Source organism: Serratia sp. CY47444, assembly GCF_052168635.1.
GTDB classification, from domain to species: domain Bacteria; phylum Pseudomonadota; class Gammaproteobacteria; order Enterobacterales; family Enterobacteriaceae; genus Serratia; species Serratia bockelmannii.
In genome coordinates this window covers 1-41,464 of the sequence record NZ_JBJNMH010000027.1, presented here as the reverse complement: position 1 = coordinate 41,464, position 41,464 = coordinate 1, and the positions used below count along the sequence as shown (strand labels likewise).

General features: G+C 59.5%; 39 protein-coding genes, 3 tRNA genes and 1 pseudogene. 30 read left to right on the top strand and 13 right to left on the bottom strand.

Going from position 1 to position 41,464, the window contains the following annotated elements; genetic code table 11:
- Positions 1 to 38: 38 nt before the first annotated feature.
- Positions 39 to 115 (top strand) — tRNA-Asp (locus tag ACJ8IL_RS23405).
- 212 nt (positions 116 to 327) lie between these two features.
- Complete coding sequence (dkgB, locus tag ACJ8IL_RS23400; RefSeq protein WP_016929009.1) at positions 328 to 1,131, top strand: 2,5-didehydrogluconate reductase DkgB; 804 nt, start codon at positions 328 to 330, stop codon at positions 1,129 to 1,131.
- 47 nt (positions 1,132 to 1,178) lie between these two features.
- Here dkgB and yafC read toward each other — a convergent pair whose 3' ends face one another.
- Positions 1,179 to 2,066 (bottom strand): DNA-binding transcriptional regulator YafC, encoded by an 888-nt coding sequence (gene yafC, locus ACJ8IL_RS23395; protein WP_025301648.1) that lies wholly within the window; start codon positions 2,064 to 2,066, stop codon positions 1,179 to 1,181.
- A gap of 105 nt (positions 2,067 to 2,171) precedes the next feature.
- On the opposite strand from yafC, the gene ACJ8IL_RS23390 reads away from it, so the two are divergent.
- A complete protein-coding gene (locus ACJ8IL_RS23390; protein ID WP_025301649.1) occupies positions 2,172 to 3,347 on the top strand; it encodes an MFS transporter in 1,176 nt (391 codons plus the stop codon).
- A gap of 241 nt (positions 3,348 to 3,588) precedes the next feature.
- On the top strand, positions 3,589 to 4,383 hold the full coding sequence (locus tag ACJ8IL_RS23385; protein ID WP_025160092.1) for an endonuclease/exonuclease/phosphatase family protein: 795 nt from the start codon (positions 3,589 to 3,591) through the stop codon (positions 4,381 to 4,383).
- A 51-nt stretch (positions 4,384 to 4,434) separates the two neighbouring features.
- Here the strand turns inward: ACJ8IL_RS23385 and mltD are convergent, their stop codons facing one another.
- Both mltD and gloB read right to left on the bottom strand, forming a co-directional pair.
- A complete protein-coding gene (gene mltD / locus ACJ8IL_RS23380; protein ID WP_149570308.1) occupies positions 4,435 to 5,817 on the bottom strand; it encodes a murein transglycosylase D in 1,383 nt (460 codons plus the stop codon).
- A 71-nt stretch (positions 5,818 to 5,888) separates the two neighbouring features.
- Positions 5,889 to 6,644, bottom strand: a complete 756-nt coding sequence (gene gloB, locus ACJ8IL_RS23375; RefSeq protein ID WP_442516879.1) for a hydroxyacylglutathione hydrolase — start codon at positions 6,642 to 6,644, stop codon at positions 5,889 to 5,891.
- A 44-nt stretch (positions 6,645 to 6,688) separates the two neighbouring features.
- Here gloB and ACJ8IL_RS23370 point away from each other — a divergent pair, with 44 nt between their 5' ends.
- Entirely contained in the window at positions 6,689 to 7,408 is a 720-nt protein-coding gene (locus tag ACJ8IL_RS23370) for a class I SAM-dependent methyltransferase (protein WP_025301652.1), read from the top strand.
- Here the strand turns inward: ACJ8IL_RS23370 and rnhA are convergent.
- Positions 7,405 to 7,872, bottom strand: a complete 468-nt coding sequence (gene rnhA, locus ACJ8IL_RS23365; RefSeq protein ID WP_033649910.1) for a ribonuclease HI — start codon at positions 7,870 to 7,872, stop codon at positions 7,405 to 7,407. The genes ACJ8IL_RS23370 and rnhA overlap by 4 nt on opposite strands.
- A gap of 72 nt (positions 7,873 to 7,944) precedes the next feature.
- Between rnhA and dnaQ the strand changes: the two genes are divergently transcribed.
- On the top strand, positions 7,945 to 8,688 hold the full coding sequence (gene dnaQ, locus ACJ8IL_RS23360) for a DNA polymerase III subunit epsilon (protein ID WP_038871384.1): 744 nt from the start codon (positions 7,945 to 7,947) through the stop codon (positions 8,686 to 8,688).
- 144 nt (positions 8,689 to 8,832) lie between these two features.
- Positions 8,833 to 8,909: transfer RNA gene (locus ACJ8IL_RS23355), tRNA-Asp, on the top strand.
- 106 nt (positions 8,910 to 9,015) lie between these two features.
- Here the strand turns inward: ACJ8IL_RS23355 and ACJ8IL_RS23350 are convergent.
- Entirely contained in the window at positions 9,016 to 11,256 is a 2,241-nt protein-coding gene (locus ACJ8IL_RS23350) for a TonB-dependent siderophore receptor (protein ID WP_442516878.1), read from the bottom strand.
- A gap of 228 nt (positions 11,257 to 11,484) precedes the next feature.
- On the opposite strand from ACJ8IL_RS23350, the gene ACJ8IL_RS23345 reads away from it, so the two are divergent.
- Positions 11,485 to 12,363, top strand: a complete 879-nt coding sequence (locus ACJ8IL_RS23345) for a siderophore-interacting protein (RefSeq protein WP_043135506.1) — start codon at positions 11,485 to 11,487, stop codon at positions 12,361 to 12,363.
- Positions 12,364 to 12,451: 88 nt separating this feature from the next.
- Here the strand turns inward: ACJ8IL_RS23345 and ACJ8IL_RS23340 are convergent, their stop codons facing one another.
- The gene (locus tag ACJ8IL_RS23340; RefSeq protein WP_442516877.1) at positions 12,452 to 13,225 is read right to left on the bottom strand and encodes an amidohydrolase; all 774 of its coding nucleotides are present in this window, start codon (positions 13,223 to 13,225) and stop codon (positions 12,452 to 12,454) included.
- Positions 13,213 to 14,373, bottom strand: a complete 1,161-nt coding sequence (locus ACJ8IL_RS23335; RefSeq protein WP_043135510.1) for a pyridoxal phosphate-dependent aminotransferase — start codon at positions 14,371 to 14,373, stop codon at positions 13,213 to 13,215. Before ACJ8IL_RS23335 ends, ACJ8IL_RS23340 begins: the two co-directional genes overlap by 13 nt.
- A 164-nt stretch (positions 14,374 to 14,537) precedes the next feature.
- On the opposite strand from ACJ8IL_RS23335, the gene ACJ8IL_RS23330 reads away from it, so the two are divergent.
- The 3 genes from ACJ8IL_RS23330 to ACJ8IL_RS23320 are packed head-to-tail and all read left to right on the top strand — an operon-like array spanning position 14,538 to position 16,377.
- Positions 14,538 to 15,152: a methylthioribulose 1-phosphate dehydratase gene (locus ACJ8IL_RS23330; RefSeq protein WP_442516876.1), complete on the top strand. Its 615-nt coding sequence runs from the start codon at positions 14,538 to 14,540 to the stop codon at positions 15,150 to 15,152.
- Complete coding sequence (gene mtnC / locus ACJ8IL_RS23325; RefSeq protein ID WP_197781559.1) at positions 15,149 to 15,838, top strand: acireductone synthase; 690 nt, start codon at positions 15,149 to 15,151, stop codon at positions 15,836 to 15,838. The genes ACJ8IL_RS23330 and mtnC overlap by 4 nt, the downstream gene beginning before the upstream one ends.
- The gene (locus tag ACJ8IL_RS23320) at positions 15,835 to 16,377 is read left to right on the top strand and encodes a 1,2-dihydroxy-3-keto-5-methylthiopentene dioxygenase (protein ID WP_043135518.1); all 543 of its coding nucleotides are present in this window, start codon (positions 15,835 to 15,837) and stop codon (positions 16,375 to 16,377) included. The genes mtnC and ACJ8IL_RS23320 overlap by 4 nt, the downstream gene beginning before the upstream one ends.
- A 17-nt stretch (positions 16,378 to 16,394) precedes the next feature.
- Here the strand turns inward: ACJ8IL_RS23320 and mtnA are convergent, their stop codons facing one another.
- Positions 16,395 to 17,423 (bottom strand): S-methyl-5-thioribose-1-phosphate isomerase, encoded by a 1,029-nt coding sequence (gene mtnA, locus ACJ8IL_RS23315; protein ID WP_442516875.1) that lies wholly within the window; start codon positions 17,421 to 17,423, stop codon positions 16,395 to 16,397.
- A 145-nt stretch (positions 17,424 to 17,568) separates the two neighbouring features.
- Here mtnA and mtnK point away from each other — a divergent pair, with 145 nt between their 5' ends.
- Positions 17,569 to 18,768: an S-methyl-5-thioribose kinase gene (mtnK, locus tag ACJ8IL_RS23310; RefSeq protein ID WP_025301663.1), complete on the top strand. Its 1,200-nt coding sequence runs from the start codon at positions 17,569 to 17,571 to the stop codon at positions 18,766 to 18,768.
- A 73-nt stretch (positions 18,769 to 18,841) separates the two neighbouring features.
- Here the strand turns inward: mtnK and ACJ8IL_RS23305 are convergent, their stop codons facing one another.
- Positions 18,842 to 18,994, bottom strand: a complete 153-nt coding sequence (locus tag ACJ8IL_RS23305) for a Hok/Gef family protein (RefSeq protein WP_004930217.1) — start codon at positions 18,992 to 18,994, stop codon at positions 18,842 to 18,844.
- Between the two features lie 289 nt (positions 18,995 to 19,283).
- A complete protein-coding gene (fadE, locus tag ACJ8IL_RS23300) occupies positions 19,284 to 21,740 on the bottom strand; it encodes an acyl-CoA dehydrogenase FadE (protein ID WP_342117116.1) in 2,457 nt (818 codons plus the stop codon).
- Between the two features lie 246 nt (positions 21,741 to 21,986).
- Between fadE and lpcA the strand changes: the two genes are divergently transcribed.
- Positions 21,987 to 22,568, top strand: a complete 582-nt coding sequence (gene lpcA / locus ACJ8IL_RS23295; RefSeq protein ID WP_004930220.1) for a D-sedoheptulose 7-phosphate isomerase — start codon at positions 21,987 to 21,989, stop codon at positions 22,566 to 22,568.
- 97 nt (positions 22,569 to 22,665) lie between these two features.
- Complete coding sequence (locus ACJ8IL_RS23290; RefSeq protein ID WP_025301665.1) at positions 22,666 to 23,469, top strand: class II glutamine amidotransferase; 804 nt, start codon at positions 22,666 to 22,668, stop codon at positions 23,467 to 23,469.
- Here ACJ8IL_RS23290 and dpaA read toward each other — a convergent pair.
- Entirely contained in the window at positions 23,404 to 24,171 is a 768-nt protein-coding gene (gene dpaA, locus ACJ8IL_RS23285; RefSeq protein ID WP_025301666.1) for a peptidoglycan meso-diaminopimelic acid protein amidase, read from the bottom strand. The two genes, ACJ8IL_RS23290 and dpaA, sit on opposite strands and share 66 nt — an antisense overlap.
- A gap of 554 nt (positions 24,172 to 24,725) precedes the next feature.
- Between dpaA and ACJ8IL_RS23280 the strand changes: the two genes are divergently transcribed.
- From ACJ8IL_RS23280 to nqrM, 8 genes are read left to right on the top strand one after another with little or no spacing between them, the layout of a single operon-like run.
- Positions 24,726 to 26,075, top strand: coding sequence for a Na(+)-translocating NADH-quinone reductase subunit A (locus tag ACJ8IL_RS23280; RefSeq protein ID WP_342096007.1), 1,350 nt, complete (start codon positions 24,726 to 24,728; stop codon positions 26,073 to 26,075).
- Positions 26,076 to 26,078: 3 nt separating this feature from the next.
- Complete coding sequence (locus tag ACJ8IL_RS23275; protein ID WP_442516874.1) at positions 26,079 to 27,320, top strand: NADH:ubiquinone reductase (Na(+)-transporting) subunit B; 1,242 nt, start codon at positions 26,079 to 26,081, stop codon at positions 27,318 to 27,320.
- Positions 27,310 to 28,104, top strand: coding sequence for a Na(+)-translocating NADH-quinone reductase subunit C (locus ACJ8IL_RS23270; protein ID WP_025301668.1), 795 nt, complete (start codon positions 27,310 to 27,312; stop codon positions 28,102 to 28,104). Before ACJ8IL_RS23275 ends, ACJ8IL_RS23270 begins: the two co-directional genes overlap by 11 nt.
- The gene (locus ACJ8IL_RS23265) at positions 28,097 to 28,726 is read left to right on the top strand and encodes an NADH:ubiquinone reductase (Na(+)-transporting) subunit D (RefSeq protein ID WP_004930232.1); all 630 of its coding nucleotides are present in this window, start codon (positions 28,097 to 28,099) and stop codon (positions 28,724 to 28,726) included. The genes ACJ8IL_RS23270 and ACJ8IL_RS23265 overlap by 8 nt, the downstream gene beginning before the upstream one ends.
- Positions 28,727 to 28,732: 6 nt before the next feature.
- Positions 28,733 to 29,329, top strand: a complete 597-nt coding sequence (nqrE, locus tag ACJ8IL_RS23260) for an NADH:ubiquinone reductase (Na(+)-transporting) subunit E (protein WP_004930235.1) — start codon at positions 28,733 to 28,735, stop codon at positions 29,327 to 29,329.
- A 15-nt stretch (positions 29,330 to 29,344) separates the two neighbouring features.
- Positions 29,345 to 30,568 (top strand): NADH:ubiquinone reductase (Na(+)-transporting) subunit F, encoded by a 1,224-nt coding sequence (gene nqrF, locus ACJ8IL_RS23255; protein WP_043135532.1) that lies wholly within the window; start codon positions 29,345 to 29,347, stop codon positions 30,566 to 30,568.
- A complete protein-coding gene (locus tag ACJ8IL_RS23250) occupies positions 30,569 to 31,600 on the top strand; it encodes an FAD:protein FMN transferase (RefSeq protein ID WP_308370000.1) in 1,032 nt (343 codons plus the stop codon).
- 7 nt (positions 31,601 to 31,607) lie between these two features.
- Positions 31,608 to 31,835 (top strand): (Na+)-NQR maturation NqrM, encoded by a 228-nt coding sequence (gene nqrM, locus ACJ8IL_RS23245; RefSeq protein ID WP_016928987.1) that lies wholly within the window; start codon positions 31,608 to 31,610, stop codon positions 31,833 to 31,835.
- 26 nt (positions 31,836 to 31,861) lie between these two features.
- Here nqrM and ACJ8IL_RS23240 read toward each other — a convergent pair whose 3' ends face one another.
- Positions 31,862 to 32,758 carry a glycerophosphodiester phosphodiesterase family protein gene (locus ACJ8IL_RS23240; RefSeq protein ID WP_308369999.1) on the bottom strand — a complete coding sequence of 299 codons (897 nt, stop codon included), beginning with the start codon at positions 32,756 to 32,758 and terminating at the stop codon, positions 31,862 to 31,864.
- Between the two features lie 183 nt (positions 32,759 to 32,941).
- On the opposite strand from ACJ8IL_RS23240, the gene dinB reads away from it, so the two are divergent.
- Positions 32,942 to 34,003 carry a DNA polymerase IV gene (dinB, locus tag ACJ8IL_RS23235; RefSeq protein WP_025301672.1) on the top strand — a complete coding sequence of 354 codons (1,062 nt, stop codon included), beginning with the start codon at positions 32,942 to 32,944 and terminating at the stop codon, positions 34,001 to 34,003.
- A gap of 41 nt (positions 34,004 to 34,044) precedes the next feature.
- On the opposite strand, the gene pepD is transcribed toward dinB, so the two are convergent.
- Complete coding sequence (gene pepD, locus ACJ8IL_RS23230; protein ID WP_025301673.1) at positions 34,045 to 35,505, bottom strand: beta-Ala-His dipeptidase; 1,461 nt, start codon at positions 35,503 to 35,505, stop codon at positions 34,045 to 34,047.
- A gap of 337 nt (positions 35,506 to 35,842) precedes the next feature.
- Here pepD and gpt point away from each other — a divergent pair, with 337 nt between their 5' ends.
- The 7 genes and pseudogenes from gpt to ACJ8IL_RS23195 all read left to right on the top strand — a co-directional run.
- The gene (gene gpt, locus ACJ8IL_RS23225) at positions 35,843 to 36,301 is read left to right on the top strand and encodes a xanthine phosphoribosyltransferase (protein WP_025301674.1); all 459 of its coding nucleotides are present in this window, start codon (positions 35,843 to 35,845) and stop codon (positions 36,299 to 36,301) included.
- Between the two features lie 141 nt (positions 36,302 to 36,442).
- The gene (gene frsA, locus ACJ8IL_RS23220; protein WP_021504999.1) at positions 36,443 to 37,690 is read left to right on the top strand and encodes an esterase FrsA; all 1,248 of its coding nucleotides are present in this window, start codon (positions 36,443 to 36,445) and stop codon (positions 37,688 to 37,690) included.
- A gap of 60 nt (positions 37,691 to 37,750) precedes the next feature.
- A complete protein-coding gene (crl, locus tag ACJ8IL_RS23215) occupies positions 37,751 to 38,152 on the top strand; it encodes a sigma factor-binding protein Crl (RefSeq protein WP_004930258.1) in 402 nt (133 codons plus the stop codon).
- 116 nt (positions 38,153 to 38,268) lie between these two features.
- Entirely contained in the window at positions 38,269 to 39,372 is a 1,104-nt protein-coding gene (gene proB / locus ACJ8IL_RS23210; RefSeq protein WP_015376738.1) for a glutamate 5-kinase, read from the top strand.
- 9 nt (positions 39,373 to 39,381) lie between these two features.
- On the top strand, positions 39,382 to 40,635 hold the full coding sequence (proA, locus tag ACJ8IL_RS23205; protein WP_060432508.1) for a glutamate-5-semialdehyde dehydrogenase: 1,254 nt from the start codon (positions 39,382 to 39,384) through the stop codon (positions 40,633 to 40,635).
- A gap of 187 nt (positions 40,636 to 40,822) precedes the next feature.
- Positions 40,823 to 40,898: transfer RNA gene (locus ACJ8IL_RS23200), tRNA-Thr, on the top strand.
- 161 nt (positions 40,899 to 41,059) lie between these two features.
- Positions 41,060 to 41,338: pseudogene (locus ACJ8IL_RS23195) on the top strand (Arm DNA-binding domain-containing protein); the annotation flags it as partial.
- Between the last annotated feature and the right edge of the window lie 126 nt (positions 41,339 to 41,464).

Sequence of the window (41,464 nt, the reverse complement as noted above, 5' to 3'; positions counted from 1 at the left end):
TTTGCCGGCATCGAGAGATGCAACGTAAAAGAATCGGTGGAGCGGTAGTTCAGTTGGTTAGAATACCTGCCTGTCACGCAGGGGGTCGCGGGTTCGAGCCCCGTCCGTTCCGCCACTTAATTGATAAGCCCTGAGTCTCTGACTCAGGGCTTTTTCATATCTATATTTTGCGATTTTCAGGCCGGAATTGTCCTTCCTTACCGCCTTACTCCCCATATTGTTGCCTTTAGATCAAAAGTCTTATGCCGAACCAGGCGTTTTTGATCAATAAAAAAGTTGCCATAATCTTCCTCATACCACATCTACCCATTAATGAGAGAAAACATTATGAGCATCCCTGCATTTGGTTTAGGTACTTTCCGCCTTCAGGATCAGGTTGTTATCGATTCTGTCAGCACCGCACTCGAGCTGGGCTATCGCACTATTGATACTGCACAGATCTATGAAAACGAAGCGGCTGTTGGCCAGGCTATCGCTGCCAGCGGCGTGAAACGTGAAGACCTGTTCATCACCACCAAGATTTGGATCGCGAACCTGGCGAAAGGCGCACTGATCCCAAGCCTGCAAGAAAGCCTGAAAAAACTGCAAACGTCCTACGTTGATCTGACGCTGATCCACTGGCCGTCACCCAACGACGAAGTGCCGGTTGCCGAATTTATGGCTGAGCTGCTGGAAGCGAAAAAGCTGGGGCTGACCCGCCAAATCGGCGTATCTAACTTCACCATCGACTTGATGCAGCAAGCGATTGACGCGATTGGCGCCGATGAAATCGCCACCAACCAAATCGAGCTGTCACCGTTCTTGCAGAACCGCAAGGTGGTAGAATTTGCGCAGCAGCACGGCATCGCCATTACCTCTTACATGACGTTGGCCTACGGCAAAGCGCTGCAGGACGAAACGATCAAAAGCATTGCTGCTCGTCACAATGCGACCCCAGCACAGGTTGTCCTGGCTTGGGCATTGAAGCTGGGTTATGCGGTTATTCCTTCTTCGACCAAGCGTGAAAACCTGGCGAGCAACCTGTTGGCGCAGCAACTGACGCTGACCGACGAAGATATGGCGCAGATTGCCGCACTGGAGTGCAACGGCCGTCTGGTTAGCCCAGAAGGTCTGGCGCCAAACTGGGATTAATCATTCCTTGCAGTAGTCAGCATAAGGCGTCCATCGGGGCGCCTTTTTTATCGTTTCAGGTATTCACTCACAAAATCAATAAAGCTGCGCAGACGGTTGCTGACGGCGCTGTCGCTGTAATAAACCGCGTTGATCGGCATGGCGACCGGCAGTGTCGCTTCCACCAGAATCGGGACCAAATCTCCACGTTTGATATCTTCGTCGCTCATAAAGTCCGACAGGCAGGCGATACCGTTGCCATGCAGACAGAGATGGCGCTGGGTTTCTCCGCTATTGGTCGTCAAGCCTGGGGTGATTTCCAACTGGCTGCCATCTGAGCAAGCCAGTGGCCAGCGGTTCAAGCTGGGAAGGTCGTTGAAGCCGATGCAGCAGTGATGTTCAAGATCTTCTACCGTTAGCGGCGTGCCGTGTTGAGCCAGATAGGCGGGAGAGGCGAGCACATGCCGGTAGCTGGTCATCAGTTTGCGCGCTTTCAGTGTGGAATCGGTCAGTTCGCCTACGCGGATTGCGATATCCACTTTTCGCTCGATCAAGTTGATAAAGTTTTCCGAAGACACCAACGATAACGACATTTCAGGATAACGTTCGCGGAACTCCGCCACTAAAGGCGTCAGCATGTGCAGCACCACCGGCGTTGCCGCGTCGACGCGCAGCAGACCTTGCGGACGCTGGCGGCTTTCCATCAGCGCATTTTCCGCCGCGGCCATGTCGTTCAGTACCTTCTGCACCTGGCGAAAGTAATTCTCTCCTTCCTGAGTCAGGCTGATTTGGCGCGTGGTGCGGTTAAGCAACGTCACGCCCAGTTTGCTTTCCAGTTTTTTTACCGTTCGGCTGACTACGGAGTTCGCTTGTTCCAGGCGTTCGGCCGCCCGGCTGAAACTGCCGCTTTCCACTACGGTGACAAAGGTGATCAGCTCGTCTGAGTTTGCTTTCATTTTTGCTCCTATAGCAAAGTTAATTTGAAATTTTGAGCATTTTTATCATTTAAGCATAGGCAGATAATAGCCGTCATCAACTTGAATGCTATTTCGGAGTAAAAAATGCCACTCGCATTACTTGCCTTAACCATCAGCGCTTTTGCTATCGGCACGACCGAGTTCGTGATTGTTGGGTTGATCCCGACTATCGCGGAGCAGATTGGGGTGACCGTACCGTCCGCTGGATTGCTGGTGACTATCTATGCCCTCGGCGTGGCCATTGGCGCGCCGGTGCTGACGGCCCTGACCAGCCGTATACCGCGCAAGCTGCTGCTGGTTGGCCTGATGGTGCTGTTCACTCTCGGTAACCTGCTGGCCTGGCAATCACCCAGCTATGAATCGCTGGTGATTGCCCGGTTGTTGACCGGCCTGGCGCACGGCGTGTTCTTCTCTATCGGCTCCACTATCGCGACGAGCCTGGTGGCGAAAGAGAAGGCGGCTTCCGCCATCGCCATCATGTTTGGCGGCCTGACGGTGGCGCTGGTGACCGGCGTACCGTTAGGGACGTTCATCGGCCAGCAGTTTGGCTGGCGTGAAACCTTCCTGGCCGTTTCTCTGATTGGCGCGGTCGCTACGGTGGCCAGCATTATTCTGGTGCCGAACAATATCAAGAACCAGGGCAGCGCCGGCGTGCGGGAACAGATGAAAGTACTGACCCATCCTCGTCTGCTGCTGATTTACGCAATTACCGCATTGGGATACGGCGGGGTCTTCACGACCTTTACCTTCCTTGCGCCAATGATGCAGGAACTGGCGGGCTTCTCTGCTCCGACCGTGAGCTGGATACTGTTGGCTTATGGTGTCGCGGTGGCGGTGGGTAACATCTGGGGGGGCAAGCTGGCCGATCGCCATGGGGCGGTGCGTGCGTTGAGCTTTATCTTTGCCGCGCTGGCTGTTTTGTTACTGGTGTTTCAGTTTACCGCCAGCCACAGTATTGCCGCTTTGCTGACGGTGATTGCGATGGGTGTGTTCGCTTTCGGCAACGTGCCGGGGCTGCAGGTCTATGTGGTGCAGAAAGCCGCGCAATACACGCCAAATGCGGTGGATGTGGCGTCCGGTCTCAATATCGCGGCGTTCAACATCGGTATTGCGCTCGGTTCGGTGATTGGCGGTCAGACCGTCGCCTCACTGGGGCTGGCGCAGACCCCCTGGATTGGCGCGCTGATCGTGGTAGTTGCACTGTTGCTGGTTAGCCTCAGCGGCCGCCTGGATAAAAAGTCTCAGCTGCAAACGGCTTGATACACAAAATCATTGTTGTCTGGCCCGCATTTTGCGGGCCTTTTCGCATTTTTCACCTATTACTCCCTGTCTTTACACAGCTATACCGTCAGAAGATTGAAATCGCTGCAGGTGGCCCCTATAACTGAAAAGGTGATGCCCGCAAAAGCCATGCCCTCTATGCGGGGTAGGCGTATAATCAATTCATCGTTGGCGAGTGTTCATCGCCAGTTTTCATGTTAATGGGTAATAGGCGAATCGCGTGCCGAAACGAACTTATGCAATGAGGTATGTTGCAGGTCAGCCAGTTGAGCGAATCTTTCCTGGCGCCGTTAACCAGCCGTTGCCGCCAGGGGCGGCGCTGCCGACGACCGGCGCCTTGCGCGTTATGGTGTGGAATATTTTCAAACAGCAGCGAGCCGACTGGCTTTCGGTGCTGAAAAACCATGGCAAAGACGCGCAGCTGGTGTTGTTGCAAGAGGCGCAAACCACGCCGGAACTGGTGAGCTACGCTACCGCCAACTATCTGGCGGCCGATCAGGTTCCGGCCTTTGTGCTGCCGCAGCATCCTTCCGGCGTGATGACGCTGGCGGCCGCTCATCCGGTTTACTGCTGCCCGCTGCGCGAGCGAGAGCCGCTGCTGCGGCTGTCCAAGTCGGCCCTGATCACCGTTTATCCGCTGTACAATGGCGAACTGTTGATGGTGGTGAACATTCATGCGGTGAACTTTAGCCTGGGCGTCGACGTCTACAGCAAGCAGTTGGGGCCGATAGGCGAACAGATCGCCAGTCACCGGGGGCCGGTGATTATGGCGGGGGATTTCAACGCGTGGAGCCGCAAGCGCATCAATGCGCTGTATGACTTCGCCGGCGAAATGGCGCTGCGCGAAGTGAGCTTCACCGACGATCACCGCCGCAAGGCCTTCGGTCGTCCACTGGATTTCGTATTTTACCGCAATCTGGGAGTGGTGGAGGCGTCGGTGCTGGTGACCAGCGCGTCGGATCACAATCCGTTGTTGGTGGAGTTCCACCCGGAAAAAGACTCTCCCGTCTGGTGAATCGCAGGTAATAAAAAAGCACCCCGCAGGGTGCTTTTTTGTACCGGAAACTTAGGTATCCGGCGTTAGCTTGTTGCCGACAAACAGGGTCAGCTTCAGACCTGGCTGCAGGTTGCCTTTGGCGAGCGTTGAATTCCAACGCATCACGTCGTTAATATCGACGCCGTGACGACGTGCGATACTGGCGAGCGAATCACCTTTACGAACCTGGTAGGTGATACTGCTGTTACTGCCAGTATTGCTGGCCACTTGCAGGGTTTGCCCAACTTTTATGGCGCTCTTGGCGCGTAAGTTGTTCCAACTCTGCAAATCGCTGGTCTTAACGTTCAGCCGCTTGGCAATGCCCGATAAAGTGTCGCCTGAGCGCACTTTATACGAACTGCCACCGGTCAAACCGCTGTTCTTCGCCAACTGCGTCGTTGGCTGAGTCACGGCGATCTGGCCATCGGCCAGCGAGTCTTTCAGCTGATCGGCATGCCCTTTGGGAACCATGATGTAATGGGGCCCGTTGGGTGCCGTAACGCCTTTTTTGTAGCCTGGGTTATACGCTTTCATCTTGGTGACTGAAAGCCCCGCCATCTCAGCCGCCTGAGTTAGCTGGATCTGCTGCCCGACATCGATACGCGCCAGCGCACGGGTTTCATCCGTTTTCGGGAGTTTCACGCCGTACTTCTTGCTGTTCTTGATGATGTCGCTCAGCGCCAGCATTTTCGGGACATAGATTGACGTTTCACGCGGAAGCGACAATGCCCAGAAATTGGTTGGCTTACCCTGGCGTTTGTTTGCCTTCACCGCTTGCATCACGCGGCCTTCACCACTGTTATAGGCGGCTACGGTCAGTAACCAGTCGCCGTTAAACATGCGGTTCAAGCGCTGCATCATGTTAAGCGCAGCGGTTGTCGAGGCGACGACATCGCGTCGACCGTCATACCACTGATTGTTTTTCAAACCATAATTGCGACCCGTTTGCGGCACGATTTGCCATAGCCCTGCGGCGTTGGCACTTGACGTGGCGTGTGGGTCAAAAGCGCTCTCCACTATGGGTAGCAGTACCAGTTCCATCGGCATATTACGTTTCTTAATCTGCCCGACTATCCAGTACATGTACGGCTCTGCCCGTAATGTTACATCGTGGAGATAGCTCTTACTTTTTAAGTACTTTCTTTTCTGATCACGGATCCGGGAATTTTCCGGAACCTCCATCTTCAGCTCGTCGCTAATGAAGTTCCACAGGTCCTGTTGCGCGGCGGGACTGTTGTTATCCAACCACCGCGCCGAGCTCGCTCGGCCATTTGCTGTGTACTCTCCTGCTTCACCATCTTGACCAGCCGAAGACAAACTCTGTGCATGCTGTTCTGGCGCCGGTGCGTCCTGCCTGGACGACTGGCAACCCACTAGCAAGACTGAGGCGAGAAATATCGCTTTAGCCTTCATGTGTGTGTCAATGTAGTTGCTTAAAAGACGAGCAATAATACTTTGCTTCGCCAAATAACACAACTAAAAGCTTAGAAGTTATCTTTCCGCAGGCGTAATTCGGAAAAAACTGAATGAAGGCTTTCTGGTGGTGAATTAAAGCCTAATTTCTTTTGTAAATCAGCGTCATGGCAACGTAAAAACAGGTTAATTTTGCGCTCTAATTGCAACGTGGTCGGCACACTGGCTTGGCCTTTTGCCCTTAACGCTTCAACATGTTGTTGATATGTTTCAATCTCTCGATCTTCCGGCAAAATAGCCCGCGCAAACTTAAGATTAGAAAGAGTATATTCATGCGCGCAGCAAATTAAGGTGTTATCGGGAAGTTGCGCGAGTTGTTGAAATGAGTCGTACATTTGTTTGGCGGTGCCTTCAAACAGCCTGCCGCAGCCGGCGGAGAAAATGGTGTCGCCGCAGAACAGATAAGGGGCACTATAGAATGCCACATGGCCCAACGTATGGCCGGGAACGGCGATAGTCCTGTATTGGCGGCCATCGATGTCAAAGGTGTCGCCGTCGCGGACGATGTGGTTGGCGCCTTTGTCCGCGGTTTCTTGCGGCCCATAGACGGCCAGCCCGGGATACTTCGCTACGATTTGCGCCACGCCGCCGACGTGATCGTGATGATGGTGGGTCAGCAGGATCGCCGCCGGCGCCAGCTGCAGGCGCTGCAACGCTTCGAGTACCGGCTGCGCTTCACCCGGATCGACGATAATGCAGCGCCCCAGCCGGTCATCCAATAACCAAATGTAATTGTCCTGGAAGGCGGGAATGCTGATAAGATTCATGGTGTACCTCTCGTTGGCAACGGCTTGAAAGAAGATAATAAATCATGAAACCAGCCCATACTCTACAAAAGCTCACCGGCCCGCAGTCCTGGGCTGAGCTGCCGTGGGGGGAGTACTATCGTGAAGCGCTCGAGCGGCAGTTGCAACCCTGGTGGCCCAAGCTGTTCGGTTTCCATCTGCTGAAGATGGGCATGCTCAGCGCCGAGCTGGCCACGGACAAATGTGCGATTTCCCATCAGGTCAACGTAGGGCTGGAGGGGGACGGGCTGCAGGTGATCGCCGATGCCTATCAACTGCCGTTCGCCGCCAAGTCGGTGGATGCCTGCCTGTTGGCGCATACGCTGTCCTATGCGGACGATCCGCACCGCATGCTGCGTGAGGTGGACAGGATATTGATCGACGACGGCTGGTTGGTTATCAGCAGCTTCAATCCGTTCAGCCTGCTGGGATTGGGCAAGCTGGTGCCCGGGTTGCGTCATCGCCAGCCCTATGTCAGCCGCATGTTTACCCAGATGCGGCTGTTGGATTGGCTCAGCCTGCTGAATTATGAGGTGCTGCATCAGTCGCGTTTTCACGTGCTGCCGTGGCACCGCAAGGGCGGCAAGTTTTTATGTACCCATTTGCCAGCGCTGGGCTGCATGAGCGTGATTGTGGCGCGCAAACGCACCTTGCCGCTAACGCCTACGCCGATGAAACTGGGGGCGAGAAAGCCGTCTCTTAGCCGCGCGGTGGGCGCGACCAAGAGCTATCGCAAGCTGCCTTAGGCTTCCGGTTGGTAACCGACGTCTTCTTGCGTCGGCTTACCGGCCGCTTCGCGCGCCAGCACGTCACAACGTTCGTTCTCCGGGTGGCCGGCGTGGCCTTTGACCCATTCCCATTTCACCTCGTGGCGCTGAATGGCCAGATCCAACCGCTGCCACAGATCGACATTCTTGACCGGCTTTTTGTCGGCGGTTTTCCAGCCGCGCTTCTTCCAGTTATGGATCCAACTGGTGATGCCCTGGCGCACATACTGGCTGTCGGTGCTGAGCGTCACGGCGCAGGGCACGGTCAGCGCTTCCAGCGCCACGATCGCCGCCATCATTTCCATGCGGTTATTGGTGGTCAGACGAAAACCCTCGCTGAAGGTTTTTTCCGTCTGCTTATAGCGTAATATCGCGCCGTAGCCACCGGGGCCGGGGTTGCCAAGGCAGGAGCCGTCGGTGAAAATTTCTACCTGTTTGAGCATCTCTGGTAGACTCTTCCTATCAGTTTTATAAAAGCCAAGTCTGACATAAACGAGCGCTGTGAGCACTGCAATATGATCTCTACAACCACCAGACAGATTGTCCTCGATACCGAAACCACCGGTATGAACAAGCTTGGGGTGCACTACGAAGGGCACCGCATCATCGAAATCGGTGCGGTGGAGGTGATTAACCGCCGCCTGACCGGGCGCAACTTCCACGTTTACATCAAGCCGGATCGGCTGGTGGATCCGGAAGCGTACGGCGTACACGGCATCAGCGACGATTTCCTGGCCGACAAGCCGACCTTCGATCAGGTTGCCGACGAATTCCTCGACTTTATCCGCGGCGGCGAGCTGGTGATCCATAACGCGGCGTTCGACATCGGCTTTATGGATCACGAATTCCGCATGTTGCAGCAGGGTATCCCGAAGACCGAGACCTTCTGCACCATCACCGACAGCCTGCTGATGGCGCGCCGCCTGTTCCCGGGCAAACGCAACAACCTCGATGCCTTGTGCAGCCGTTATGAGATAGACAACAGCAAGCGTACGCTGCACGGCGCATTGCTCGATGCCGAGATCCTGGCGGAAGTCTATCTGGCGATGACCGGCGGTCAGACCTCGATAGCGTTCCAGATGGAAGGTGATACCCAGCAAAACGACGCCGCGCAAGAAATTCAGCGCATTGTCCGCCCGGCGACGGCGATGAAAGTGGTCTACGCCAGCGACGAAGAAGTGAAGGCGCACGAGGCGCGTCTGGATCTGGTGGCGAAAAAGGGCGGCAGCTGCCTGTGGCGCGGTGCGCCGGCCGAGTAACGGCATTTTTGCACGAAAAAAACGCACCGGATGAACCTTCGTTGAAAAACTGTGCAAACGATTCATTTGGTGAGAAAAAGGCGTTGACGGAACCGAGAGGCGTCCGTAATATGCGCCTCGTTCCCCCGCAAGAGGGAATGGCGCGGAGCGGTAGTTCAGTTGGTTAGAATACCTGCCTGTCACGCAGGGGGTCGCGGGTTCGAGCCCCGTCCGTTCCGCCACTATTCAGAAGCCCTGAGTTAGCGATAACTCAGGGCTTCGTCGTTTCTGCTCTCGGCAAAACGGTACGGCCCAATAAACGGGGCCGGCAGACCGGCCCCTGATTCCTCAGAACAACACCGAGTAGTTCAAACCGAAGGTGCGTCCGCGGCCCTTATAGCTGTACAGCTCAGGCGAGCCGTAGGTCGGGCTGTACAGGATCGGCGCGCGTTGGCCCCAAACGGTGGTGTATTCCTTGTCCAGCAGGTTTTCCACGCTGAAGCTGATTTTCCCTACCGGCAGGGTATAGCTGCCGAGGAAATCGAGGGTGTTGTAGCCATCGATTTTGCGGCCTTGGGTGGAGTTGGCCTTGGTGTAATCGCCGTCGTCCGACACATCGAAGGTTTGCTGCGACTGTAAGCGCAGATTCCAGTCGCCCGGCGCCCAGCCGACATAAGCGGTGACTTTCGATGGGCTGGCGGTATCGACCACCAGCTTCTTCCATTCGCCGTTGACCTTGGTTTCGGAACGGATAACGTTGAAGTTGGTGCCGGCGCTCCAGTCGCTGTCTTCAAAGAAGTAGTCCACCGCGCCTTCCAGCCCATAGATGCGCCGCTTGTCCGCATTGACGTTAATGGTCATGTCGGTTTTGTTGATAGCGATGCTCTTGTCGGACAGCGAGTAGTAAGCGGCGATTTGCGTGCGCAGGTTATCGCCGGTATAGCGCCAGCCCAGCTCGTAGGCATTGACCTTGATGCCTTCCAGCTTGGAATCGCCGACGTTGACGCTCTTCAACAACTGGTAATGGCCGCCGTTCAACGCGTAGGTGCCGTTACCGTAATATTTGCCCGGATCCGGGATCTCGAAGCCCTGAGAGAAGTTGAACCAGGTTTGCTGGCGCTCGGTCAGATGTGCCAACAGGCCGGCGTTGAACAGCGCGTTGTTGTAGTCGGTTTTCCCGCCCGGTATCGCGTCGGCGGACGTCGCGGCGCCGCTGGCGATCGCCTGCTGCTGGTTATAACCGACGAAGTCGTCGATCTTGTTTTCGGTGTACTGGTACCGCACGCCGCCGCTCAGGGTGAAAATGGGATTAATGTCGTAACTGGCCTGTAGGAACGACGCCAGGTTGCTGGTGGTATAGCTCGGGTAGCGGCCGGTGCTGTAAGCGTTCTCCAGCATCATGCCGCCGGACTGCTGAGCCTTCGCCAGGTTAAAGAACTGCTGATTGGCGTTGAAGCTTTCATGCTCGGCGTCAATGCCGTAAGTCAGCGTCAGTGCGTCGACAGGTTTGCTGTTTAACGTCAGCTTGCCGCCGTAGAAATCGGTTTTTTGCTGCGAAGCACCAATGCTGTTGACGTAATAGTTCGGCGCTTTGCCCGCCAGCGTCGGGAACGGGTAGAAGGTCAACGTTTCGTCGCGGTAGTAGACCTGCGCCACCAAATCCTGGCCGAGGAAATCAGTGTTGGAATACTGCAGGTTGATCAGGTGGCGTTCGGTACCGGGGATGCGGTCGGAATTTAAGTTACCGCTGTTATATGCCTTGGCGTTGCCCGTCACCGCCGCAAAGTTCTCTCCCAGGAACAGGCCGTGATCGCCGTCGGATTGGCTTTTGTAGTATTGGGTGGTCAGCTGCAGCTGTTGATGATCGTCGATGTTGAGGGTGCCGGTGCCCATGACGTCGAGGCGATCGGAATACTGCAGGCCGGTTTGGGTATTATCGATCAGTACCTCATTGCCTTTGCCGTCATACCAGCCGCCATAGCGCTGGTAAGAAACGGACAGGCGCCCAGAGGCGTTGTCGTTGCCGCCGCTGACCGCCGCCGCCACGTTCTCGTCGTGATCGTTATGGCCGCCAAAGCCGGTTTTACCGCCGACCTGCAACTCGACCTGCTGTTCCTGTTGCCCTTTTTTGGTGACGATATTGATCAGGCCGCCGGTGCTGCCGCCGCCGTACAGCGAGGTCGCGCCGGAAATCACCTCGATATGATCGATATTGAATGGATCGATCGAATCCAACTGGCGGCTGTCGCTGCGCGATGAATTCAGGCGTACGCCGTCAATCATCACCATCATCGAGCGGCCACGCATATTCATGCCATAGTTGGTACGGCCCTGGCCGCTGACGTCCATGCCGGGGATCAGCTGCGCCAACATGTCCTTGATCTCTTTACCGCCCTGAACCTGCTGTTCGATCTCCTGGCTTTCAATGATCCAAGTGGTCTGTGCCATTTCCGCCGTGCTGCGGTGCGAACGGCTGGCGGAGACCACCATCTGCTCTTCGGTGCCGGCTTTCTGATCTTCAGCCCAAGCCGCCGGCGCAAGCATTGCCAGCAGACAAGGGTTCAATACCCAAAGGTGTTTGCGTTTCATCGTTATTTCCTGGTGATATTGTTATTGTGTTTTTTTGAGAATGCTTCTTTTATCAATAACGTTTCTTGTTATCAATAAATTCGTGATATGATTTTTTGCGATACATTAACGTAATTAATTAGTTTTATTAACATTTTGCCCGCTGCGCGATCGAGCACCCCACGCCGTCAACACGGCAGCCGATCGGCCATACGCACAAGCGACAGCCGTTGCCGGAGAATCGAGAACATGTCCGCCAGCTACAGAATTTTTGATATCACCTTGAAAAGCAAAACGCTGATTTCATCTTCGCTGGTGCGCTGCGTGTTTGAAGGTGCAGATATTCATCGGATGAAGCTCGAAGCGCCGGACCAGCGCATCAAACTGTTGTTCCCGGCGGCGGACGGCAAGATCCCGCAGTTGGTCAACAGCTCGGACTGGTACGGCGATTACATGGCGATCCCCAAAGAACAGCGTCCGGTGATGCGCACCTATACGTTGCGTGCGCTGCGCCGCGAGCAGAATCAGATGGACGTCGAGTTCGTGTTGCATGGCGTGAACGGCCCGGCTTCCGCCTGGGCGACCCATGCCGAACCCGGAGACACGATTCAAACGGTCGCCCCCAACGGTGACTTCGACGGCGACAGCGGCGGTTACGAATGGGCGCCGCCGGCGCAGTTGCAACAGGCGTTGCTGATCGCCGATGAGACGGCGGTGCCGGCGGCGATGGCGATTCTGGAACAGCTGGCGCAGCAGGCCAATCCGCCGCGGGTGCAGGCGTTTTTTGAGGTGCCGGTGGCGGGGGATTGCCTGGATTTGGCGCATTTCCCGTTCGCCGAGGTCTACTGGCTGCCGCGTGACGTCGGCCGCCAGCTGGCACACGGTACGCTGCTGGTGGAAGCGGTGCGCCAGCGGGTGGATATCCCCGCATCGGCGTGCGCACAGGCGCAGTCACTGGCGGAAAGCAGCCTGAGCGATGAGGTGCTGTGGGAGCGGGCGGCCGGCAGCAACGCTTTTTATGCCTGGGTGGCGGCCGAATCTTCTGCGGTGAAAACGCTGCGGCGTTACCTGATTGGCGAACGCGATCTGGATCGCTCCACCGTCAACTTCATGGCCTATTGGTGCTGAACGAGCCGTCCTTTTCCGGCATCGGCGCGGAGTCTTTATCTCTCTGCCGAAGATCGACGCGCTAATCGCCGGCTGGGAGCGTGTTTAATCAGTCGAGACGCAGAAAGCTGTCGGCATCGCGCCAGGCCGGGAAGGCGCTGCGGTAGCTCTGCAGGGTTTCCAGCGACAGCTCGGCGTCCAGGCGCGTGGCCGCGCCGGGTTCCGCATCCGCCAGGATCTCGCCCTGAGGGCTGATGATTAAGCTGTCTCCGCTGTAGCTCAGTCCGTTAGGATCTTCGCCCACCCGGTTGCAGCCCGCCACATACACCTGATTCTCAATCGCCCGCGCCGTCAGCAGCGTTTGCCAATGGTGGCTGCGCGGCGCCGGCCAGTTGGCGACGTACAGCGCCAGATCGTAATCCTGCTGATAGCGCGCCCAGACCGGGAAACGCAGGTCGTAGCAGATCTGCGGCAGGATGCGCCAGCCGCGCCACTCGAAGATTTCACGCCGGTTGCCGGCCTGGTAATGCAGGTGTTCGCCGGCCATGCGGAACAGGTGGCGTTTATCATAGGCATGCACCTGGCCGCCCGGCTCTACCAGCAGGAAGCGGTTGACCGCGCCTTCGGGCGTTTTCAGCGCCACGCTGCCGCCGATTAACGCGTGGCTTTTCACTGCCCAACTGCGCAGCCAGTCGATCACCTGCTGTTCGGGCAGGGCGCTCTCGCTGGCATCCATGGCAAAACCGGTGGTGAACATTTCCGGCAAAACGATGAGATCGCGCCCGGCGATCGGCGCCAGCAACGCGTCGAAGGCGGCCAGGTTAGCGAGGCCGTCGCGCCAGACCAGAGGTTGCTGCAACAGGGTAATTTTTAAAGTCGACATAACCGCTCCGCAGCTGCATCCAGCGTGGCGTCCTGTTTAGCGAAGCACAGCCGGATCAATTTATGGGGGAAAGGATCGGCACAGAAGACCGACAGCGGAATGGCCGCCACGCCCACGTGCTCGGTTAACCAATGGCAGAACGCCACATCGTCCAGATCGGAGATGGCGCTGTAGTCCGCCAGTAAGAAGTATGTACCCGCGCAGGGTAAAATTTCCAGTCGGCTGCGCGCCAGCGCCTGCACAAAGCGATCGCGCTTGGCGCGATAGAACGCCGGCAACTGCCGCCAGTGCTCCGGCTCGGCACGCAGGCTATCCGCTAGCGCCAGCTGCGCCGGGGTGTTGACCGAAAAGGTCAGGTATTGATGCACCTTGCGCACCTCGGCGCTCAGCGCGGCGGGCGCCACGCAGTAACCCACTTTCCAGCCGGTCATGTGGAAGGTTTTACCGAAGGAGGACACCGCGATCGCCCGTTGGCGCAGCTGCGGGTGGGCCAACACGCTGGCGTGGCCGCCTTTGGCGAAGCAGATGTGTTCGTAGACTTCGTCGCTGAGCACGTAGATTTCGCGTTCTGCAATGGCGTGCCACAGCTGCTGCATATCTTCCGCCTGCCAGGCGGTGGCGGACGGGTTGTGCGGCGTGTTGACGATCACCAGGCGGGTGCGCGGCGACAGCGCGGCGGCGAACTGTTGCCAATCCACGGCAAACGCGGGCGGCTGCAGGGCGAGGCGTTTGAGTACGCCGCCGGCCAGCGTCACCGCCGGCGCATAGCTATCGTAGCTGGGATCGAAGCAGACCACCTCATCGCCGGGGCGCACCAGCGCGCTGATGGCGGCGAACAGCGCTTCGGTGGCGCCGGCGGTGACGGTCACTTCAGCAGCGGCGTCCGGCTGCCAGCCATACAGCTCGGCGGTTTTGTCGGCGATGGCTTCGCGCAGCGGCGCCACCCCGGTCATCGGCGCATATTGGTTGGCGCCCTGGGCGACGTGCCAGGCCAAGCGTTCTTTCAGGTAGTCCGGCCCGTCGAAATCAGGGAAGCCCTGAGACAGGTTGATCGCCTGATGCTGCTGCGCTAGCGCGCTCATTTGGGTAAAGATGGTGGTGCCCAGGGCAGGCAGTTTACTTTCGGGAATCAATGCGGAAGTGCTCATAGCAGGTGAATACTCCAGGCGCTTATATTGCCGTCAATATAACACGATGCTAGTATTTGGCAATCAAGACGCTTAGATGGCTAAATGCGAAAAAGTGCTTAGCCCGCCACGCGGCAGGCAAAGTTTCCTCTGCCGGCCGCCTTACCGAACGGGAAATGATAATAATGACGGATAATCCGCAATTTACCGCATTGCTGGCGGCCTGCCACTGGATTGGCGACAAAGGCTGGTGCCCGGCGACCGGCGGCAACATGTCGCTGCGCCTCGACGAACGTCAGTGCCTGGTCACCGAGTCCGGCAAAGACAAGGGCAGCCTGAGCGCCGCCGATTTTCTGCGGGTGGATATCGCCGACAATCATGTGCCGAGCGGCCGCACGCCGTCGGCGGAGACCGGGCTGCATACGCTGCTCTACCGCCTGTCTGCGCACATCGGCGCGGTGCTGCATACCCATTCCGTCAACGCTACCGTACTGTCGCGGGTGGAACGCGGCGATGCGCTGGTGCTGCAGGGATACGAAATGCAGAAGTCGCTGGCCGGCCAGCGCAGCCACCTGGACAGTGTGGCGATCCCCATTTTTGATAACGATCAGAATATCCCCCGGTTGGCGGCGCGTGTGGCGGCCTATGCCGAGGCCACGCCACTGCAGTACGGTTTTCTGGTGCGCGGCCACGGTCTCTATTGCTGGGGAAGCCAGGTAGCGGAAGCCCGCCGCCATCTCGAAGGGCTGGAATTCCTGTTCCAGTGTGAACTGCAACGCCGCTTACTGGAGGCGAAATGATCCGCGCTATCGTGACCGATATTGAAGGCACCACCAGCGATATTCGCTTTGTGCATCAGGTACTGTTTCCCTATGCCCGCGAACGGCTGGCGGATTTTGTGCGCCGCCATGCCGCTGAGAGCGAAGTCGCCGCGCCGCTGGCGGCGCTGCGCGCTGAAATTGACCAGCCGCAGGCAGATCTCGACGCGCTGATCGCCGCCCTGTACCGCTTTATGGATGAAGATCGCAAATCCACCGCGCTCAAGGCGTTGCAGGGCATCATCTGGCGCAGCGGTTACCGTGAAGGGGATTTCCGCGGGCATCTGTACCCGGAAGTCGCCGGGCAGTTGGCCGCCTGGCAGCGTCAGGGGTTGAGGCTTTACGTCTATTCCTCCGGTTCGGTGGAAGCGCAGAAGCTGCTGTTCGGCCACAGCGACGCAGGCGATCTGCAGCCGCTGTTCAGCGGCTATTTCGATACGCACGTTGGTGCCAAGCGCGAAACCGCGTCGTACCGCAACATTGCGCAGGCTATCGGCATCGCGCCCGACGAGCTGCTGTTCTTGTCCGATATCCACCAGGAGCTGGATGCGGCGCAGGCCGCCGGCTGGCATACCTGCCAGCTGATCCGCGATGAGACGGACGAGCAAAGCCGGCATCCGCAGGTTAACCGTTTTGATCGTATCGATTTAGGGGAGTTCGTCTCATGAGTGGATTGACCATTTTCAGCGATAAAGCGCCGCAGCAGCCGCTGTGGCAGAGCCGCGACGCGCAGGAGATCCAGCGCCAGCTGGCGCAAATCGGCGTGCGCTTTGAGCGCTGGCAGGCGGATCGCGAGCTGGGCGACAACCCGCAGCCGGAGGCAGTGATCGCCGCCTACCAGCATGAGATCGACCGGCTGGTGGCGGAAAAGGGCTACCAGAGTTGGGACGTGATCAGCATGCGGCCGGACCACGAGCAGCGTCAGGCGCTGCGCGAAAAATTCCTGTCCGAACACACGCACGGCGAGGATGAAGTGCGCTTTTTCGTTGAAGGGGCGGGGCTGTTTTGCCTGCATCTGGACGGCAAGATCTTCCAGATCCTGTGCGAAAAGAACGATCTGATCTCGGTGCCGGCCAACACCCGTCACTGGTTCGATATGGGCTCGGCGCCGCACTTTACCGCGATCCGGGTATTTGACAACCCGGAAGGCTGGGTGGCGCATTTCACCGGCGACACGATCGCCGATGCCTATCCGCGTTTGGACTGATCGTCAACCGGCGGGCGTTACCCCAGCGCCCGCTGGAAAATCCCCGCTTCAACCTGTTGCGGCGTGATCACGCCGCTGTCGAACACCCACCCGCTGATAAGCTTCGCCGGCGTGACATCGAACGCCGGATTGTACACCGGTGCCTCGTTCGGCGCCCACTGGCAGGCGCCGAAGCTGCCTGAAACGCCGGTGACTTCGGCCGCCGCGCGTTGCTCGATCGGGATGGCGGCGCCGTCCGGACAGTGCGGATCGTGGGTGGTGTGCGGGGCGGCCACGTAGAACGGGATGCCGTGATAGTGCGCCAGCACCGCCAGGCTGTAGGTGCCAATCTTGTTGGCGACGTCGCCGTTGGCGGCGATGCGATCCGCGCCGACCCACACCGCATCGACCTGGCCCTGCGCCATCAGGCAGGCGGCCATCGAATCGCAGATCAGACGATAGGGAATGCCCAGCTCGCCCAGTTCCCAGGCGGTCAGACGGCCGCCCTGCAGCAGCGGCCGGGTTTCATCGACCCACACCTGTTGCACTTTGCCCTGCTGGTGGGCGCGCAGCAGCACCCCGATGGCGGTGCCGACGCCGGCGGTGGCCAACCCGCCGGTATTGCAGTGGGTCAGCAGGCGGCTGCCGGGCTTGACCAGCCCAGCGCCGTGATCGGCGATGCGATCGCACAGCCGGCGATCTTCCTCCACCAGCCGCAGCGCTTCGTTCACCATTGCCGGCGCCCAGTCAGGCTCCGCCAGCGCCAGCTTCATGCGATCCAGATTGTTCATCAGGTTAACCGCCGTCGGGCGCGCGGCGCGCAGCGTGTGCAGCGCCTGTTCCAGCTCGGCGCGCGGCAGACCGCGTTCCGCCAGCAACGCCAACAGCAGGCTGGCGGACAGCCCGATCAGCGGTGCGCCGCGCACCCGCAGGCTGTGAATGTGCCCGACCAACTCTTCCACGCTGTCGCAGGCCCGCCACCGCTTTTCCTGCGGCAGAGCTTGCTGATCGAGGATCCAAAGGCGGTTATCTCGCAGGGTCAAACTGGTGGTGTTAAGCGCTTGCATCGGCGGTTAATTCCTTGTTGCGTGGTTATTGCATCTGAAACGCTATTCTGCCAACATGACTTCCAGATGTATAGACGTCCAAATGCTTTTACGTCTAAATAATCAGAGTCGCTGGGTCAGTGAGAGAGAACAGAGGGGTTGGGGAATGTCGCTTTATCGTACGTTTACGGCTGCCGATGCCGTTGAATATGCCCGCCAATACGGGCAGGTGGCCGAACCGCAGGCGCTGGTGAGCGCCGACGAGATCGGTGACGGCAACCTGAACCTGGTGTTCAAGATCCGCGATCGCGAAGGCGTGAGTCGGGTGATCGTCAAACAGGCGCTGCCCTATGTGCGCTGCGTGGGCGAATCCTGGCCGCTGACGTTGGACCGGGCGCGCATCGAAGCGGAAACGCTGCTGGTCCACGGCAGTTTCTGCCCAAGGCATACGGTAAAAGTCTTGCATCACGATCCCGAATTGGCGGTGATGGTGCAGGAAGATCTCTCCGATCATCGCATCTGGCGCAGTGAACTGGTGCAGGGGAACTATCACCCGCTGGCGGCCGGACAGCTGGCGGAATACCTGGCGCAGACGCTGTTCCACACCTCCGATTTTTATCAGTCGGCGCAGCAGAAGAAGGCGGAAGTCAGCCGTTTCACCAACCCCGAGCTGTGCCAGATCACCGAAGATCTGTTCTTTACCGACCCCTATACTGACCATGAGCGCAATCAGTTCGAGGCGGCGCTGTTGCCGCAGGTGCAGGCGCTGCGTGAGGATGCGCCGCTGAAGCTGGCGGTCGCCGGCCTGAAACATCGTTTCCTCAGCAAAGCGGAGGCGTTGTTGCACGGGGATATCCACAGCGGTTCAATTTTCGTGGCGGAAGGGCGGTTGAAAGCGATCGACGCTGAATTCGGTTTCTACGGCCCGATCGGTTTCGATGTCGGCACTGCGTTAGGCAACCTGCTGCTCAACTATTGTGGTCAGCCGGGGCTGTTCGGGCCGCGCGACGCCGCCGCCGGGCGCGAGCAGCGCCTGCAGGATGTGCGCGAGCTGTGGCTGATTTTCGCCGATCGCTTCCTGGCGCTGTGCCATCAGCAAAGCCGCGATGCGGCGCTGGCGACGCCGGGTTACGCCGAGCAATTCCTGCAGCAGGTCTGGGCTGACGCAGTAGGGTACTGCGGTACCGAACTGATCCGGCGCACCATCGGCCTGGCGCACGTCGCCGATCTGGATAGCATCGCCGACGCCGACATGCGCCTCGACTGTCAGCGTCACGCCCTGGGATTGGGGCGCACGCTGATCGTCAATGCGCCGCAGATCGAGCATATCGATGCGCTGTTGGCGCGCATTCGCCAGCAGGGCTGAAAAGGCGGGTGCTCGTGGATCCTGCCTGACACCATCAGCCAACGGGCGGGGCGAACCCCGCCGTTGGGTTGCCTTACCGTTCGGATTCGTAAGCCAAAGTGGCCGCAACCTCTGAGTCTCCCAGCCTGATGCGCAGTTCGCACAGTGAACCGCGGGTTAGCCAGATGAACGCGATCAGCGTCATACAGACGATCACCAGCTTAAGCACGACCCGTTTTTGCTGCATTTTTGACCTCCCTATCCTTGCCTTGCGGCGGGTAAGAGGCTAACCTGATGTTGCTAGGTATCAGAGTGGCCTCGGGTTGATAATATCGACTCGGGGCCTTTCTCTTTCTCTCCTTTGCCAAGGCTCCGGACAGAAAGATCCAGAGCACCCGCCGCGCAGTTTACTCGAACTTCCTTCCCGTGAAATCCGCCGTTGCGCCAACCTGCGGCGCGGTGCGCAGTTTGCGGTGCAAGAAAAGAAAAAGGGGCGATGATGATCGCCCCTTGGATGCGTGGAGTGGGAATTGGCGTTAGGCCGCTTCGGTCTGCTGTTGGCGCTTAGACTGCGCCGCCGGCTTTTCCGGCTTGGTGGCCGCCAGCGCATCCGGCGCAAAGTCGTCCACGTTGATGGAGCGCAGACGGCTCTCTTCGGCTTTCACCAGGATCTTCGCTTCGTCGGCGCTGATCTTGCCTTCTTCCAGCGCGCGTTCCGCTAAACGATCCAGACGGGTGAACGGCAGGTTTTTGCCGGCTGCCTTGCACAGACGTTCGTGAATCGGCTCGGCGGCCATCACGTCGGCCAGCGCCGCTTCCAGCAGGCCGATTGGGTTATGTTCGCTCGGCGTCAGGTACTGGCCGCGCCCCAGGCGGCTGCGGGTGGCGGAAGGCACCTGCAGGATCTTGGCCAACTGGTGATCCAGACGATCGGACGGTGCGGTATGCACACGGCCGAGCGGGAAGACCACGAAGCGCATCGCGCCGGCGATAAAGCGGTTCGGGAAGTTGCGCAGCAGGTCATCCAGCGCCTGTTCGGCTTTATGCAGGCTGTCTTGCACGCCCCAATGCACCAGCGGCAGATCTTCTTTCTGACGGCCTTCGTCGTCAAAGCGTTTCAGCACGGCGGAAGCCAAATACATCTGGCTGAGGATATCCCCCAGGCGAGCGGAGATGCGCTCACGGCGCTTCAGGCTGCCGCCCAGCACGCCCATGGAAACGTCCGACAGCAGCGCCAGGTTGGCGCTCAGGCGGTTCAGCTGCTGATAGTAGCGACGGGTCGCGTCCTTGGTCGGCGTGGCGCTGGTACGGCCGTTGGTCAGGCCCAGCCAGAAGCTGCGTACCTTGTTGCTGCCGACGTGGCCCAGATGGCCGAACAGCGATTTATCGAAGGCGTTCAGATCGTTGCTCTGCGCCGCCGCCATTTCATCCAGCACATAAGGATGGCAGCGGATCGCGCCTTGACCGAAGATCATCATGGTACGGGTCAGAATGTTCGCGCCTTCCACCGTGATGGCAATCGGTGCGCCCTGATAGGCGCGAGCCAGGAAGTTGGATTCACCGAGCATGATGCCTTTACCGCCGGCGATGTCCATGGCGTCAACGATCGACTGCTGACCGCGGTGCGTGCAGTGGTATTTGACGATGGCCGACAGTACGGCCGGCTTCTCGCCCTGTACCAGCGCATAGGTGATCAGCGAAGCGGCGGCGTCCATCACATAGGTGTTGCCGGCGATGCGTGCCAACGGCTCTTCGATCCCCTCCATCTTGCCGATGGAGATCTTGAACTGACGGCGAATGTGCGCGTAGGCGCCGGTCGCCAGGGCGATGGATTTCAGGCTGCCGGTAGAGTTGGACGGCAGGGTGATGCCGCGGCCGACCGACAGGCACTCAACCAGCATGCGCCAGCCCTGGCCGGCCATTTTCGGCCCGCCGATGATGTAATCGATCGGCACGAACACGTCGGTGCCGCGGGTTGGGCCGTTCTGGAACGGCACGTTCAGCGGGAAGTGACGGTTGCCGATTTCCACGCCCGGCGTGCTGGTTGGGATCAGCGCACAGGTGATGCCCGGGGATTCGTTGTCGCTCAGCAGGCGATTCGGGTCATGCAGTTTGAATGCCAAACCCAGCACGGTGGCGACCGGCGCCAGCGTGATGTAGCGCTTGTTCCAGGTCAGGCGCATGCCCAGCACCTGCTTGCCTTGCCATTCGCCCATGCACACGGTGCCCACGTCCGGGATCGCGCCGGCATCGGAACCCGCTTCCGGGCTGGTCAGCGCGAAGCAAGGAATTTCGTCACCGCGCGCCAGGCCCGGCAGATAGTGGTTTTTCTGTTCTTCGGTACCGTAGTGCTGCAGCAGTTCGCCCGGGCCGAGGGAGTTTGGCACGCCGACGGTGATCGCCAGGATGCCGGAAACGCCGGCCAGTTTTTGCAGCACCATCGCCTGAGCGTAAGGTGAGAATTCCAGACCGCCGTACTCTTTCTTGATGATCATCGCGAAGAAACGGTGTTCTTTCAGGTACGCCCAGAGTTCAGGCGGCAGATCGGCCAGTTCGTGGGTGATCTGGAAGTCGTTGGCCATGCGGCAGGCTTCTTCCACCGGGCCGTCGATAAACGCCTGCTCTTCTTCCGTTAGGCGCGGTTTCGGGTAGCTGTGCAGCTTGTTCCAGTCCGGCGCGCCGCGGAACAGATCGCCTTCCCACCAGGTGGTACCGGCGTCGATCGCTTCCTTCTCGGTGGTGGACATCGGCGGCATCACCTTGCGGAAGGCGCGCAGCGCCGGCGCGGAGAGCAGGGAACGGCGTACAGAGGAAAGGTTCAGCGGCAGCAGCACGATCGCCAGCGGCAGCAACAGCCAGAAGCTCCACAGGCCGATAGCACCCATGGCGGCAGTGTACGCCACCAGGATCAGGCTGCTGAGGGTAAGGTTCACTCGGTGGTAGAACACCACGCCGAGGAGAGCCAGGAAAACGACGATACTAAGAACCATCATAAGAAGCTCCGAAGTAGTAAGAGGTCTGACCTGTTGTGTGTATGTAATAGGTTTTAGTACAAGGCAGAATTTTTATCAATGCGTTTACAGTTTAATTACAACTCAGGTCACAAACTGACAGCACCAATCATCAAAAACCTCTCCGCTTCCTTAACTGGCGCGCTGTTTGGCTGAGAATGCTTCTCGCTGTTTCCGCGATCCGGTACACTGCGAAGCGGAAGATTTGACGATAACAAGAGGTTCCTCATGTACCACGACCTTATTCGCAGTGAACTGAACGAAGCAGCTGATACCCTGGCGAAATTTATCAATGATGACGCCAACATCGACGCCATCCAACGTGCGGCGGTGCTGCTGGCGGATTCCTTCAAAGCCGGCGGTAAAGTGATTTCCTGCGGCAACGGCGGTTCCCATTGCGACGCGATGCACTTCGCCGAAGAGCTGACCGGCCGCTACCGTGAAAACCGCCCGGGCTACCCGGCAATTGCCATCTCGGACGTGAGCCACCTGTCCTGCGTCAGCAACGACTTCGGCTATGAGTATGTGTTCTCGCGCTATGTGGAAGCGGTGGGCCGCGAAGGCGACGTGCTGCTGGGCATTTCTACTTCCGGCAACTCCGGCAACATCATCAAGGCCATCGACGCGGCGCGTGCCAAGGGGATGAAAGTGATCACCCTGACCGGCAAGGACGGCGGCAAGATGGCGGGTTCCGCCGATGTGGAAATTCGCGTGCCGCACTTCGGCTACGCCGACCGCATTCAGGAAATCCACATCAAAGCGATTCACATCTTGATTCAGCTGATCGAAAAAGAGATGGTTAAGGCTTGATAGCCTTCGGGGAGCTGCGGCTCCCCATGAATAAGACGGCGGACGCCGCATGGTGCGTCCGCACAGCCTGTGTCAGTGTGGTTAAGGAGTGCTGGCGATGTGTGAACTGCTCGGGATGAGCGCAAACGTACCGACCGATATCTGCTTCAGCTTTACCGGCCTGGTACAGCGCGGCGGCCGCACCGGGCCGCATAAGGATGGCTGGGGCATTACCTTCTATGAAGGGAACGGCTGCCGCACATTCAAGGATCCGCAGCCGAGCTTCAACTCGCCGATCGCCCGCCTGGTGCAGGACTATCCGATCAAGTCCTGCGCGGTGGTGTCCCATATTCGCCAGGCCAACCGCGGCGAAGTGGCGCTGGAAAACACCCATCCGTTCACCCGTGAACTGTGGGGCCGCAACTGGACCTACGCGCACAACGGCCAATTAAAAGGCTATCGTCAGCTGGATACCGGCACGTTCCGCCCGGTCGGCCAGACCGACAGCGAATACGCGTTCTGCTGGCTGCTGCATCAGCTGGCGCTGAAATACCCGCGCACCCCGAGCCAATGGCCGGCGGTCTTCCGCTATATCGGCCTGTTGGCGAACCAGCTGCGCAAGAAAGGGGTGTTCAACATGCTGTTGTCGGACGGGCGCTTCGTGATGGCCTATTGCTCCACCAACCTGTATTGGATCACGCGCCGCGCGCCGTTCGGTAAGGCGACGTTACTGGATCAGGATGTGGAGATCGATTTTCAGCAGCAGACCACACCGAACGATGTGGTCACGGTGATCGCCACCCAACCGCTGACCGCCAACGAAACCTGGCACAAGATTGAGCCAGGCGAGTTCGCGTTATTTCACTTCGGTGAGCGGCTTGTTCTGAGCGAAGGGATTGGTGTTGGGCGTCGGGCTGGCTGACGCGTACTGCGTCATCTGGCCGCTGCTCATCAACGGTTGACCCAGCACATACTGGCCGTTGTCTACGGTCATCATCGGCGGCTGGTGGTTCTTCGCGAAGTAATCGTAACCCGGCTTCAGCTGGCGCCAGAAGGCGATATAGCTGGATGACGCATGGCGCTTGAGGTTTTGCTCGGTCATGCGGAACGGATAAATGCTGATATCGACGCGGCTTTGGCCATAGGCAAAAGCAGCTTCGACGTAGCGATAGATCTCATCCATATAGGTGTTGGTCATCGCGTAACAGCCGATCGATTTACATTCGCCGTGGATCATCAGATAAGCGCCGGAATAGCCCTGCGATTTATCGTAATCGTTAGGGAAACCGATATTGATCGCCCGATAATACTTGCTGTCGGGTTTCAGATGGCGTGCGTCAACGCTATAAAAGCCTTCCGGACTTTTAAAGTCGCCTTCACGACGTTTAGGACCCAGCCCACCGGAGAAATTACAGATCGGGAACGTGTTGACCAGGCGGAATTCATTGCCCATTTTGGCATACAATTCCAGCTTGCGTTCCTCTTTGAAGATCTGAATATAGACCGGCGAACCCAATAATTGCTGTTTAACTACCGGCGCTTCGGGTACCTGCTCGCTGGCGCTGCAGGCCGTGATCATCGGCATAGAAACAAGCATCGCAAACAACAGCGCGATTTTGCTCATTATTATTCCTGCTTATATTTATCTGCCGGCGCAATTGAGGTTGGCCAGCATGCCACTGATTATTGTTTTTACTGCTGCAAAACACCGCCAGATTACCAGCGCGTTTATTTTTAGCAATACGTGATATGTATAAAAAAACGACAAAGCTCGATAAAAGTGAAATGACCGGCAGATTTTAACGATAAGTAGTGAAAAACAGGCGAAATTTAATTGCGTTTGCTTGACCCAAGTCACGACGGAACGCAGAACAATGTTGCGAACAATGTTAATATTCTCTCTTCAATTTAACGCACTGTGGCGATTGAAGCGGCAAGAGTTATTGCATATAACCCGGCCGTTTTGATGGTTATTTGGCTACAGGCCGTTAACACATCGACTGTCGCGCAAACAACGGAAAAGGGGAATCAAGGGAATGCGCGTTACCCCGTATTTTCACTGCGAGAAAGTTCATGTTGGGCGTGCCGCCGTGCGCACTGCCCGGCAATCCTGGCATCGTCAGCACCCGCCTCTGGGGCCGGGCAGACGTGTAAACCCAACTACATCGTATAAATCCTATGATTAAGATCAGAAAAGGGTTAGATCTGCCGATAGCCGGGGCTCCGGTTCAGGCGATCCAAGATGGCCCGAATATTCAGCATGTCGCCCTGCTTGGGGAAGAGTATGTCGGAATGCGTCCCTCCATGCTGGTGCAGGAAGGCGATACCGTTAAGAAAGGCCAGGCGTTGTTCGAAGATAAGAAAAACCCCGGGGTTTTCTTCACGGCTCCCGCCAGCGGCCGCATCGCTGCGATTAACCGCGGCGAGCGGCGCGTATTGCAATCGGTGGTGATTGCGCTGGAAAACGGCGGCGACGATCAGCTCGAGTTCGCGCACTACCCGCTGGGGGAATTGGCCCAGTTGCCGCGCGAACAGGTCGAGAGCGAACTGATCGCCAGCGGTCTGTGGACCGCGCTGCGCACCCGCCCATTCAGCAAAACGCCGAGCCCCGGCAGCGAACCGCGCGCCATTTTCGTCACCGCGATGGATACCCAGCCGTTGGCCGCCGATCCGCAGGTGATCATCGCCGAGCAGCAGGCGGCGTTCAACGCCGGGCTGGTGGTCTTGGCGCGTCTGACGGCGGGCAAGGTACACGTATGCCACGCCGCCGGCGCCTCCGTTGGCCAGCAGAGCGGCCCGCAGATCGCCTACAGCGAATTTGCCGGCCCGCATCCCGCCGGGCTGGTGGGCACCCACATTCACTTCCTTGAACCGGTTAGCCTGAAGAAAACCGTTTGGCACATCGGCTACCAGGACGTCATCGCCATCGGCACGCTGTTCACCACCGGTAAGCTCGATACCCGCCGGGTCGTGGCGCTGGCCGGGCCTCAGGTGGCGCAGCCGGCGCTGCTGCGTACCCGCCAGGGGGCCAGCCTCGAGGAGCTGACCGCCGGCCGCCTGAAAGACGGTGAGAACCGGGTGATCTCCGGTTCGGTGCTGAACGGCATGCACGCCGCCGGGCCGAACGCCTGGCTCGGCCGCTTCCACTCGCAGGTGTCGGTGCTGGAAGAAGGGCGCGACAAAGAGCTGTTCGGTTGGATCGTGCCTTCGCCGAACAAGTTCTCCATTACCCGCACCACGCTGGGCCACTTCCTGAAGAACAAACTGTTCGCCTTCTCGACCACCACTAACGGCGGCGAGCGCGCCATGGTACCGATCGGCAACTACGAGCGGGTGATGCCGCTGGATATTTTGCCGACGCTGCTGCTGCGCGATTTGCTGGCGGGCGACAGCGACAGTGCGCAGGCGCTGGGCTGCCTGGAGCTGGACGAGGAAGATCTGGCGTTATGCACCTTCGTTTGCCCCGGCAAGTATGAGTACGCGCCGGTGCTGCGCGAGGTGCTGACCAAGATTGAGCAGGAAGGATAACCGATGGGCCTGAAGAATTATTTTGAGAAGATAGAGCATCACTTCACGTCGGGCGGCAAACTGGAAAAGTGGTACCCGCTGTATGAAGCGACCACCACGGTGTTTTATACCCCCGGCACGGTGACGCGCGGCGCTTCGCACGTGCGTGACGCCATCGATTTGAAACGCATGATGATCCTGGTGTGGTTGGCGGTGTTCCCGGCGATGTTCTGGGGCATGTACAACGTCGGCCAGCAGGCGATCCCGGCGCTGCACCATCTGTACAGCGGCGACGCGCTGCAACAGGTGCTGGCGGGCGACTGGCATTATCGTCTGGCGCAGTGGCTCGGCGCCTCGCTGGCGGCCGACGCCGGCTGGGTCAGCAAAATGGTGCTGGGTGCCTGTTACTTCCTGCCGATCTACGCCGTGGTGTTCGTCGTCGGCGGCTTCTGGGAAGTGCTGTTCGCCATCATCCGCAAACATGAGGTCAACGAAGGCTTCTTCGTCACCTCTATCCTGTTCGCGCTGATCGTGCCGCCGACCCTGCCGCTGTGGCAGGCCGCGCTGGGCATCACCTTCGGCGTGGTGGTGGCCAAAGAGATCTTCGGCGGCACCGGGCGCAACTTCCTCAACCCGGCGTTGGCCGGCCGCGCCTTCCTGTTCTTCGCCTATCCGGCGCAGATCTCCGGCGATCTGGTGTGGACCTCTGCGGACGGTTTCTCCGGTGCGACGCCGTTGGCGCAGTGGAGCGCTGGCGGGGCGCACAGCCTGAGCAACGTGGCCACCGGCCAGTCCATCAGTTGGATGGACGCCTTCCTCGGCAACATTCCCGGCTCCATCGGTGAAGTCTCCACGCTGATGATCCTGATCGGCGGGGCGATAATCCTGTTCGGCCGCGTGGCCTCCTGGCGCATCGTCGCCGGCGTAATGCTCGGCATGGTGGCTTCCGCCCTGTTGTTCAACGCCATCGGTTCGGACACCAACCCGATGTTCGCCATGCCGTGGTACTGGCATCTGGTGCTGGGCGGCTTCGCCTTCGGCATGATCTTTATGGCGACCGACCCGGTTTCCGCCTCCTTCACCAACAAGGGGAAATGGTGGTACGGCATTCTGATCGGCGTGATGTGCGTGCTGATCCGGGTGGTCAACCCCGCCTATCCGGAAGGCATGATGCTGGCGATCCTGTTCGCCAACCTGTTCGCACCGCTGTTCGATTACCTGGTGGTGCAGGCCAACATCAAGCGGAGAAAAGCCCGTGGCGAATGAAGCGAAAAACGACGGCATCGGTAAAACGCTGCTGGTAGTGCTGCTGCTGTGTCTGGTGTGTTCAGTGGTGGTGGCGGGCTCCGCCGTCGGCCTGAAGTCCAAACAGCAGGAGCAAAAGCTGCTCGATAAGCAGCGCAATATTCTCGACGTAGCCGGCCTGTTGCAGCCGAAAATGGAGAGCGAGCAGGTCAAGCGCTTATACAGCGAACGCATCGAACCGCGCCTGGTGGATCTGAACAGCGGTGAGTTTGTCGCCGGCAAGGCGGCGGCGTTCGATCTGGGCGCCGCGCTGCGCGACGACGCCAAAAGCGTGGCGTTGCCCGCGGGCGACGATCCGGCCGGCATCAAGCGCCGCAGCAACCAGGCGGAAATCTACCTGGTGCGTGACGAAAGCGGCCAGGTGAACAAGCTTGTGCTGCCGGTATACGGCACCGGCCTGTGGTCGATGATGTACGCCTTCGTGGCGCTGGATAACGACGGCAATACGGTCAAGGGCATCACCTACTACGACCAGGGGGAAACCCCAGGGCTGGGCGGTGAGGTCGAGAATCCGTCCTGGCGCCAGCAGTGGGTCGGTAAGCAGCTGTTCGACGACAACGGCCAGCCGGCGATCCGCGTGGTGAAAGGCGGCGCACGTCAGGGGGATGTGCACGGAGTGGACGGCCTATCCGGCGCCACGCTGACCTCCAACGGCGTGCAGCATACGTTTGATTTCTGGTTGGGCGAGCACGGCTTCGGCCCGTTCCTGAAAAAAGTTCGTGAAGGAGCGCTGAAAAATGGCTGATTCCAAAGAGATAAAGCGGGTCCTGCTGGGGCCGCTGTTCGACAATAACCCGATCGCCCTGCAGGTGTTGGGCGTCTGTTCTGCGTTGGCGGTGACCACCAAGCTGGAGACGGCGGTGGTGATGACCATTGCGGTGACGCTGGTGACCGCGTTCTCCAGCTTCTTCATCTCGCTGATCCGTCACCATATTCCCAACAGCGTGCGCATCATCGTGCAGATGGCGATCATCGCCTCGCTGGTGATCGTGGTCGATCAGCTGCTGCGCGCTTATGCGTTCGAGATCTCCAAGCAGCTGTCGGTGTTCGTCGGCCTTATCATCACCAACTGCATCGTGATGGGGCGCGCCGAGGCTTACGCCATGAAGTCGCCGCCGATCGAGAGCTTTATGGACGGCATCGGCAACGGGCTGGGCTACGGGGTGATCCTGGTGCTGGTCGGTTTCCTGCGCGAGCTGATCGGCTCCGGCAAGCTGTTCGGCGTCCCGGTGCTGGAAACGGTGCAGAACGGCGGTTGGTACCAGCCGAACGGCCTGTTCCTGCTGGCGCCGAGCGCGTTCTTCATCATCGGCCTGCTGATCTGGGTGCTGCGCACCCTGAAGCCGGCGCAGATCGAAAAGGAGTAAAGGCCGATGGAACACTATATCAGCCTGTTTGTGCGCGCGGTGTTCGTCGAGAACATGGCGCTGGCGTTCTTCCTCGGGATGTGTACCTTCCTGGCGGTGTCGAAGAAGGTCTCGACCGCCTTTGGTCTAGGCATCGCGGTGACCATCGTGCTCGGCATTTCGGTGCCGGTGAACAACCTGGTCTACAACCTGATCCTGCGCGACGGCGCGCTGGTGGAAGGCGTCGATCTGAGCTTCCTCAACTTCATTACCTTCATCGGCGTGATCGCGGCGCTGGTGCAGATTCTGGAGATGATCCTCGATCGCTTCTTCCCGTCGCTGTATAACGCGCTCGGCATCTTCCTACCGCTCATCACCGTGAACTGCGCCATCTTCGGCGGCGTGTCCTTCATGGTGCAGCGCGACTATAACTTCGCAGAATCGGTGGTGTACGGCTTTGGTTCCGGCACCGGCTGGATGCTGGCGATCGTCGCCATGGCGGGGATCCGCGAAAAACTCAAGTATGCCAACGTGCCGGCAGGGCTGCGCGGCCTGGGCATTACCTTTATCACCACCGGACTGATGGCGCTGGGCTTCATGTCCTTCTCCGGTGTTCAGTTGTAAAGGCGGGAAGAATTTATGGAAATTATTTTAGGCGTAGCCATGTTCACCACCATCGTGATGGTGCTGGTGTTGCTGATCCTGTTCGCCAAATCGAAGCTGGTGAACACCGGTGACATCGCGGTGGAAATCAACGGCGATCTGGATAAGAGCTTCCATGCGCCGGCGGGCGACAAGCTGCTCAACGTGCTCTCCAGCCAGGGGATCTTCGTCTCCTCGGCCTGCGGCGGCGGCGGTTCCTGCGGCCAGTGCCGGGTGGTGATCAAAGAGGGCGGCGGCGATATCCTGCCGACCGAGCTTTCGCACATCAACAAGCGCGAAGCGAAAGAAGGGTGCCGCCTGGCGTGCCAGGTGAACGTGAAGCAGAACCTGAAAATCGAGCTGCCGGAAGAGATCTTCGGCGTGAAGAAATGGGAGTGCGAGGTTATCTCCAACGATAACAAAGCCACCTTTATCAAAGAGCTGAAGCTGAAGATCCCCGATGGTGAGGACGTGCCGTTCCGCGCGGGCGGCTTTATCCAGATCGAAGCACCGGCGCACGACATCAGCTACGCCGACTTCGACGTGCCACAGGAGTATCGCGGCGACTGGGACAAGTTCAACCTGTTCCGCTACCGCTCGACGGTGAACGACACCACGGTGCGCGCCTACTCGATGGCCAACTACCCGGAAGAGAAGGGCATCATCATGCTCAACGTGCGTATCGCCACGCCGCCGCCGAACAATCCGGACGTGCCGCCGGGCATCATGTCTTCCTATATCTGGTCGCTGAAAGCCGGTGACAAGGTGACCATCTCCGGGCCGTTCGGCGAGTTCTTCGCCAAGGACACCGACGCCGAAATGATCTTCATCGGCGGCGGCGCGGGCATGGCGCCGATGCGTTCGCACATTTTCGATCAGCTCAAGCGCCTGAACTCGAAGCGTAAGATCACCTTCTGGTACGGCGCGCGTTCGCTGCGCGAGATGTTCTATGAAGACGACTTCAACCAGCTGCAGGCGGAGAACGAAAACTTCACCTGGCACGTGGCGTTGTCGGATCCGCAGCCGGAAGATAACTGGACCGGTTACACCGGCTTTATCCATAATGTTCTGCTGGAGAACTACCTGAGGAACCACCCGGCGCCGGAGGACTGCGAGTTTTACATGTGCGGGCCGCCGATGATGAACGCCGCGGTGATCAAGATGCTCAAAGATCTGGGCGTCGAAGACGAAAACATCATGCTGGATGACTTTGGTGGCTAAATGCGCGCATTGGCGATGAAGAACTGGCTGACGGGCGTGGCGCTGAGCGCCACCCTGCTGCTGACCGGCTGTGGGCCGGAACAGGTGGACCTGACGGGTAAAACCATGGGCACCTCGTATTCGATCCGTTACGTGACCGGTGACGATACGCCGTCGGCGCGCGAAATGCAGGCGGAGATCGACAAACGGCTGGAGCAGGTGAACGACCAGATGTCCACCTACCGGCCGGACTCCGAGCTGAGCCGCTTCAACGCCAGCCGCGACATTGACCGGCCGTTCCCGGTTTCGCCGGCCACCGCTGAGGTGGTGCGCGAAGCGCTTCGCATCAACCGCGTCACCGACGGTGCGCTGGACGTGACCGTCGGGCCGCTGGTCAACCTGTGGGGCTTCGGCCCGGAAGGGCGGCCGGATAAAGTGCCGAGCGAGGCGGAGCTGGCGCACCGTCGCGCCTGGACCGGGGCCGATAAACTGTCGGTGCAGGGCAACGCGCTGGTGAAAAACATCCCCGAGCTGTATGTCGACCTGTCGTCGATCGCCAAAGGGTATGGCGTGGACGTGGTGGCGGAGTACCTGCAATCGCAACACGTGCAAAACTACATGGTGGATATCGGCGGTGAAGTCCGCACCCGCGGGCGCAACGGCGAGCAAAAGCCGTGGCGCATCGCCATCGAGCGCCCGACTGCCGGTACGCAACAGCAGGCGCAGCTGGTGATCCAGCCGGGGGAGATGTCGATCGCTACCTCGGGTGACTATCGCAACTACTTCGAGCAGGACGGGGTGCGCTATTCGCACACCATCGATCCGGTCACCGGCCGACCCATTCACCACCGTTTGGTGTCGATCACCGTGCTGAGCCCGACCTGCATGACCGCCGACGGCCTGTCCACCGGCCTGAACGTGATGGGGCCGGAGCGCGGCCTGGCGCTGGCCAACCTGCTCGGTATCCCGGTGTTCATGATTGTGAAAACCGCCGACGGGTTTGAGGAGCGTTACTCAGACGCGTTCAAGCCCTATCTGAAAAAGCGTTCGTGAGGTTGCTATGTTGACGGTATTCGCCGCTACTTTCGTGTTGTTTCTGCTGATCGTCGGCGGCATGTCGCTGGGCTATGTGTTCAAACGCAAAAGCCTGCAGGGCAGCTGCGGCGGCATCACCGCGCTGGGCATGGAGAAAGTCTGCGACTGCCCGGAGCCGTGCGATGCGCGCAAAAAGCGCGAAGCCAAAGCGGCGCAGCGGCGCGAGCAGTTGGAAAAGCACCGTATTCTGTAGCGAAAACCCGGCCTTGGCCGGGTTTTTTATTTCGCCTTGCGGAAGCTTTTCGCCTCGGCCGGCGAGTTGACCATCACGCCGTCAGCGCCCAGCGCCAGCGCCTGCTGATATTCCTGCGGCGAGTTGACGCCGAACAGGATAATGTGCGCCGGGCCCTGCGAGCGGAAACAGTCCATCGACTCTTTATCCCAGGTCAGAAACGCCTTCGAACGCCCTTCGCCGAGGGTATATTTTTCCACCACTTCCACCTCGCGCTTCAGCTCCAGTCCGTACCAGCGCGGCTGGCGGTTGTCCGGTTTGACGTCGCACTGGTGCGCCATGGTGATATTGGCCAGCAGCGTGCGGGTTTCGTCGCGGCTTTCGAAGCGCGGGATGGCCGGCGGCAGCGCCTGCAGGTATTTGGCGTCGGTGGAGTAGACGCGGGTGCGGTTCAGGCTGTCGGTGCTTTCCAACGTCGCCAGCAGCGTCTGGCCAAACTGCGCCGGATCGGCGTCCGGGGATTTGATGTCCAGATAAAAAGTGACGTGCGGAAACGCTTTAAGCACGTCGTCGAGCCGTGGAATGCCGATGCCCTGGCCGCGGAACGGGTGCGCATCACCCTTGGCGAAGGCCCAACCGGCGTCGGTCTCGGCCAGCTGCGCGGCGGTATAGGCAGAGACCGGGCCCTGCCGGTTGGTCAGCGCTTTCAGGTTCGAGGGGCGATACAGCACGATGACGCCGTCTTTGGATTCTTGCAGGGTGATCCAGATGGCGTCGGCGCCGTTTTTCAGCGCGGTTTCGATGGCGATGCGGGTGTTCTCCGGCGCATCGGCGGTGCCGCCGCGGTGGGCGACGATCGCCGGCGCATGACCGGCGGTGGCGCTGGCCGCCAGCGCGCTCAGCGACAGCGCGGAAGCCAGCAGCAAATAAGAAAATCTGATCATGTAGGGTACCTTGTCGTTATCGTTGTGGTGAGCCGCACGGGATGGCGGAAATCATACTATTGAAAAATTAAGCTTTTTTAACAACGCGGAAATATCTGGCGGAAACGGTGCTTTCGTCGAATCCTGCGGCCTTGAGCTTTCGGTATCTGACTGTATACTTATACAGTGTTACTGGAGGGTGCGATGCGTAAAATCATTCATGTCGATATGGACTGCTTCTTCGCGGCGGTGGAAATGCGCGACGATCCCAGCCTGCGTGATATCCCGCTGGCGATTGGCGGCAGCGCCGATCGCCGCGGGGTGATCAGCACCGCCAACTACCCGGCGCGGCGCTACGGCGTGCACAGCGCCATGTCCACGGCGATGGCGCTCAAGCTGTGTCCGCATCTCACCCTGCTGCCGGGGCGCATGGCGGCCTACAAAGAGGCCTCGCTGCACATCCGCGAAATCTTCGCCCGCTATACCCCGCTGATCGAGCCGCTGTCGCTCGATGAAGCCTATCTCGACGTGACCGACAGCCCGCAATGCAACGGTTCGGCGACGCTGATCGCCCAGGAAATCCGTCAGGCGATCGCCGACGAACTGAACCTCACCGCGTCGGCCGGCATCGCGCCAATCAAGTTTCTCGCCAAAATCGCCTCCGAGATGAACAAGCCGAACGGGCAATACGTGATCACGCCGGCGCAGGTGCCGGCGTTTTTGCAGCAGCTGCCGCTCAGCAAGATCCCCGGCGTCGGCAAGGTGACCGCCAAGCGGCTGGAGGAAGTGGGGCTTATCACCTGCGCCGACGTGCAGCAATACGATTTGGCGCAGCTGCTCAAGCGCTTCGGCAAGTTCGGCCGGGTGCTGTGGGAGCGCTGTCAGGGTATCGATCGGCGCGAAATCTCTCCTGAGCGGCTGCGCAAATCGGTGGGGGTGGAGCGCACGCTGGCGGAGGATATTCACGACTGGGAAGACTGCGAAACGCTGATTATCGACAAACTCTATCCCGAGCTGGAGATGCGGCTGCGCAAGGTGAAGCCGGATCTGCACATCGCCCGGCAGGGCGTGAAGCTGAAGTTTCAGGATTTTCAGCAAACCACCCAGGAGCACGTGTTCCCGGTGCTGAACCGGCAGGATTTGCTGGAGGTGGCGCGGCAGGCGTGGCGCGAGCGGCGCGAAGGGCGCGGCGTGCGGCTGGTGGGGTTGCATGTGACGCTGCTCGATCCGCAGCTGGAGCGGCAGCTGGCGCTGTCGTGGGAATAAAAAAGCCGGCGGTCGCCGGCTTTTTGCGTTAAGCGTGCAGATTACGCGCGCTCAGGGATTGCTTTCAGCAACGAGGTCAGCAGCTTCCAGTACAGGCCGACGCTTTCGATATGCACCTGCTCATCCGGCGAATGCGGGCCGGTGATGGTTGGCCCGATCGATACCATGTCCATGTTTGGATATGGCTTTTTGAACAGACCGCATTCCAGACCGGCGTGGATCACCATGATGTTCGGCGTCTTGTCGAACAGATCCTGATACAGCTCGCGCACCAGGTGCATCACCGGCGAGTCGGCGTCCGGCTGCCAGCCCGGGTAGCCGCCCTTCGGCGCCACTTTAGCGCCGGCCAGCTGGCCCAGCGCGGTCAGCATCTCGACCACGTAGTCTTTGCCACTGTCGATCAGGGAGCGGATCAGGCAGATGATTTCCGCTTCGTTTTCGCTGGTGGTGACCACGCCGACGTTCAGCGAGGTTTCCACCACGCCTTTCACCGCGTCGCTCATGCGGATCACGCCGTTCGGCGTGCCGTTCAGCAGCGCCAGGAAGCGCTGCTGGCTGTCGGCGCTCAGCGCCAGCGAAGCGCTGGTGGTCGGCTCCAACAGCACGGTGATGTTCTTCTCTTTGGCGGAGAGTTCGTTCTGCAGCACGGCCAGGAACTCCTGGCTCAGCGCTTTCAGTACGTCGGCCTTGTCCGCCGGCACCGCTACCACCGCGGAGGCTTCACGCGGGATGGCGTTGCGCAGGGTGCCGCCGTTCAGGTCCAGCACGCGCAGGTTCAGCGCCGCCGCATGGGCGAACAGGAAGCGCGCCAGCAGTTTGTTGGCGTTGCCCAGCCCGACGTGGATCTCGGCGCCGGAATGGCCGCCTTTCAGGCCCTTGAGGGTCAGCTTCAGGGTTTGGTAACCGGCCGGCACCGCTTCGCGCTGCAGCGGCAGGGTGGTGATGAAGTCGATACCGCCGGCGCAACCCATGTAGATTTCGCCTTCTTCTTCGGAATCGGTATTGATCAGGATATCCGCCTGCAGCCAGTTCGGCTGCAGCCCGAAGGCGCCGTCCATACCCGCTTCTTCGGTCATGGTCAGCAGCACTTCCAGCGGGCCGTGCTCAACGCTGTCGTCGGCCAGCACCGCCAGGGCGGAGGCCATGCCGATGCCGTTGTCGGCGCCCAGCGTGGTGCCGCGCGCTTTCACCCACTCGCCGGCGATATAAGGCTGGATCGGATCCTTGGCGAAGTCGTGTACGGTGTCGTTATTCTTTTGCGGCACCATGTCCAGGTGTGCCTGCAGCGCGACTGGCTTGCGGTTTTCCATGCCTTTGGTGGCTGGTTTGCGCAGCAGGATATTGCCGACCTGATCACGCTCGGCGTGCAGGTTCTTTTCTTTGGCCCAGGTGAGGATGTGCTGCGCCAGCGCTTCTTCATGATAAGAAGGGTGCGGGATAGAACAGATCTTGGCGAAAATATCCCACAGCGGCTGTGGCGAAAGCTGAGACAATTCAGACACTATAAGTCTCCTGTGACGGCAGGCTCCGACAGGACGGGCATGCCGCGCGGTTAAGGTGAGCGGGTATCTGTGCGTCGTGGCACGATCGTCAGAGAATATCACTTTATTTCCGGCGGTGCGCCCCCCGTATTGTGCGGTTTAAGCGCTTGATCACATGGCTTCGCTGCGGGAACGCTCGCTTTTTCAGCATCAATCACCGAAAAGCCGCCCGGCGGAAATCGCGAGGTTTTCCTCGGTACAGCTGGAATTCAACGCGGCCAGTCTCTATAATCTCGCGCAACCTTTTTTCCCCTGAACTACAAATAAGCCGCTTCACCGCCGGCTGGGACACGATTCTATGAGCGAAAAATACGTTGTTACCTGGGATATGCTGCAAATGCACGCACGCAAGCTGGCGCACCGCCTGCTGCCTGCCGACAAATGGACGGGCATCATTGCCGTCAGCCGCGGCGGCCTGGTGCCGGCGGGCCTGCTGGCGCGCGAACTGGGCATCCGCTATGTGGATACCGTCTGCATTTCCAGCTATGACCATGACAACCAGCGCGAAATGAAAGTGCTCAAGCGCGCCGAAGGCGACGGTGAAGGCTTCATCGTGGTGGACGATCTGGTGGATACCGGCGGCACCGCGAAAGCGATCCGCGACATGTATCCGAAAGCGCATTTCGTCACCATCTTCGCCAAGCCGGCGGGCCGTCCGCTGGTGGACGACTACGAAGTCGACATCCCGCAGGATACCTGGATCGAACAGCCGTGGGACATGGGCGTCAGCTTCGTTCCCCCGATCGGCGGCCGCTAAGCCCAGCCAGTTCCAGCCCAACGCCCGGTTATGCCGGGCGTTTGCGTTATCTTGGTTTATCCCGCCAGAGTTAGGTACACTACCTCCAGTTAAGTAGGCCTTTTGCGGCCTATCGCCAGATTTACGGAGGCTGTTGTTACCATGGCACAGGCCAACCTTTCTGAAATTCTTTTCAAGCCCAAATTCAAACACCCTGAAACCTCGACGCTGGTGCTGCGCGCGCGCAACAAAGTGAGCGCCGCCATGCATTCCGCATTGGAAGGCGACACCACCGGCAGCTGGTATCGCATGCTGAATCCGTTGCTGTGGGCCTGGCGCGGCGTCAGCCCGATCGAAATCCACGAAGTGCTGGCGCGCATCGCCGCCTCGGACGCCGAGCGCAGCAATCCGCAGCGGCTGGATACCGTGGTGGGCTACCGCAACGGCAACTGGATCTACGAGTGGATCCATCAGGGCATGCAGTGGCAGCAGCGGGCGACGGAACAGCAGGATCCGCTGCTCGGCGGCGAGTACTGGCTGAAGGCCGCGAGCCTGTACAGCATCGCCGGTTACCCGCACCTGAAGGGCGACGAGCTGGCCGAACAGGCGGAGATGCTCGCCAACCGCGCTTACGAAGAGGCGGCGCTGTTGCTGCCGTATCAGCTGAAAGAGCTGGAGTTCCGCATCGAAGGCGGCGGCAGCGTCACCGGTTTCCTGCACATGCCGGAGAAGGGCGAGGCGCCGTTCCCGACGGTGCTGATGTGCGGCAGCCTCGATACGCTGCAGACCGACTATCATCGCCTGTTCCGCGACTACCTGGCGCCGCACGGTATCGCCATGCTGACGCTCGATATGCCGTCGATCGGTTCTTCGTGCAAATGGAAGCTGACGCAGGACTCCAGCTACCTGCACCAACAGGTGCTGATCCAGCTGGCCTCGGTGCCGTGGGTGGATCATCAGCGGGTGAGCGCCTTCGGCTTCCGCTTCGGCGCCAATGTGGCGGTGCGGCTGGCCTATCTGGAGCCGCAGCGGCTGCGCGGTGTAGCCTGCCTGGGGCCGGTGGTGCATCGCCTGCTGTGCGACAGCAGCACCCAGTTGAACGTGCCGGACATGTATATGGACGTGCTGGCCAGCCGCATGGGCATGGCTAACGCCTCGGACAACGTGCTGAAGGTGGAGCTGAACAGCTACTCGCTGAAAATGCAGGGGCTGCTGGGGCGCCGTTGCCCGACGCCGATGATCTCCGGCTACTGGGAGCGCGATACGCTCAGTCCGAAAGAGGAGTCGCAGCTGATCGTCACCTCCTCGGTGAGCGGCAAGCTGGTCGCCATCCCGCGCACCCCGGTGTACGACAGCTTCCACCGGGCGTTGCTGCAGATGTCCGGTTGGCTGAGGGACAAAATGCGTTAATTAGTTGCTAAATTTTAACAGTTTGTTAAAAAGAGTGGTCTACATTGAGGAGGTTAGAGAATGACGTTACCGAGTGGTCACCCTAAAAGCCGACTAATGAAACGTTTTGCCAGCTTGGGGCCGTACCTGCGTGAAGGGCAATGTGAAAACGACCGTTTTTTCTTTGATTGTTTGGCCGTCTGCGTCAATGTAAAGCCCGCTCCGGAGAAGCGTGAGTTCTGGGGCTGGTGGATGGAGCTGCAGGCGGAAGAGGCGCGCTTCACCTATTCGTACCAATTCGGCCTGTTCGACAAGGAAGGCGACTGGACGGCGCAAAACATTAAGGATGATGAAGTAAACGCCAAGCTGGAAGACACCCTGCGCGACTTCCATCGCCGCCTGGGCGAGCTGCTGGCGACCATGGAACTGGGGCTGGAACCCGCCGACGATTTCAAAGAAAAACTGATCAAACTCTCCGCCTGACCCCGTTTGACCACGTATTGTGCTGATTTCGCGTTGTGCCTGTTGGCATAACGCGTCTCTCCTGTTACAAAGACCTTTGCACTCTTCTTCTCATCATTACACACGGCAGAAATACTATGAACGGCAGCCAGACATTGGTTGTGAAATTGGGCACCAGCGTGTTGACCGGCGGATCGCTGCGTCTGAACCGCGCCCACATTGTCGAATTGGTGCGCCAATGTGCGCAGCAACACGCCGCGGGCCACCGCATTGTCATCGTCACTTCCGGCGCCATCGCCGCCGGGCGCGAACACCTGGGCTACCCCGAGCTGCCCGCCACCATCGCCTCCAAGCAGCTGCTGGCAGCGGTAGGGCAGAGCCGGCTGATCCAGCTGTGGGAACAGCTGTTCTCCATTTACGGCATTCACGTCGGGCAGATGCTGCTGACGCGTGCCGATCTGGAGGACCGCGAGCGCTTCCTCAACGCGCGCGACACCATGACGGCGCTGCTGGATAACCGCATCGTGCCGGTAATCAATGAGAACGACGCCGTCGCCACCGCCGAAATCAAGGTGGGCGACAACGATAACCTGTCGGCGCTGGCGGCCATTCTGGCCGGGGCCGACAAACTGCTGCTGCTGACCGATCAGCAGGGCCTCTACACCGCCGATCCGCGCAACAATCCGCAGGCCGAACTGATCCGTGAAGTGCACGGCATCGACGACGCGCTGCGCGCCATCGCCGGCGACAGCGTCTCCGGTCTGGGCACTGGCGGCATGGGCACCAAGCTGCAGGCGGCCGACGTGGCCTGCCGCGCCGGCATCGACGTAGTGATCGCCGCCGGCAGCAAGCCGGGTGTGGTGGCGGACGTGATTGAAGGCAAGCCGGTGGGCACCCGTTTCCACGCGCTGGAAACCCCGCTGGAAAACCGCAAGCGCTGGATCTTCGGCGCGCCGCCGGCCGGCGAGATCACCGTCGACGACGGCGCGGTGGAAGCGATGATGGCGCGCGGCAGCTCGCTGTTGCCGAAGGGCATCCGCGAAGTGAAGGGCGACTTCTCGCGTGGCGAAGTGATCCGCATCCGCAACCTGGCGGGGCGCGATCTGGCGCACGGCGTCAGCCGCTACAACAGCGACGCGATGCGCATGATCGCCGGGCACCACTCGCAGGAAATCAGCGAGATCCTCGGTTATGAATACGGTCCGGTGGCAGTGCACCGCGACGATATGATTGTCAGTTAAGGAGTGAGCATGCTGGAGCAGATGGGGAAGGCCGCCAAGCAGGCCTCCTGGCAGCTGGCGGTGCTGAGCACGGCGAAGAAAAATCAGGTGCTGTCGGTGATGGCCGACAGGCTGGAAGCCAACAGTGAAGCGATCCTGCTGGCGAACGAACAAGACATGGCGCAAGCGCGCGCCACCGGCATGAGCGAAGCGCTGCTCGATCGCCTGCTGTTGACCCCGGCGCGGCTGGCGGCGATCGCCAACGACGTGCGCCAGGTGTGCCGCCTGAACGATCCGGTCGGCCACGTGTTGGACGGCAACCTGCTGGACAGCGGGCTGAAGCTGGAGCGCCGCCGGGTGCCGCTCGGCGTGATCGGCGTGATTTACGAGGCGCGGCCGAACGTCACCATCGACGTCGCCAGCCTGTGCCTGAAAACCGGCAACGCGGTGATCCTGCGCGGCGGTAAAGAGACGCATAACACCAACCAGGCAACGGTGAAAGTGATCCAGCAGGCGCTGGAGCAGTGCGGCCTGCCGGCGGCGGCGGTGCAGGCGATCGACAGCCCGGATCGTGCGCTGGTGAACGAACTGCTGCGCCTGGATCGCTATGTCGACATGCTGATCCCGCGCGGCGGCGCCGGCCTGCACAAGCTGTGCCGCGAGCAATCGACCATCCCGGTGATCACCGGCGGCATCGGCGTGTGCCACACCTACGTGGATGCCGACGTCGATTTCGACAAGGCGCTGACGGTCATTGAGAACGCCAAGATTCAGCGCCCGAGCGCCTGTAACTCGCTGGAGACGCTGCTGGTGAACCGCAGCATCGCCGCCGAGTTCCTGCCGGCGCTGAGCGCCAAAATGGCGGCGGCGGGCGTGACGCTGCACGCGGCGGAAAACGCGCTGCCGCTGCTGCAGGGCGGCCCGGCGACGGTGGTGCCGGTGAACGCGGAAGATTACGACGATGAGTGGCTGTCGCTGGATCTGAACGTGCTGCTGGTGGACGATATCGATCAGGCCATCGACCACATCCGCACCCACGGCACTAACCACTCCGACGCGATCCTCACCCGTTCGCTGAGCAGCGCCGAGCACTTCGTGCGCGCGGTGGACTCCTCGGCGGTGTATGTCAACGCCAGCACCCGCTTCACCGACGGCAGCCAGTTCGGCCTGGGCGCGGAAGTGGCGGTAAGCACCCAGAAACTGCACGCCCGCGGCCCGATGGGCCTGGATGCGCTGACCACCTACAAGTGGATTGGCTACGGCGACGATCTGGTGCGCAGCTAAGGCCGGATTGTGACAGTAAAGAGGTCAGGGCGTAGCGTGCTGCGCCCTGATTTTTTGGGAAGGGCCAACGTGGGGCAGTCTGGTTGCTTGCAAAACAACCAAACGCCCCGGCGGCTATTGACTCATTTCGTGCGCAGGTCTACCTTGTTCAACGCACTTCCGGCTTGCCCCGCAGGCCCGGCTCGATGCCGATATAGCTCAGTTGGTAGAGCAGCGCATTCGTAATGCGAAGGTCGTAGGTTCGACTCCTATTATCGGCACCATCTCCTCTTCCTGTAATGTCCGAGCAAGTACATAAAAATCTTTAAAAACATATCGATAATGATTTTATTGTCCGTGTGCTTCCGAGGTTATCCCGTAGAATCCAAATTTAAATGTGTGTAGCATTGTGTATAACTTTGTTCGGTATGGAAATTCTATACACATGCGTCTCAATGATATGCAAATACGTCGTGCCAAGTCAGGTACCAAATCTTATACACTTGGCGATGGTTTAGGCTTATCTCTTCTAGTTGAACCCAACGGCAGCAAAAGCTGGCGTTTCCGCTACCGCTTTGGCGGTAAACCAAAAATGATTTCTTTTGGTGTTTATCCAACTGTCACATTGGCTGAAGCGCGTAAAAAACGTGATGAGGCCAGGAGAATAGTGGGTGAAGGGCGTAATCCTAGTGACATTCGTAAAGAGCAGAAATTAGCTCAACAAGTAGGTGTGACCTGCCCCCAGGATTAGATACAACCTTCAGTTAGTAATGTCGGTTGGTTTTTCTTCATATTTCCTGTTTCGCCAGTCCGTTGCGAATTCAGCTGGTGTCTGGTAATCCAGTGATGA

Bases quoted from the DNA above. Each gene is read 5' to 3' on its own strand.
- dkgB (WP_016929009.1), top strand. From the start codon at position 328: ATGAGCATCCCTGCATTTGGTTTAGGTACTTTCCGCCTTCAGGATCAG.
- yafC (WP_025301648.1), bottom strand. From the start codon at position 2,066: ATGAAAGCAAACTCAGACGAGCTGATCACCTTTGTCACCGTAGTGGAA.
- ACJ8IL_RS23390 (WP_025301649.1), top strand. From the start codon at position 2,172: ATGCCACTCGCATTACTTGCCTTAACCATCAGCGCTTTTGCTATCGGC.
- mltD (WP_149570308.1), bottom strand. From the start codon at position 5,817: ATGAAGGCTAAAGCGATATTTCTCGCCTCAGTCTTGCTAGTGGGTTGC.
- gloB (WP_442516879.1), bottom strand. From the start codon at position 6,644: ATGAATCTTATCAGCATTCCCGCCTTCCAGGACAATTACATTTGGTTA.
- ACJ8IL_RS23370 (WP_025301652.1), top strand. From the start codon at position 6,689: ATGAAACCAGCCCATACTCTACAAAAGCTCACCGGCCCGCAGTCCTGG.
- rnhA (WP_033649910.1), bottom strand. From the start codon at position 7,872: ATGCTCAAACAGGTAGAAATTTTCACCGACGGCTCCTGCCTTGGCAAC.
- dnaQ (WP_038871384.1), top strand. From the start codon at position 7,945: ATGATCTCTACAACCACCAGACAGATTGTCCTCGATACCGAAACCACC.
- ACJ8IL_RS23350 (WP_442516878.1), bottom strand. From the start codon at position 11,256: ATGAAACGCAAACACCTTTGGGTATTGAACCCTTGTCTGCTGGCAATG.
- ACJ8IL_RS23345 (WP_043135506.1), top strand. From the start codon at position 11,485: ATGTCCGCCAGCTACAGAATTTTTGATATCACCTTGAAAAGCAAAACG.
- ACJ8IL_RS23340 (WP_442516877.1), bottom strand. From the start codon at position 13,225: ATGTCGACTTTAAAAATTACCCTGTTGCAGCAACCTCTGGTCTGGCGC.
- ACJ8IL_RS23335 (WP_043135510.1), bottom strand. From the start codon at position 14,373: ATGAGCACTTCCGCATTGATTCCCGAAAGTAAACTGCCTGCCCTGGGC.
- ACJ8IL_RS23330 (WP_442516876.1), top strand. From the start codon at position 14,538: ATGACGGATAATCCGCAATTTACCGCATTGCTGGCGGCCTGCCACTGG.
- mtnC (WP_197781559.1), top strand. From the start codon at position 15,149: ATGATCCGCGCTATCGTGACCGATATTGAAGGCACCACCAGCGATATT.
- ACJ8IL_RS23320 (WP_043135518.1), top strand. From the start codon at position 15,835: ATGAGTGGATTGACCATTTTCAGCGATAAAGCGCCGCAGCAGCCGCTG.
- mtnA (WP_442516875.1), bottom strand. From the start codon at position 17,423: ATGCAAGCGCTTAACACCACCAGTTTGACCCTGCGAGATAACCGCCTT.
- mtnK (WP_025301663.1), top strand. From the start codon at position 17,569: ATGTCGCTTTATCGTACGTTTACGGCTGCCGATGCCGTTGAATATGCC.
- ACJ8IL_RS23305 (WP_004930217.1), bottom strand. From the start codon at position 18,994: ATGCAGCAAAAACGGGTCGTGCTTAAGCTGGTGATCGTCTGTATGACG.
- fadE (WP_342117116.1), bottom strand. From the start codon at position 21,740: ATGATGGTTCTTAGTATCGTCGTTTTCCTGGCTCTCCTCGGCGTGGTG.
- lpcA (WP_004930220.1), top strand. From the start codon at position 21,987: ATGTACCACGACCTTATTCGCAGTGAACTGAACGAAGCAGCTGATACC.
- ACJ8IL_RS23290 (WP_025301665.1), top strand. From the start codon at position 22,666: ATGTGTGAACTGCTCGGGATGAGCGCAAACGTACCGACCGATATCTGC.
- dpaA (WP_025301666.1), bottom strand. From the start codon at position 24,171: ATGAGCAAAATCGCGCTGTTGTTTGCGATGCTTGTTTCTATGCCGATG.
- ACJ8IL_RS23280 (WP_342096007.1), top strand. From the start codon at position 24,726: ATGATTAAGATCAGAAAAGGGTTAGATCTGCCGATAGCCGGGGCTCCG.
- ACJ8IL_RS23275 (WP_442516874.1), top strand. From the start codon at position 26,079: ATGGGCCTGAAGAATTATTTTGAGAAGATAGAGCATCACTTCACGTCG.
- ACJ8IL_RS23265 (WP_004930232.1), top strand. From the start codon at position 28,097: ATGGCTGATTCCAAAGAGATAAAGCGGGTCCTGCTGGGGCCGCTGTTC.
- nqrE (WP_004930235.1), top strand. From the start codon at position 28,733: ATGGAACACTATATCAGCCTGTTTGTGCGCGCGGTGTTCGTCGAGAAC.
- nqrF (WP_043135532.1), top strand. From the start codon at position 29,345: ATGGAAATTATTTTAGGCGTAGCCATGTTCACCACCATCGTGATGGTG.
- ACJ8IL_RS23250 (WP_308370000.1), top strand. From the start codon at position 30,569: ATGCGCGCATTGGCGATGAAGAACTGGCTGACGGGCGTGGCGCTGAGC.
- nqrM (WP_016928987.1), top strand. From the start codon at position 31,608: ATGTTGACGGTATTCGCCGCTACTTTCGTGTTGTTTCTGCTGATCGTC.
- ACJ8IL_RS23240 (WP_308369999.1), bottom strand. From the start codon at position 32,758: ATGATCAGATTTTCTTATTTGCTGCTGGCTTCCGCGCTGTCGCTGAGC.
- dinB (WP_025301672.1), top strand. From the start codon at position 32,942: ATGCGTAAAATCATTCATGTCGATATGGACTGCTTCTTCGCGGCGGTG.
- gpt (WP_025301674.1), top strand. From the start codon at position 35,843: ATGAGCGAAAAATACGTTGTTACCTGGGATATGCTGCAAATGCACGCA.
- frsA (WP_021504999.1), top strand. From the start codon at position 36,443: ATGGCACAGGCCAACCTTTCTGAAATTCTTTTCAAGCCCAAATTCAAA.
- crl (WP_004930258.1), top strand. From the start codon at position 37,751: ATGACGTTACCGAGTGGTCACCCTAAAAGCCGACTAATGAAACGTTTT.
- proB (WP_015376738.1), top strand. From the start codon at position 38,269: ATGAACGGCAGCCAGACATTGGTTGTGAAATTGGGCACCAGCGTGTTG.
- proA (WP_060432508.1), top strand. From the start codon at position 39,382: ATGCTGGAGCAGATGGGGAAGGCCGCCAAGCAGGCCTCCTGGCAGCTG.